The sequence below is a fragment of the Sphingopyxis fribergensis genome (genome assembly GCF_000803645.1).
GTDB classification, from domain to species: Bacteria; Pseudomonadota; Alphaproteobacteria; order Sphingomonadales; family Sphingomonadaceae; genus Sphingopyxis; species Sphingopyxis fribergensis.
Window position 1 is genome coordinate 1,796,689 of the sequence record NZ_CP009122.1, and the last position, 55,872, is coordinate 1,852,560.

General features: G+C 63.3%; 56 protein-coding genes and 3 tRNA genes (2 of these 59 cut by a window edge). 36 read left to right on the top strand and 23 right to left on the bottom strand.

Translation table 11 applies throughout. The annotated features are described in order from the left end of the window. The 12 genes in view from nuoH to SKP52_RS08415 are tightly spaced (at most 14 nt apart) and all read left to right on the top strand, a layout consistent with a single transcriptional unit that may run on beyond the window. On the top strand, window positions 1–249 hold the 3' end of the coding sequence (nuoH, locus tag SKP52_RS08365) for an NADH-quinone oxidoreductase subunit NuoH (protein WP_039573813.1). The gene continues 795 nt to the left of window position 1, outside the view; only the last 249 of its 1,044 coding nucleotides appear in the window; its start codon lies off the left edge, out of view; its stop codon occupies window positions 247–249. Beyond that, window positions 246–734, top strand: coding sequence for an NADH-quinone oxidoreductase subunit NuoI (gene nuoI / locus SKP52_RS08370; RefSeq protein ID WP_039573816.1), 489 nt, complete (start codon window positions 246–248; stop codon window positions 732–734). Before nuoH ends, nuoI begins: the two co-directional genes overlap by 4 nt. 12 nt (window positions 735–746) lie before the next feature. Continuing rightward, entirely contained in the window at window positions 747–1,358 is a 612-nt protein-coding gene (locus tag SKP52_RS08375) for an NADH-quinone oxidoreductase subunit J (RefSeq protein ID WP_039573819.1), read from the top strand. Continuing rightward, a complete protein-coding gene (locus SKP52_RS27205) occupies window positions 1,355–1,486 on the top strand; it encodes a hypothetical protein (RefSeq protein ID WP_267128045.1) in 132 nt (43 codons plus the stop codon). Before SKP52_RS08375 ends, SKP52_RS27205 begins: the two co-directional genes overlap by 4 nt. Then, the gene (nuoK, locus tag SKP52_RS08380) at window positions 1,483–1,788 is read left to right on the top strand and encodes an NADH-quinone oxidoreductase subunit NuoK (protein ID WP_039573822.1); all 306 of its coding nucleotides are present in this window, start codon (window positions 1,483–1,485) and stop codon (window positions 1,786–1,788) included. The genes SKP52_RS27205 and nuoK overlap by 4 nt, the downstream gene beginning before the upstream one ends. Before the next feature lie 4 nt (window positions 1,789–1,792). Further along, the gene (gene nuoL / locus SKP52_RS08385; protein ID WP_039573825.1) at window positions 1,793–3,829 is read left to right on the top strand and encodes an NADH-quinone oxidoreductase subunit L; all 2,037 of its coding nucleotides are present in this window, start codon (window positions 1,793–1,795) and stop codon (window positions 3,827–3,829) included. Further along, window positions 3,826–5,379, top strand: coding sequence for an NADH-quinone oxidoreductase subunit M (locus tag SKP52_RS08390; RefSeq protein WP_039573828.1), 1,554 nt, complete (start codon window positions 3,826–3,828; stop codon window positions 5,377–5,379). The genes nuoL and SKP52_RS08390 overlap by 4 nt, the downstream gene beginning before the upstream one ends. Then, on the top strand, window positions 5,376–6,809 hold the full coding sequence (nuoN, locus tag SKP52_RS08395) for an NADH-quinone oxidoreductase subunit NuoN (RefSeq protein WP_039573831.1): 1,434 nt from the start codon (window positions 5,376–5,378) through the stop codon (window positions 6,807–6,809). Before SKP52_RS08390 ends, nuoN begins: the two co-directional genes overlap by 4 nt. After that, the gene (locus tag SKP52_RS08400; RefSeq protein WP_081997266.1) at window positions 6,731–7,534 is read left to right on the top strand and encodes a biotin--[acetyl-CoA-carboxylase] ligase; all 804 of its coding nucleotides are present in this window, start codon (window positions 6,731–6,733) and stop codon (window positions 7,532–7,534) included. Before nuoN ends, SKP52_RS08400 begins: the two co-directional genes overlap by 79 nt. Continuing rightward, complete coding sequence (locus SKP52_RS08405) at window positions 7,535–8,320, top strand: type III pantothenate kinase (RefSeq protein ID WP_039573834.1); 786 nt, start codon at window positions 7,535–7,537, stop codon at window positions 8,318–8,320. Then, on the top strand, window positions 8,317–9,951 hold the full coding sequence (locus tag SKP52_RS08410) for a ribonuclease J (protein ID WP_039573838.1): 1,635 nt from the start codon (window positions 8,317–8,319) through the stop codon (window positions 9,949–9,951). Before SKP52_RS08405 ends, SKP52_RS08410 begins: the two co-directional genes overlap by 4 nt. A gap of 14 nt (window positions 9,952–9,965) precedes the next feature. Further along, complete coding sequence (locus SKP52_RS08415) at window positions 9,966–10,226, top strand: DUF1467 family protein (RefSeq protein WP_039573841.1); 261 nt, start codon at window positions 9,966–9,968, stop codon at window positions 10,224–10,226. An 18-nt stretch (window positions 10,227–10,244) separates the two neighbouring features. On the opposite strand, the gene SKP52_RS08420 is transcribed toward SKP52_RS08415, so the two are convergent. Both SKP52_RS08420 and SKP52_RS08425 read right to left on the bottom strand, forming a co-directional pair. Then, window positions 10,245–10,661 carry a Rap1a/Tai family immunity protein gene (locus SKP52_RS08420; protein ID WP_039573845.1) on the bottom strand — a complete coding sequence of 139 codons (417 nt, stop codon included), beginning with the start codon at window positions 10,659–10,661 and terminating at the stop codon, window positions 10,245–10,247. An 8-nt stretch (window positions 10,662–10,669) separates the two neighbouring features. After that, entirely contained in the window at window positions 10,670–13,045 is a 2,376-nt protein-coding gene (locus tag SKP52_RS08425) for a hypothetical protein (RefSeq protein ID WP_039573848.1), read from the bottom strand. Window positions 13,046–13,113: 68 nt separating this feature from the next. Between SKP52_RS08425 and SKP52_RS08430 the strand changes: the two genes are divergently transcribed. Together SKP52_RS08430 and SKP52_RS08435 are read left to right on the top strand one after the other, a co-directional pair. After that, window positions 13,114–13,410 carry a hypothetical protein gene (locus SKP52_RS08430; protein ID WP_039573852.1) on the top strand — a complete coding sequence of 99 codons (297 nt, stop codon included), beginning with the start codon at window positions 13,114–13,116 and terminating at the stop codon, window positions 13,408–13,410. A 204-nt stretch (window positions 13,411–13,614) separates the two neighbouring features. After that, window positions 13,615–14,925 (top strand): hypothetical protein, encoded by a 1,311-nt coding sequence (locus tag SKP52_RS08435; protein WP_039573855.1) that lies wholly within the window; start codon window positions 13,615–13,617, stop codon window positions 14,923–14,925. Window positions 14,926–14,996: 71 nt separating this feature from the next. Here the strand turns inward: SKP52_RS08435 and SKP52_RS08440 are convergent, their stop codons facing one another. Further along, complete coding sequence (locus SKP52_RS08440; RefSeq protein ID WP_039580369.1) at window positions 14,997–15,470, bottom strand: Lrp/AsnC family transcriptional regulator; 474 nt, start codon at window positions 15,468–15,470, stop codon at window positions 14,997–14,999. Window positions 15,471–15,638: 168 nt separating this feature from the next. On the opposite strand from SKP52_RS08440, the gene SKP52_RS08445 reads away from it, so the two are divergent. The 4 genes from SKP52_RS08445 to SKP52_RS08460 all read left to right on the top strand — a co-directional run bounded on the left by SKP52_RS08445 (window position 15,639) and on the right by SKP52_RS08460 (window position 20,025). Beyond that, entirely contained in the window at window positions 15,639–17,279 is a 1,641-nt protein-coding gene (locus SKP52_RS08445; protein ID WP_228383871.1) for a histidine kinase dimerization/phospho-acceptor domain-containing protein, read from the top strand. Window positions 17,280–17,311: 32 nt separating this feature from the next. Then, entirely contained in the window at window positions 17,312–18,349 is a 1,038-nt protein-coding gene (locus SKP52_RS08450; RefSeq protein WP_039573860.1) for a polysaccharide deacetylase family protein, read from the top strand. 68 nt (window positions 18,350–18,417) lie between these two features. Next, window positions 18,418–18,493, top strand: a tRNA-Ile gene (locus SKP52_RS08455). Between the two features lie 56 nt (window positions 18,494–18,549). Beyond that, the gene (locus SKP52_RS08460; RefSeq protein WP_039573863.1) at window positions 18,550–20,025 is read left to right on the top strand and encodes a M20 family peptidase; all 1,476 of its coding nucleotides are present in this window, start codon (window positions 18,550–18,552) and stop codon (window positions 20,023–20,025) included. Window positions 20,026–20,038: 13 nt separating this feature from the next. On the opposite strand, the gene SKP52_RS08465 is transcribed toward SKP52_RS08460, so the two are convergent. From SKP52_RS08465 to SKP52_RS08475, 3 genes are all read right to left on the bottom strand, one after another. Further along, window positions 20,039–20,115 (bottom strand) — tRNA-Pro (locus SKP52_RS08465). A gap of 16 nt (window positions 20,116–20,131) precedes the next feature. Then, window positions 20,132–20,491 (bottom strand): hypothetical protein, encoded by a 360-nt coding sequence (locus SKP52_RS26470; protein WP_160292378.1) that lies wholly within the window; start codon window positions 20,489–20,491, stop codon window positions 20,132–20,134. Between the two features lie 204 nt (window positions 20,492–20,695). After that, the gene (locus tag SKP52_RS08475; protein WP_039573868.1) at window positions 20,696–22,081 is read right to left on the bottom strand and encodes a M20/M25/M40 family metallo-hydrolase; all 1,386 of its coding nucleotides are present in this window, start codon (window positions 22,079–22,081) and stop codon (window positions 20,696–20,698) included. A 130-nt stretch (window positions 22,082–22,211) separates the two neighbouring features. Between SKP52_RS08475 and ettA the strand changes: the two genes are divergently transcribed. The 3 genes from ettA to SKP52_RS26025 all read left to right on the top strand — a co-directional run bounded on the left by ettA (window position 22,212) and on the right by SKP52_RS26025 (window position 25,019). Beyond that, window positions 22,212–23,891 carry an energy-dependent translational throttle protein EttA gene (gene ettA, locus SKP52_RS08480; protein ID WP_039573870.1) on the top strand — a complete coding sequence of 560 codons (1,680 nt, stop codon included), beginning with the start codon at window positions 22,212–22,214 and terminating at the stop codon, window positions 23,889–23,891. A gap of 4 nt (window positions 23,892–23,895) precedes the next feature. Beyond that, window positions 23,896–24,342: a PaaI family thioesterase gene (locus SKP52_RS08485; protein ID WP_081997267.1), complete on the top strand. Its 447-nt coding sequence runs from the start codon at window positions 23,896–23,898 to the stop codon at window positions 24,340–24,342. 68 nt (window positions 24,343–24,410) lie between these two features. Continuing rightward, the gene (locus SKP52_RS26025) at window positions 24,411–25,019 is read left to right on the top strand and encodes a hypothetical protein (RefSeq protein WP_148309062.1); all 609 of its coding nucleotides are present in this window, start codon (window positions 24,411–24,413) and stop codon (window positions 25,017–25,019) included. Between the two features lie 232 nt (window positions 25,020–25,251). Here SKP52_RS26025 and SKP52_RS08490 read toward each other — a convergent pair whose 3' ends face one another. The 3 genes from SKP52_RS08490 to SKP52_RS08500 all read right to left on the bottom strand — a co-directional run bounded on the left by SKP52_RS08490 (window position 25,252) and on the right by SKP52_RS08500 (window position 27,283). Beyond that, a complete protein-coding gene (locus SKP52_RS08490) occupies window positions 25,252–25,953 on the bottom strand; it encodes a DUF899 family protein (RefSeq protein ID WP_039573872.1) in 702 nt (233 codons plus the stop codon). 100 nt (window positions 25,954–26,053) lie between these two features. Continuing rightward, a complete protein-coding gene (locus SKP52_RS08495; protein ID WP_039573876.1) occupies window positions 26,054–26,632 on the bottom strand; it encodes a DUF2846 domain-containing protein in 579 nt (192 codons plus the stop codon). 12 nt (window positions 26,633–26,644) lie between these two features. Further along, a complete protein-coding gene (locus SKP52_RS08500) occupies window positions 26,645–27,283 on the bottom strand; it encodes a carbonic anhydrase (protein ID WP_039573880.1) in 639 nt (212 codons plus the stop codon). Between the two features lie 62 nt (window positions 27,284–27,345). On the opposite strand from SKP52_RS08500, the gene lipA reads away from it, so the two are divergent. Continuing rightward, window positions 27,346–28,293, top strand: a complete 948-nt coding sequence (gene lipA / locus SKP52_RS08505) for a lipoyl synthase (RefSeq protein ID WP_039573883.1) — start codon at window positions 27,346–27,348, stop codon at window positions 28,291–28,293. A 7-nt stretch (window positions 28,294–28,300) separates the two neighbouring features. Next, entirely contained in the window at window positions 28,301–28,780 is a 480-nt protein-coding gene (locus SKP52_RS08510) for a type II toxin-antitoxin system RatA family toxin (RefSeq protein ID WP_039573887.1), read from the top strand. Here the strand turns inward: SKP52_RS08510 and SKP52_RS08515 are convergent. Together SKP52_RS08515 and SKP52_RS08520 are read right to left on the bottom strand one after the other, a co-directional pair. Then, complete coding sequence (locus SKP52_RS08515) at window positions 28,723–29,280, bottom strand: CinA family protein (RefSeq protein ID WP_148309063.1); 558 nt, start codon at window positions 29,278–29,280, stop codon at window positions 28,723–28,725. The genes SKP52_RS08510 and SKP52_RS08515 overlap by 58 nt on opposite strands. A gap of 3 nt (window positions 29,281–29,283) precedes the next feature. After that, entirely contained in the window at window positions 29,284–30,459 is a 1,176-nt protein-coding gene (locus SKP52_RS08520) for a bifunctional 2-C-methyl-D-erythritol 4-phosphate cytidylyltransferase/2-C-methyl-D-erythritol 2,4-cyclodiphosphate synthase (RefSeq protein ID WP_039573890.1), read from the bottom strand. A 95-nt stretch (window positions 30,460–30,554) separates the two neighbouring features. Between SKP52_RS08520 and dusB the strand changes: the two genes are divergently transcribed. The 7 genes from dusB to hflX all read left to right on the top strand — a co-directional run bounded on the left by dusB (window position 30,555) and on the right by hflX (window position 39,769). Then, the gene (gene dusB / locus SKP52_RS08525) at window positions 30,555–31,553 is read left to right on the top strand and encodes a tRNA dihydrouridine synthase DusB (RefSeq protein ID WP_039573894.1); all 999 of its coding nucleotides are present in this window, start codon (window positions 30,555–30,557) and stop codon (window positions 31,551–31,553) included. Continuing rightward, window positions 31,550–32,641 (top strand): two-component system sensor histidine kinase NtrB, encoded by a 1,092-nt coding sequence (locus tag SKP52_RS08530; RefSeq protein ID WP_039573897.1) that lies wholly within the window; start codon window positions 31,550–31,552, stop codon window positions 32,639–32,641. The genes dusB and SKP52_RS08530 overlap by 4 nt, the downstream gene beginning before the upstream one ends. Next, window positions 32,638–34,047: a sigma-54-dependent transcriptional regulator gene (locus tag SKP52_RS08535; RefSeq protein ID WP_039573899.1), complete on the top strand. Its 1,410-nt coding sequence runs from the start codon at window positions 32,638–32,640 to the stop codon at window positions 34,045–34,047. The genes SKP52_RS08530 and SKP52_RS08535 overlap by 4 nt, the downstream gene beginning before the upstream one ends. Before the next feature lie 94 nt (window positions 34,048–34,141). Continuing rightward, the gene (locus SKP52_RS08540; protein ID WP_228383872.1) at window positions 34,142–36,433 is read left to right on the top strand and encodes a sensor histidine kinase; all 2,292 of its coding nucleotides are present in this window, start codon (window positions 34,142–34,144) and stop codon (window positions 36,431–36,433) included. Further along, the gene (gene ntrX / locus SKP52_RS08545) at window positions 36,423–37,802 is read left to right on the top strand and encodes a nitrogen assimilation response regulator NtrX (RefSeq protein WP_039573904.1); all 1,380 of its coding nucleotides are present in this window, start codon (window positions 36,423–36,425) and stop codon (window positions 37,800–37,802) included. The genes SKP52_RS08540 and ntrX overlap by 11 nt, the downstream gene beginning before the upstream one ends. 117 nt (window positions 37,803–37,919) lie before the next feature. After that, complete coding sequence (gene hfq / locus SKP52_RS08550; RefSeq protein ID WP_039573906.1) at window positions 37,920–38,420, top strand: RNA chaperone Hfq; 501 nt, start codon at window positions 37,920–37,922, stop codon at window positions 38,418–38,420. Window positions 38,421–38,479: 59 nt separating this feature from the next. Next, entirely contained in the window at window positions 38,480–39,769 is a 1,290-nt protein-coding gene (gene hflX / locus SKP52_RS08555; RefSeq protein WP_407695081.1) for a GTPase HflX, read from the top strand. Here the strand turns inward: hflX and mazG are convergent. The 10 genes from mazG to SKP52_RS08600 form a co-directional block, all read right to left on the bottom strand. Then, window positions 39,747–40,523, bottom strand: a complete 777-nt coding sequence (mazG, locus tag SKP52_RS08560; RefSeq protein ID WP_039573913.1) for a nucleoside triphosphate pyrophosphohydrolase — start codon at window positions 40,521–40,523, stop codon at window positions 39,747–39,749. The genes hflX and mazG overlap by 23 nt on opposite strands. 63 nt (window positions 40,524–40,586) lie before the next feature. Beyond that, window positions 40,587–40,763 (bottom strand): hypothetical protein, encoded by a 177-nt coding sequence (locus SKP52_RS26475; RefSeq protein ID WP_160292379.1) that lies wholly within the window; start codon window positions 40,761–40,763, stop codon window positions 40,587–40,589. Next, the gene (locus SKP52_RS08565) at window positions 40,760–41,524 is read right to left on the bottom strand and encodes an MBL fold metallo-hydrolase (RefSeq protein WP_039573916.1); all 765 of its coding nucleotides are present in this window, start codon (window positions 41,522–41,524) and stop codon (window positions 40,760–40,762) included. Before SKP52_RS08565 ends, SKP52_RS26475 begins: the two co-directional genes overlap by 4 nt. Before the next feature lie 13 nt (window positions 41,525–41,537). Continuing rightward, window positions 41,538–42,314: a TatD family hydrolase gene (locus tag SKP52_RS08570; RefSeq protein ID WP_039573918.1), complete on the bottom strand. Its 777-nt coding sequence runs from the start codon at window positions 42,312–42,314 to the stop codon at window positions 41,538–41,540. Next, entirely contained in the window at window positions 42,314–43,891 is a 1,578-nt protein-coding gene (gene metG / locus SKP52_RS08575) for a methionine--tRNA ligase (protein ID WP_039573920.1), read from the bottom strand. The genes SKP52_RS08570 and metG overlap by 1 nt, the downstream gene beginning before the upstream one ends. Window positions 43,892–43,929: 38 nt before the next feature. Beyond that, the gene (locus SKP52_RS08580; protein ID WP_039573923.1) at window positions 43,930–44,919 is read right to left on the bottom strand and encodes a DNA polymerase III subunit delta'; all 990 of its coding nucleotides are present in this window, start codon (window positions 44,917–44,919) and stop codon (window positions 43,930–43,932) included. Continuing rightward, window positions 44,910–45,527 carry a dTMP kinase gene (gene tmk / locus SKP52_RS08585; protein ID WP_039573926.1) on the bottom strand — a complete coding sequence of 206 codons (618 nt, stop codon included), beginning with the start codon at window positions 45,525–45,527 and terminating at the stop codon, window positions 44,910–44,912. Before tmk ends, SKP52_RS08580 begins: the two co-directional genes overlap by 10 nt. Next, complete coding sequence (locus SKP52_RS08590; protein ID WP_081997269.1) at window positions 45,524–46,768, bottom strand: D-alanyl-D-alanine carboxypeptidase family protein; 1,245 nt, start codon at window positions 46,766–46,768, stop codon at window positions 45,524–45,526. Before SKP52_RS08590 ends, tmk begins: the two co-directional genes overlap by 4 nt. A 12-nt stretch (window positions 46,769–46,780) precedes the next feature. Continuing rightward, on the bottom strand, window positions 46,781–47,725 hold the full coding sequence (locus SKP52_RS08595; RefSeq protein WP_228383874.1) for a septal ring lytic transglycosylase RlpA family protein: 945 nt from the start codon (window positions 47,723–47,725) through the stop codon (window positions 46,781–46,783). 25 nt (window positions 47,726–47,750) lie between these two features. Further along, window positions 47,751–48,746 (bottom strand): lytic murein transglycosylase, encoded by a 996-nt coding sequence (locus SKP52_RS08600; protein ID WP_148309255.1) that lies wholly within the window; start codon window positions 48,744–48,746, stop codon window positions 47,751–47,753. Between the two features lie 212 nt (window positions 48,747–48,958). On the opposite strand from SKP52_RS08600, the gene SKP52_RS08605 reads away from it, so the two are divergent. Beyond that, window positions 48,959–49,048: transfer RNA gene (locus SKP52_RS08605), tRNA-Ser, on the top strand. A gap of 1 nt (window position 49,049) precedes the next feature. On the opposite strand, the gene SKP52_RS24540 is transcribed toward SKP52_RS08605, so the two are convergent. Both SKP52_RS24540 and SKP52_RS08615 read right to left on the bottom strand, forming a co-directional pair. Further along, window positions 49,050–50,135: a flavin reductase gene (locus SKP52_RS24540; RefSeq protein ID WP_052208007.1), complete on the bottom strand. Its 1,086-nt coding sequence runs from the start codon at window positions 50,133–50,135 to the stop codon at window positions 49,050–49,052. Between the two features lie 111 nt (window positions 50,136–50,246). Further along, the gene (locus tag SKP52_RS08615) at window positions 50,247–51,227 is read right to left on the bottom strand and encodes an NAD(P)H-dependent flavin oxidoreductase (protein WP_039573935.1); all 981 of its coding nucleotides are present in this window, start codon (window positions 51,225–51,227) and stop codon (window positions 50,247–50,249) included. Between the two features lie 121 nt (window positions 51,228–51,348). Between SKP52_RS08615 and SKP52_RS08620 the strand changes: the two genes are divergently transcribed. From SKP52_RS08620 to SKP52_RS08640, 5 genes are all read left to right on the top strand, one after another. Then, window positions 51,349–52,530: an acyl-CoA dehydrogenase family protein gene (locus SKP52_RS08620; RefSeq protein WP_039573938.1), complete on the top strand. Its 1,182-nt coding sequence runs from the start codon at window positions 51,349–51,351 to the stop codon at window positions 52,528–52,530. 110 nt (window positions 52,531–52,640) lie between these two features. Beyond that, window positions 52,641–53,735, top strand: a complete 1,095-nt coding sequence (locus SKP52_RS08625; RefSeq protein WP_039573940.1) for an acyl-CoA dehydrogenase family protein — start codon at window positions 52,641–52,643, stop codon at window positions 53,733–53,735. Beyond that, window positions 53,732–54,937 carry an acyl-CoA dehydrogenase family protein gene (locus SKP52_RS08630; RefSeq protein ID WP_039573943.1) on the top strand — a complete coding sequence of 402 codons (1,206 nt, stop codon included), beginning with the start codon at window positions 53,732–53,734 and terminating at the stop codon, window positions 54,935–54,937. The genes SKP52_RS08625 and SKP52_RS08630 overlap by 4 nt, the downstream gene beginning before the upstream one ends. A gap of 11 nt (window positions 54,938–54,948) precedes the next feature. Continuing rightward, window positions 54,949–55,731: an SDR family NAD(P)-dependent oxidoreductase gene (locus tag SKP52_RS08635; RefSeq protein WP_039573945.1), complete on the top strand. Its 783-nt coding sequence runs from the start codon at window positions 54,949–54,951 to the stop codon at window positions 55,729–55,731. Window positions 55,732–55,799: 68 nt separating this feature from the next. Then, window positions 55,800–55,872, top strand: the 5' portion of a protein-coding gene (locus tag SKP52_RS08640) for an acetyl-CoA C-acetyltransferase (protein WP_039573947.1). Its footprint extends 1,178 nt past the window's final position; 73 of the gene's 1,251 nt are visible here — the first part of the coding sequence; the start codon lies at window positions 55,800–55,802; its stop codon lies beyond the right edge, outside the window.

The window sequence follows — 55,872 nt, forward strand, 5'->3', positions numbered from 1 at the left end:
AACGCGGTGCTGTTCTGGGGCGGCTGGTTGCCGCCGATCGACTGGGCGCCGCTTTATGCCGTGCCGGGCATCATCTGGCTGTTCGCGAAGATCCTGTTCTTCTTCTTCGTCTTCAGCTGGGTCAAGGCAACCGTCCCGCGCTACCGCTATGACCAGCTGATGCGGCTGGGCTGGAAAATCTTCCTGCCGATTTCGCTTCTCTGGATCTTCCTGATCTCCGGCTATCTGATGCTGACGAGGTACTCATGACCACCATCGCCCATATCGTCAAAAGCTTCACGCTGTGGGAGTTCGTCAAAGCCCATTGGCTGACCTTGAAATATTTCTTCAAGCCGAAGGCGACGATCAATTATCCGTTCGAGAAGAACCCGCTGAGCCCGCGTTTCCGCGGCGAGCATGCGCTGCGCCGTTATCCGAACGGCGAGGAACGCTGCATCGCGTGCAAGCTATGCGAAGCGGTGTGCCCGGCGCAGGCGATCACGATCGAGGCCGAGCCGCGCGACGACGGTTCGCGCCGCACGACGCGCTACGACATCGACATGACCAAGTGCATCTATTGCGGTTTCTGTCAGGAAGCATGCCCGGTCGATGCGGTGGTCGAGGGGCCGAACTTCGAATTCGCGACCGAAACGCGCGAGGAACTGCTTTATGACAAGGCCAAGCTGCTCGCCAATGGCGACAAATGGGAACGCGCGATCGCGGCAAATCTTGCCGCCGACGCGCCCTATCGATAAGGGCGCGCGCACATGATCCAACTCTTTGCCTTTTACCTGTTCGCGACCATCGTCATCGCCTCTGCGGCGATGGTGATTTTCGCGCGCAACCCGGTCCACAGCGTTATGTGGCTGATCCTCGCCTTCTTCAACGCGGCGGGGCTGATGCTGCTCGCGGGCGCCGAATTCATCGCGATGCTGCTTGTCATCGTCTATGTCGGTGCGGTCGCGGTGCTGTTCCTGTTCGTGGTGATGATGCTCGACATCGATTTCGCCGAGCTGCGCGCGGGTTTCGTGCGCTATCTACCGCTAGGCGCACTCGTCGCGATCATCCTTGCTGCTGAACTGGTCTTCGCGGTCGGCGCGTGGAGTGCAGGCGGGGTCGATCTTGCGGCTCGCGCTGCACCTGTCGTCAGCGACAAGAGCAATATCCAGCAGATCGGCGAGTTGCTCTACACGCGCTACATCTTCCTGTTCGAGGCGGCGGGTATCGTCCTGCTCGTCGCGATGATCGGCGCAATCGTGCTGACGCATCGCCAACGCGGCGGAGTGCGGACGCAGAATATCTCGAAGCAGAACCAGCGCCGACCGCAGGATGCGACGCGGCTGGTCGATCCGGGCGTCGGGCAGGGGATGGAATTGTGAGCCTGTTCGATACCCAAAACCCGTTTGCATCGAGCGTAGTCGAGATGCGTTCGGCGCTGCGCTTGCGTGTCTCGACTTCGCTCGACACGAACGGAACTGAAAAGATCGCGATTGGAGCGGGCGCATGATCTCCGTCGGCCATTATCTCGCCGTTTCGGCGGTGCTCTTCACGCTCGGCGTGCTCGGCATCTTCATCAACCGCAAGAATATCATCGTCATCCTGATGTCGATCGAATTGATTCTGCTCGCGGTGAACATCAACCTCGTCGCGTTCAGCGCCGCGCTCGGCGACCTTGTGGGCCAAGTGTTCGCGATGTTCGTGCTGACCGTGGCTGCGGGCGAAGCCGCCATCGGTCTCGCCATTCTCGTTATTTACTTCCGCGGCCGCGGCACCATTGCCGTCGACGATGCCAACCGGATGAAGGGGTAAACCGGTGATCCAGGCGATCGTTTTCCTGCCGCTCTTGGCGGCCATCATCGCAGGCCTCGGCCAGCGCGTGATCGGCAATGTGCCGTCCAAAATCCTGACCACGGGCGCGCTGTTCACCAGCTGCGCCTTGAGCTGGCCGATCTTCCTGTCGTTCGTGGGCGGAAGCGGCGAGGCGACGGTGACCCCGGTGCTGCACTGGGTTTCGTCGGGCGCGCTCCAGTTCAACTGGGAATTGCGCGTTGACACGCTGACCGCGGTGATGCTCGTCGTGATCACGACGGTGTCGGCGCTCGTCCACCTCTATAGCTGGGGCTATATGGAGGAAGACCCGGACCAGCCGCGCTTCTTCGCTTATCTCTCGCTCTTCACCTTCGCGATGCTGATGCTCGTGACCGCGAACAACCTCGTCCAGATGTTCTTCGGCTGGGAAGGCGTCGGTCTCGCATCCTATCTGCTGATCGGTTTCTGGTATAAGAAGCCGAGCGCCAATGCCGCGGCGATCAAGGCGTTCGTCGTCAACCGCGTCGGTGACCTTGGCTTCATGCTCGGCATCTTCGGCACCTTCCTCGTGTTCGGCACCGTCTCGATCCCCGAGATTCTGGCGGCCGCGCCGGGCATGGCGGGCTCGACAATCAGCTTCATGGGGATGCGTCTCGACACGATGACGATCCTCTGCCTGCTGCTGTTCATCGGCGCGATGGGCAAGTCGGCGCAGCTTGGCCTGCACACCTGGCTGCCCGACGCGATGGAAGGTCCGACCCCCGTGTCGGCGCTGATCCACGCCGCGACGATGGTCACCGCGGGCGTCTTCATGGTCTGCCGCTTGTCGCCGATGTTCGAAACGAGCGAAGTCGCGCAGGGCGTCGTGATGTTCGTCGGCGCCGCGACCTGTTTCTTCGCCGCGACCGTCGCGACGACGCAGTGGGACATCAAGCGCGTCATCGCCTATTCGACCTGTTCGCAGCTCGGTTACATGTTCTTCGCTGCGGGCGCGGGCGCTTATGGCGCCGCGATGTTCCACCTGTTCACGCACGCTTTCTTCAAGGCTTTGCTGTTCCTCGGTGCCGGTTCGGTGATCCACGCGATGCACCATGAGCAGGACATGCGTTATTATGGCGGCCTGCGGAAATCGATCCCGATCACCTATTGGGCGATGATGCTCGGCACGCTGGCGATCACCGGCGTCGGTATCGCGGGGGTCGCGGGTTTCGCTGGCTTCTATTCGAAGGACGGCATCCTCGAGGCGGCGTTCGCGAGCGGCGGCGGCGGCGTGGTGGCTTTCTGGGTCGGCATTTTCGTGGCCTTCCTCACCAGCTTCTATTCGTGGCGCCTCGTCTTCCTGACCTTCTATGGCAAGCCGCGCTGGGAACAGAGCGAGCATATCCAGCACGCGGTTCACGACGATGACGGCCACGGCCATGACGATCATGCCCACGCGGATCACCATCACGACGCGCACAGCGACGGCACCGCGGGTTATCACCCGCACGAAAGCCCGCTTTCGATGCTGATCCCGCTGGTCGTCCTGTCGATCGGCGCCGTGTTCGCGGGCATCGCGTTCCACCACCGGTTCATCTACCCCGAAGACGGCATGGCGTTCTGGAAGGGCAGCCTGGCGTTCGACGAACATCTGATGCACGCCGCGCATGAAGTGCCTTTGTGGGTGAAATGGACGCCGTTCACGGTGATGGCGATCGGGCTATTCCTTGCGTGGAACAGCTATATCCGCAACACGACGTTGCCGGCGCGCTTCGTGGCGCAGTTCAAGCTGCTCCACCAGTTCCTGTACAACAAATGGTATTTCGACGAGCTCTACAACATCCTCTTCGTGAAGCCCGCCTTCGCGATCGGCCGCTTCTTCTGGAAGCGCGGGGATGAAGGCACCATCGACCGCTTTGGTCCCGATGGCGCCGCGGCGCTCGTCGCTGGGGGGACCCGTCTCGCGGTCCGGCTGCAATCGGGTTATGTTTATGGATATGCGTTTGTGATGCTGCTCGGTCTTGTCGGCCTCGCCAGCTGGGCCATGGTGAATTTCCTGTGAGCGGCTTTCCGATCCTTTCGCTGATGCTGGCGGTCCCGCTGGTCGGCGCCATCGCCTGCCTGTTCGCCGGCGACAAGACGGCGCGCTTTGTTGCGCTCGGCGCAACGCTTGCGACTTTTGTTCTCGGCTGTATCCTGTGGGCGAATTTCGATATCGGCGGCGCGCAGTGGCAGTTTGTCGAACGCGCCGACCTGTTCGGGCGTTTCCAGTGGGCGCTCGGCATTGACGGCATGGCGCTGATGCTCATCATGCTCAGCGTCTTCCTGATGCCGCTCTGCATCCTCGCCAGCTGGGACGCGATCAAGCAACGCGTCGGCCTCTACATGGCGATGTTCCTGATCATGGAAGTCGTGATGATCGGCGTCTTCATGGCGCAGGATCTGCTGCTCTTTTACATCTTCTTCGAAGCCGGGCTGATCCCGATGTATTTCATCATCGGCATCTGGGGCGGCGCGAACCGCAAATATGCGGCATTCAAATTCTTCCTCTATACGCTGCTCGGGTCGGTGCTGATGCTGATCGCGATGATCGCGATGATCGGCGAAGCGGGTACGACCGATATCCCGACGCTGCTGAACTATAATTTCCCGCCGGAAATGCAGACGTGGCTGTGGCTTGCCTTCTTCGCCAGCCTTGCGGTCAAGATGCCGATGTGGCCCGTCCACACTTGGCTTCCCGACGCGCACGTGCAGGCGCCGACCGCGGGCTCGATGATCCTCGCGGGCGTGCTGCTGAAGCTTGGCGCCTATGGCTTCCTGCGCTTCATGATGCCGATGTTCCCCGACGCGTCGGGGCAGTTGATGTGGATCGTCTTTGCGCTGTCGATGATCGCCGTGGTCTACACCAGCCTCGTCGCGCTGGTGCAGAGCGACATGAAGAAGCTGATCGCTTATTCGTCGGTCGCGCATATGGCGATCGTCACCGCTGGCCTCTTCGCGTTCAACCAGCAGGGGATCGAAGGCGCGCTGATCATCATGCTCAGCCATGGTGTCGTCTCGGCCGCGCTCTTCTTTTGCGTCGGCGTGATCTACGACCGGCTCCACACGCGCGAGATCGACCGTTACGGTGGGCTTGCGAAGAATATGCCCGTCTATGCGCTGTTCTTCATGTTGTTCACGATGGCGTCGATCGGCTTGCCGGGCACCAGCGGCTTCGTCGGCGAGTTCCTGAGCCTCGCGGGCATCTATGAAGCATCGAGCTGGGTTGCCTTCGTGTGCACCACGGGGATCATCCTCGGCGCCGCCTATATGCTCTATCTCTACCGCCGCGTCGTGTTCGGCGAACTGGCCAAGGACGATGTGAAGGCGATGCCCGACCTCAACGCGCGCGAATGGACGATCATGGTGCCGCTGGCCGCCGTGGCGCTGTGGATGGGCGTCTATCCCGAAAGCTTTCTCGCGCCGATGCGCGGCGATGTGACCACCGTCGTTGCGCGCCTTGCGCCGGCTAAGCCCGCGGGCGACGCGCATCTCACCGCCGGCAAGGCCAAGCCCGCCGCCGCTCACGGTGAACCCGCCCACGGATCGAGCCATGCGGGAGGCGTCCAATGACCGGCGACCTGATGCTTATCTGGCCCGAACTGATCCTGACGATCGGCGGGCTGATCACGCTGATGCTCGGCACCTTCATGGGCGACCGGCAGGTTGGCATTTACCAGCTCAGCGCGCTGCTGACGCTTGCCGCCGCCGCCGCCGCGGTCGTTGCGCTGTTCGGTATCGAAACGACGGTCTTCTCGGGCACGCTGTCGGTCGACAGCTTCGGCGGCTTCGCCAAGCTTTTGATCTATGCCGCGAGCTTCGTGTGCATCATCGTCGCGCCGCGCTTCTTCAACGGCGGGATGCGCGCCGAATATCCGACGCTCATCCTGTTTGCGGCGCTCGGCATGGGCATCATGGCCTCGTCGCGCGACCTGATGACGCTGTATGTCGGGCTCGAGCTCAACAGCCTTGCGGCCTATGTGCTCGCCAGCTTCATGCGCACCGACGAGCGTTCGACCGAAGCAGGCCTCAAATATTTCGTCCTCGGCGCGCTCGCGTCGGGCATGCTGCTCTATGGCATTTCGCTGCTCTACGGCTTCACCGGCACCACCGATTTCGCGGGTATCGCCAAGGTGATGGGCGGCGAACTCAGCATCGGGCTGATCTTCGGCATCGTGTTCGTGCTCGCGGGTCTGGGTTTCAAGATCAGCGCCGTGCCGTTCCACATGTGGACCCCCGACGTCTATGAAGGCGCGCCGACCCCGGTGACGACCTTCTTCGCCACCGCGCCCAAGGTCGCGGCGATGGCGTTGATGACGCGCGTGGTGATCGACGCGATGGGCCCGGCGGTGGGCGCGTGGCAGCAGATCATCATCTTCCTGTCGCTCGCCTCGATCATCCTCGGTGCGGTCGGCGCGATCGGGCAGAAGAATATCAAGCGCCTGCTCGCTTACTCGTCGATCAACAATGTCGGCTTCATGCTGATCGGCCTCGCTGCGGGGACGCAGCAGGGAGTCGAGGGCGTGCTGACCTATCTGCTCGTCTATATGCTGACGACGCTCGGGGCATTCCTGGTCGTTCTCCAACTGCGCGACGCCGATGGCAATCAGGTCGAGAGCATTCCGGCGCTCGCCGGCCTGTCGCAGCGTCGTCCCGGCCTTGCTGCCGCGATGGCGGTGTTCATGTTCAGCCTCGCCGGCATCCCGCCGCTCTTTGGCTTCTGGCCGAAATATCTGGTGTTCGAGGCCGCAGTGAACGCGAACCTCGTGCCGCTGGCGGTTGCGGGTATTGTCGCCTCGGTGATCGGCGCCTTCTATTATATCGCGATCATCAAGATGATGTATTTCGATGACAAGTCGGACACCGAATTCCCGAGGGGCGGCGGCGCGATCGTCGAGGATGCGGTGATCACGGCAAGCGCGCTGTGGCTGTCGGTCATCGGCTATCTGTTCATTCCGGTGCTGGCGGTCGTATCGGCCGGCGCCGCCGCGGTGCTGTTCTGATACCGCCGATCGAGCGGATAGCGCAGACAGGTTCGACCAACGCCGACCTGCTGGCGCGGCTGGCAGCGGGCGAGCATGTCGGCGAAGGCCATTGGCTGATCGCCGACCGCCAGACTGCCGGACGCGGCCGTCTTGGTCGCGGCTGGAACGACGGGCAGGGCAATTTTATGGGCTCGACCGTGGTTCATCTGACAATCGGCGATCCGTCGGCGGCCACGCTGGCGCTGGTTGCAGGAGTTGCGCTCGCCAAGACCGTTACGGCGCTTGCGCCTCAGGTTCCCGCGCAGCTCAAATGGCCGAACGACTTGCTGATCGATGGCGCGAAATGCGCGGGCATATTGATGGAACGCACGGGCAACTCGGTGGTGATCGGCATCGGCGTCAATTTGATCGCAGCACCCGAACTACCCGACCGCCCGACAGCGATACTGGCAGGCAAGGGCGCCGCCATCGACCGCGATCATTTTGCTGGCGCGCTCGGCATCGCGATGATCGATGCGCTGTGGACCTGGCGGCAGGAAGGCGTCGCGAGCATCGTGCGTGCGTGGATTCCGCAGGCGCATCCCGTCGGTACGCCGCTTCGCGTGTCCGAACAGGGCATCGACGGCTTTTTCGACGGGCTTGCCGAGGATGGCGCGCTGCGCTTGCGCCGCGACGGCGGCGAGACCATGCTGGTTCATGCCGGAGACGTCGAACTGCGCCGTCCGGTCGAGGAGAGGGAATAGATGCTGCTCGCGATCGACGTCGGCAACACCAACGCCAAATTCGCGTTGTTCCGCGGCGCCGAGCTGCTCGCGCGCTGGCGCATCGCGACCGACGACCGGCGCACCGCCGACGAATATATGGTCTGGCTCGACCAGCTGATGCGCATCGAGGGGCACGACCGCGCGGATGTCGAAGCGGTGATCATCTCGACCGTCGTGCCGCGCGCGCTCCACAATCTGCAACTGCTCGCCGTCAAATATTTTGGCGTCGACGCGCTGGTTGCCGGGCGCGAGCCGGTGACCTGGGGTATCGCGCTCAAAGTCGACGAACCGCAGTCGGTCGGCGCCGACCGCGCGGTCAACGCCATCTCCGCGCAGGCGGTAGAGCCCGGCAAGGACAAGCTCGTCATCAGCTTCGGCACCGCGACGACCCTCGATCATATCGGCGCCGACGGTGCATATCTCGGCGGCATCATCGCGCCTGGCGTCAATCTTTCGCTCGAAGCACTGGTTGCGGCTGCAGCCAAACTCCCGCGCATCGCGATCGAAGCGCCGGCAACGAGCAGCGTTATCGGGCGCACTACCGAAAGTCAGATGCTGATCGGCGTCTATTGGGGCTATGTCTCGATGATGGAGGGTCTGATCGCACGCATGAAAGCCGAAATCGGCAAACCACTCACCGTGATCGCCACCGGCGGCCTCGCGACGCTTTTTCAGGAACAGGCACATCTGTTCGATCGTATCGAACCCGACCTGACGCTCAACGGCCTGATGCACCTCTATAATCAATGGAAGACAATGATATGACGACTCCGGGTAAGGAGCTACTCTTCCTCGCATTGGGCGGGTCCGGCGAGATCGGCATGAATGCCAATCTCTATGGCTGCGACGGCAAATGGATCATGCTCGACCTCGGCGTGACCTTTGGCACCCATGATTATCCCGGCATCGATATCATCATGCCCGACCTCGAATTTATCGAGGACCGCAAAAAGGATCTGCTCGGCATCGTGCTGACCCACGGGCACGAGGATCATATCGGGGCCCTGCCCTATCTCGCCGCCGACCTTGGCGTGCCGCTTTATGCCAACCGCTTCACCGCGGGGCTGATCGCCGGCAAGCTGATCGAGGAGGGGCTGGAGAAACAGGTCAAGGTTCATGTCGTCGATATCGACGCGAAGTTCCAACTCGGCCCATTCGGTATCCGTTTCCTGCCGCTCGCGCACTCGATCCTCGAGATGAGCGCGGCCGTTATCGATACGCCCTATGGTCGCGTCTTTCACACCGGCGACTGGAAACTCGACGACGATCCGGTGCTCGGAACCCCGTCGTCGGCGGCAGCGCTCACCAAGCTTGGCGACGAAGGCATCGACGTGCTGGTCGGCGATTCGACCAACGCCTTCAATCCCGAGGCGTCGGGCAGCGAAGGCGGGCTGTTCGACGGTCTGTTGGCCGCGGTCGGCGCGGCAAAGGGCAGGGTGATCGTCACAACCTTTGCCTCCAACGCGGCGCGGCTAAAGACGCTTGGCGAAGTCGCCAAGGCGACCGGGCGCACGCTGTGCGTCGCAGGTCGTTCGCTCGACCGAATCCTCGGCGTCGCGCGTTCGGTCGGTTACCTCGAGGATTTCCCGCCGACGGTCGATTTCGACGAAGCGATGCGGCTGCCGCGCAACAAGGTCATGGTGATCGCGACGGGGGGGCAGGGTGAACCCCGTGCTGCGCTGGCGCGCATGGCCGCTGACGGCCACCAGATCAAGCTGGAAGCGGGCGACACCGTCGTATTCTCGTCGAAGCAGATTCCGGGCAACGAGGTCGCGATCGGGCGGATCATGAACCAGCTTGCGGCCAAGGACGTGCTGACGGTCACCGAGAAACAGGCGCATATCCACGTCAGCGGCCATCCGGGACAGCCCGAACTCGCCGCGCTTTACGGCTGGCTGCGGCCCAATCTGGTTGTGCCCGTGCATGGCGAAATTCGCCACATGCACGAACAGGCGCGTTTCGCGCTTGAACGCGGCGTGCCGGACGCCCTGATCCAGGAAAATGGCGACCTCGTCCGCCTTGCGCCCGGACCGGCCAAGATCGTCGAGCGTGTTCATTCGGGCCGCCTGATCCTAGACGGCGACGTGATCCTTCCTGCCGATGGCGAGACGATCAACGAGCGGCGCAAGCTGTCGCTTCACGGTCATATCACGGTTGCGGTCATCTTTACCGGCAAGCGCTTTACCGAGGCCGCGATCAGCTACCGCGGCGTGCCCGTCGAGGACGAGCGCGAAGCCTTTATCGACGAAATGCGCGAAGCCGCGCAGCAGGCCGCGACCGGCCCGGCGCGCGACGAGGAAAAGCTGCGCGAGGCGATCCGCCTCGGCGTTCGCCGCATCGCCACCGACTGGACGGGGAAAAAGCCCGTCGTCGACGTGATGCTCGTTACCATCTGAACGGACTTGCGAAGATGAAATGGACCTCGGCGCTCGCGATCTACCTGCTGTTCTGGGCGTTCAGCGCCTTTTTCGTGCTTCCCTTCCATGGCCGCCGCGCGAGCGATGACGCGACGCCGCTGGTCAGGGGACAGGAACCGGGCGCACCCGCGGTCCTTCGGCCCAAGCGCATCCTTCTGCAGATGACGATCGCCGCGACGATTGCGTTCGTCCTTTATTATCTCGCTTATGTGAACGGCTGGGCCGACCCTGACGTGCTTAGCGGCCGAGCTTGAACGCCGTAAACGCTATTCTCATCGAGGTTTGGGCGCTGAAATATACAGGCCGCCGGTGTTCGGATCGATCGAGAGCGCGGGCGAACTCTTGCAAGGGAAGGTGGCATTCATCGCCATCATAAACAGATGGTGCGTGGAGATTTGCCGGATCTGCGGGTTGTCGCGAAGAAATTTGTGAAAAACGTCACGATGCTGCTCGTACGACGCGCCTGCGGGCAGGCAATATAGGGCCTCCTCGGGCGATTTTCCCGCGTTCATGATCGGCGCGTCAGCGATGCCCATGAAATAGCCGATGCAGGCACTATAGTCTTTCGGGCCCGCGACGCATTGATTGTAATAGGAATTGCCGCCCGCAAGGCTCTCGCGGACCTGGGCGCCCGCGCTTCCCGTCGGCGCCATTCCCGCAAGCAGGGCCAGAATAATCAACTGCGTCATCCGCCCCCTCAGCCCCGCAGGCGGTCGATCGCCTGCGCAAGCGCGACGTAAAGCTTGCCGATGTCCGACGAGAGCAAGGTGACGCTGATCGCCGACCCGTCGCGCGCGCCGATGAGCAGGCGCAGCATCGCTTCGAAATCGTGGATGAACTGGTTCACCGATGCATGGAAATTGTCGTCGGCCTGATAGAGGCGCAGGACTTCCTTGGCCTCGCTATTGTCGATCAGCTTGACCGCACGCCGCGCGAACACGCCGCGGTCACCCTTTAGATACGCATCCCACGCGATGTCGCTGACTTCGGTCGACATGATCTTGGTGACGTCGATCGCAGTCGATTTCAGCGATTCCGTCAGCAGTCCGACCTGTTTCGCAAGCGAGTCGCGATCGGACGCGGCGATTGCCTGTTCGGCCTCGCTTACACGCTGTTCGACGCTTGCGCTGGTGTCCATGATCGTGATCAACTGGCGCATCAGGCGATCGGCGGCGCTATCTGCTGCGGCGACCGCGCGTGCCGAAGCATCCTCGATCGCGCTCAATTGCGCCATGACTTCGTTCTTGAAGGCGGCGTCGATCGCATCGGTCGCGGTGGCCTGCATCGTCTCGCGGGCACTCGTCACCAGCTTTTCGAGCGTCAGCCGCGCCTCGTTGGCAGCCGAATCGGCGGTCGCGCGGACCTCGCCCAGCGTTGCGATCATGCGCGCGCCGCCCTGTTCGGCGAATTCGTCGGCGCCTTCGCGCAGCTTGGCGAGCGCCGCTTCGGCGTCGGCGAGCGAGCCGTTGATGCGGTCGACGAGTAGTTGCTGGCTGGTTGCATGCCCCGCCATCTGTTCCTCGTTCGACTTCAGCGTCGCCTGCACTGCGTTGACGTGCGACGCCGTCGATTGCGCAACCAGTTCGGACGCATCGAGGATCGGACGCAGCTGCGACAGCGCCGTCTGCGTCGTCTTGCCGTGCGAGGCGATGCGGTCGAGCGCGTGCGGCAGCGTTTCGTCGAGTTCGCGCGTCACGGCGTCGAGCGCCAGCAACAGTGATTCGGCGTGGGTGATCAGCTGGTGCGCCGAGGCGTTGCCGCTCTGGACTTCCTGCATGAAGGTGCCGAGCTGCGCCTTGGTGTCGTCGATCGAGCGCCCGATCACCCCGGTGCTGGCGCTGACGCTGACGTCGAGGATTTCGAGCTGCTGGCCGACTTCGGTCACATGCGCGGTGATGCGTGCGGCGAGCGCGTCGCTGGCGTCGGCGTGCGCCAAAAGCTGTGCGCCCATTGCGTTGCTCGCGTCGCGGGCGGTGGCGAGCTTTGCGTCCATGAGGGCGGCGGCGTCGTCGACACCTTCGCGAAACTGGCGCCAGCTTTTATCCATCTGGACCGCCATCGCCGCGACGGTCGAGAGCATGTCATCGCGCGCCGCGCCAGCCACTTTCGTCATGTTGGCGAGCGATGCGCCTTGAACATCGGCGACCTGCGCCGAAGCCGCGAGCAGGTCCGATTCGGTTTCCTTCGTCTGTTCCTGCAGCGCGACGATCGCTTCGAGCACGGTCGCGGTCGAATCGATGCCGGATTGCGCGACCTTTGCCGCTTCCTCGCCGAGTGCCGCAAGCCGGGCTTCGAGGTTGGCGCCCTGCTGGTGCGCGACGAGGCCCGCTTCGCGGAAATTGACCGCGAGTCGCTGCGCGACGTCGTCGATCCGCGGCAAGCCAGCGAGCAGCCCATCCATCCGTTGCAAAGCCACATCACCCGAGCGCGCGAGCTGGTCGTGGGCATTGGCAATGACCGAGGCGTTGCTGGCGAGCTTGTCGCTGCTTTCGGTGAGCCGCGAGACGGTGTCGAGGCCAAGCTGCTGAACGATCTTCGCCTGTTCGCCGAGCTGCTTCTGCGCATCGGCCAGATGCAGGCCCAGCGAATGCATCGACTGGTTCAGCGCCAAATTTTCCTCGCGAAGCGCGGCCGCAACGCGGGTGAAGCGAGCTTGTTCGGACCGGCCCGATCGCAGCAGCGCCATCCACAGCACCGCAAGCAGCGTCAGCGGCATTGCGATCGTCGCGAGGGTTGCCGGCCAAGCGGCGAGGGCGGGGCCGCGCGCAAAGCCGTCGGTTGCAACGGACAGGGCAAACCCCGTCCAGCCGAGCGCAAGCAGGATAAGCAGTGCGGGAGCAGCCCGCTCACGCAAGGCGGACACCGCGGGCGGCGTGTCGTTACTATCCTCGGCGTCGGTGAGCCCGGCATCAACGAGGGGGGACATGTCGAGCCAGTTCCGTTCGGTGGGCGCCTCGATTTCGGGCGCGAGTGCGGCTTCGGGCGCTGCGGCTTCCGCCGGCTCCGCGCTGTCTGCTTCCTGGTTTGTCGCGGAATTCCGCCACAATCCGACGATTTTCTTATCCCCCGTCATCCGGCCATCTTAGCATCAAATGGCCGCCATGAAACGGAAACTTAACCCCGGGCTGCCATTCCTGTGGAATGTCTTTCGACAGCGGACCCCTCGACCGATATCTCAGCGCCGCGTTCGGCGACGATCCCGCTATGGCGATGGACCTGCGTTCTGCTTTTGCCGGCGGCGCCCGCGACCTGTCCGACCTGATGCGCCGGTCGCGCTGCGATGCGAACTGGGAAATGGCGGCAATCCGCCTGAAAGGGCTCGCCGCAACCTTTGGCATCATCCCGCTGATCGAACTCGCCGAAGCGGCGATCGAGGGCGCGCCGGGCGACCCCGCCGTGCTGCGACAGATTAATCAGGCCATCGACGCGATCGCCTGACCACCCTCCTGACGGGGGTGGCGCTCGACCGGCAGACCGGGTTCAATTTCGGTTCAGCCGCTTTCGGCCATTCAAATATCGATACCGGCTGTCTTGCCTTGGCAACGCGACGGGTTTAGCCGCGTTAACGACGCGCGGCCGATCCTGCGTGCGCCACTGGCGCGAGTATGGGCGAAGGTGGCCGAGTTCAAAGGAGAGATTTCGATGTTCAACCGTTTCCGCTCGATGCCCGCAACGGCGATGGCCGTCGTGCTGGGCTGCGCGCTGATGGCGACCGCGGCGCCTGCCGCCGCCCAGAAGAAAGAAAAGCCGAAAAAAGAAGAAGAGGCAAAGGGCAAGGGCCTGACCGCCAGCAAAGGTTTCGCGCCCGCGCTGAAGAAGATGACCGATGCGACTGCGGCAAAGGATGCGGCGACGCTACAGGCGGCGTTGGCCGAAGGTCAGACAAGCGCTACCGCCCCCGACGACAAATATCTCCTCGGTTTTTACCAACTCCAGCTCGGTATCCTGAACAAGGATCAGGCGGCGCAGGCGCAGGGGTTGGATGTGATGCTCGATTCGGGCCTGACCCCGCCCGAAAACCTGGCGGTGTATAATTTCTACTCGGGTAACTTCGCCTATGGCGCGAAGGACTATCCGAAAGCGATCAAGCGCCTTGAAGCTGCGCGCGCCGCGGGTTCGACCGAAGCCAATGTGCCTGTTCTGTTGATGGACAGCTATCTCAGCTCGGGGCAGGTCGATCAGGGCATCGCCATCGCAAAGACCGCGATCGAAGCGAGCCGCGCCGCCGGGCAGCGTCCGTCGGACGAGCTGTACGTCCGTCCGATCAAGGCTTTGCAGGCAGCAAAGCGGAATGACGAGATGCTCGCCTTGATGACCGCGCGCCTTCGCGACTATAGCCAGCCGCAAGTGTGGCGCCAGACGCTGTTCTCGGTACTGCAGGCCGCGCCGGCCGCAGGGACGCCGAAGGAGCAGGAATCGTTCACGCTCGACACCATGCGCCTGATGCGCGCCGCGGGCGCCATGACGGAACGCCTCGAGTATGACGAATATAGCGCGCTTGCGTCGAGCGACGGTCTGCCGGGCGAAGCTGTCGCGGTTATCGTGGAAGGCGAGCAGAAGCGTATTTTCCCCAGCGCCGACGCAAAGCTGGCGGCCCGCCGCGATGACCAGAAGGCGCGCGCCGGCAACGAGGCATCGACGATCGTGGCTTATGCCAAGCAGCCTTCGACGCTGACGAACCCCAAGACGGCGGGTGCGACCGGCGACGCGCTGGTCGGCTATGGCCATTATGCCGATGCGATTCCGCTCTATCAGGCTGCGGCCAAAGGGGCGGCGGAGAAGGACATGTGGACCTACCGGCTGGGTGTTGCCCAGGCGCTGTCGGGCGACAAGGCAGGCGCCAAAGCGAGCTTCGGCCAGGTGACCGGCGCCCGCAAGCGTCTGGCCGATCTTTGGGTGGTCAAGCTGGACGCGGCGAGTCCGCCTCCGGCAGCGGCGGCCGCGACGAACTGATCGCGATCGCGTAAAAGAAAAAGGGCGCCGTCCGGTCAGGACGGCGCCCTTTTGTGTCAGGCCAGAACTTGTCAGGGCTCGACGGGAATTCCCGCCAGCTGCTTTGCCGTGCGAATCGTCAGCGACGTCTTCACGCTGGTAACATTGGGTGCCGACGTCAGATGCGCGGTCAGGAATGACTGAAAGCTCTGCAAATCGCGCGCCACGACCTTTAGCAAAAAGTCGATCTCGCCGTTAAGCATATAGCATTCGCGCACCTCGGCGAGCCCGCCGACATAGTCTTCGAACGCCTTCAAGTCGGATTCGGCCTGGCTACGCAGGCTGACCATCGCAAAGACGGTGATGCCATAGCCGAGCTTCGCCGGGTCGAGGTCGGCGTGATAAGACCGGATTACCCCCGACTCCTCAAGCGCGCGGACACGGCGAAGACAGGGTGGAGCCGTGAGCCCCACCATCTGTGCCAGTTCGACATTCGTCATCCGCCCGTTTTTTTGCAGCTCGCCCAATATCTGCAAATCAATCTGATCGAATTTCTGACTAGCCATCATTGAAACATCCGCTTTCCAAAACTGCGGTGACCATAATATTATTTCAGGCGATTGCAATTGTCCCACAATGCGACGTGGAAGGTTAAGGCACTTTCGTGACCGCGTGATTCACGCTAGCCGGTAAGAATATGCTAACCAACGACCAAGGTGTGGGGCTGACTTTGCGTGACTGCTGACTCGATGATTGCGACCATCTTGCGCCAGGCGCCTGCGGATCGCCGCGCGAGTATCATCGCGTGGCGCCAACTCTCCGATATTCTGGCGCAGCGCGGCAATCAACTGTCCGATGACGATATTCGCCGCAGCCTGCACGCGCTCGCCGTATTGCGGCCGCGCGTTCCCGAATCCGTGCGCCGAGACTGCGCGCGCGCGATCGCGCGCCATGGGCGTTTTGCGCCGCTCGTCGCGCTCTACGCCAATGATGTTCCAGCGGTTTCCGCGATCATGCTGCGCGAAGCGCGGCTTGCCGAAGCCGACTGGCTTGCGCTGCTGCCCGCGACGAATGCGATGGCGCGATCGGTTCTGGCGGGGCGCACCGATCTGCCGCACGGCGTCAATCGCGCGCTTGCCAGCCTCGGCAGTGCGTCGGTCGCGCTGCCTCAGCCCGAAGTCGTGGAGCAGGAAGCCCCGGCTCCGGCGCAGCCGATCGCGCCCGAACCTGTTGCTGCAGACGCTCCGAGCCAGATCAGCGAACTCGTCCGCCGGATCGACAAATATCAGTCGACTCGCGCTCAGCCGGGCCCATCGCGCGCGCCGCGCGCGGCGTTCCTGTTCGAAACCGGCCCTGATGGCGTGATCCATTGGGTCGAAGGGGTCACGCGCGGTGCAGTGATCGGCCTGTCGATCGCCGAGGCGGCGTTCGGCGGCGAACCTGGCACAGATGGCGTGGCCGCCGGGGCCTTTCGCCAGCGCGCCGAGATCATCAACGCGCGCATGCTGCTGGAAGGCACCGCGGCGGACGCCGGCGAATGGCGCTTTTCGGCGCTCCCTTGGTTCGACCCCGCCACAGGGCAGTTCCGCGGTTATCGCGCGAGCGCGCGCCGCCCGCACCGCAATGAAATGCCCTATGGTCGGCCTGCACCCGAGGATTCGGGCGACTCGATCCGCCAACTGATCCACGAACTGCGCAGCCCGCTGAATGCCATATCGGGCTTTGCGCAGATCATTTCGGGGCAGATGTTCGGGCCGGTGAGTTCGGGCTATCGATCGATGGCCGAAACGATCGTCGGCGATGCCGCGTCGGTCCAGTCGATCATCGACGATCTCGAAACCGCGGCGCGCAGCGGCACGGCGCGTGTCGATGCGCCGTCGGAAGAGGTCGTCGATATCGGCGCAATCGTCACGCAGGTCGAAAGCGAACTGGCGGACCTCCTCGCCGATCAGCGCGTCGATCTCAGCATTTCGCGCGTTGGGGGGCCGTTCCTTGGCCATTCCAGCGATGCCGATGTGCGCCGGATGGTCGGCCGCCTGCTTACCGCGCTGGTCGATGTGTCCGAACCGGGGGCAATATTGGTCGGGCAATTGGTGACCGAATCGCGGCACGACGACATGCTCCAACTGCGCATCGTCCGCCCCGCGACGATCCGCTTTGCGACATCGGCGGAGCTGCTCGATCCCGGCTTCAGCCCCGAGGGTGAGGCGCCCGGCGCAGCAGTGCTCAGCCTCGGTTTCTCGCTCCGCCTGGTCGACAGTCTGGCGCGGGCAAGTGGCGGACGCCTCGATATCGGGCATAACGCCTTGACCTTGCACCTCCCCTCCGCCAACTCGAAGGCCGAAGCCGGGCTGGAGGCCCAGCAAGGCGAGTAGGCCGATCGGCCAGTCTTCGGGCAGAGGGGAGCATGGTGCAGCCTGCGGGCAATTTCTTTGCATATCCGGTGGCGTCGGATCGGATCGCGCTGGAAGCGGACGAACGGCCGCGCTTCTGGGTTACGATCGATACCGAAGAGGATTTCGACTGGGCCGCGCCCTTCGCGCGAACCGGTTACGGGCTCGCCTCGGTCCCCGCGCTCGCCGAGTGCCAGGCCTATTTCGAACGCGCCGCAGTTCGGCCCATCTATCTGGTCGATTGGCCGATCGTTGCCGACGACCGTGCCGTGGACATTCTCGGCACAGCGCAGGACGGCGGCCGCTGCGAGATCGGGGCGCAGCTCCATCCCTGGGTAAACCCGCCTTATGATGAGGATGTCAACGAACGCAACAGCTATACGGGGAACCTGCCGACCAATTTGCAGCGCGCGAAAATGACCGCGCTGCGCGATGCGATCGAGGGCCGTTTCGGCATCGTGCCCACCGTCTATCGCGCCGGGCGATATGGCCTCGGTCCCGATAGCGCGGCGATGCTCGCCGAACTCGGGTTCCGCTGCGACACGTCGGTGCGCAGCGGGTTCGACTATCGCGCGGGGCACGGCCCCGACTATCGCGCCGCGCCGCTGCATCCCTGGTGGGTGCACACCGGGCAGGGCGCGATGTTGGAGATTCCGGTCACCACGGTCTTCGGCGGGTTTTTCGGCAACGCAGGCCGCAGCATCTACCACCGCGTTGCACGCAACGGCACGCACGCAGGCGCCGCGCTCGCGCGTCTCGGCCTAGTCGAGCGGATCGCGCTGACGCCCGAGGGAATTCCCGCCGAACGCGCGTGTCGGGCGATCGATATCGCCGTCGAGGCGCGCCTGCCGGTACTCAACTTCTCCTTCCATTCGCCGTCGCTGCAACCCGGCAACACGCCCTATGTCCGCAGCATTGCCGATCTCGAGCTATTCTATCGCTGGTGGGACGTGGTGCTCGATCACCTCGCCCGTCGCGGCGTCGAAGCGACGACAGCCGCCGAAATATTAGCGATGGCCGAGCGAAAGGCTGTGACAACATCCACATCCTGATCGTTGGCGCTTGCCAATGCAGCGCGGCCTCCGCTATCGCCCGCACACCCCCACCGGGTTTGAAAAGGGGGCCTGTAGCTCAACGGTTAGAGCTGGCCGCTCATAACGGCTAGGTTGCGGGTTCGAGTCCTGCCGGGCCCACCATTTCCCTTGCAAAACGAAACCGATACCTCTCCATTGCCCCGCAGAAGGAGAGGGGCATGGGGAAGCGGCGGACGGTTTTGCTTGGCGGTCTTGCGATCGTTGCGGTGGTCGCAGGAATGGTGGCGGTACGGACGGCGACCTTTGCGCCAAAGGACATCGCCGACGGCAGCGATATTCGTCTCGCCGCAGCGCCGACCTATGATCTCGATGCCGCAGTCGGGCATCTCAGCGCCGCGGCGCAGATCAAGACGATTTCGCATCAGGACCCGGCCGAGAATGACATTGCCGAATGGGACCGGCTGCACAGCTGGCTCGCAGCGACCTATCCGGCGACGCACCGCGCGATGACGCGCACCATCCTGCCGAACCGCACGCTTATCTATCATTGGCGGGGCAGCGACGCGTCGCTCGCGCCGATCATCGTCATGGCGCATCAGGACGTCGTGCCGGTTACCGAGGGCACCGAAAATGACTGGAACTATCCACCCTTCGCGGGGACGATCGCCGAAAAGGCGGTATGGGGCCGCGGAACGGTGGACGACAAGGGTTCGCTCATCGGCCTCTTCGAAGCGATCGAGGCACTCGCTACAGACGGGTTCCAGCCCAAGCGCGGTATCTACCTCGTGTCGGGGCATGACGAAGAGGCCGGCGGATCGGGCGCCGTTGCGGCCGCCGCCAAGCTGAAGGCCGAGGGCGTGCGCGCGCTGTACACGCTCGACGAGGGTAGCGTGGTGTTGCGCGATACGCCTGTAATCGACGGGCCCGCCATCCTGATCGGTGTTGCCGAGAAGGGCTATGCGACGCTGAAGGTCACCGCCAATGCGCCCGGCGGGCACAGCTCGATGCCGCCGGCCGAAACCGGCGTGACGACGCTGGCGCGCGCGGTGCTCGCGATCACCGAAAAACCCTTCCCGATCGAGATGCGCGGCCCCGGTGCGGCGATGATCGAGGCGCTCGCCGCACATAAGGGGGGTACGACCGAGTTGGCAGTCGCGAACCAGTGGCTACTCGGCTCGGTGCTCAAAAAGCAGCTTTCGGCGTCGCCATCGTCGGCTGCGGCCTTTCACACCACCATCGCACCGACGATGTTGCAGGGGAGCCCGAAGGAGAATGTACTGCCGCAATCGGCGATCGCGTTGATCAATTACCGCATTGCGCCTTGGAACAGCTCGGCCGACGTCATGGCGCGCGCCAGGGCGGCGGTCGGCGATGCTCCGGTCGAGCTCAGCTGGATCAAGCGGCCGAACGAACCGTCACGCGTGTCGTCGAGTAAGTCGCAGGGCTGGAAATATGTAGTAGCGGCAGCACGCGCCGATGCGCCCGATGCCGTGGTCGCGCCCTATCTGGTCGTCGCGGCGACCGACAGCCGCAGCATGGAGCCGATTTCCGACGATGTGTATCGTTTCATGCCGATGCACTTCACGCTGAAGGAAACCGCAATGATCCACGGTACCAACGAGCATATGACGATCGACAGCTTCAAGCGGATGATCGATTTCTATGCGCGACTGATCGCGACCTCGGCGGGATAATCTGGGAAGTCAGTGGTCGGGGAGACAGGATTCGAACCTGCGACATCCTGCTCCCAAAGCAGGCGCGCTACCGGGCTGCGCTACTCCCCGACTACTGCCCCGCGCCTTAGACAGGGTGGGGGCGCAAGTCTATCCCGCCAATGCGCCTTTGACGAAAAAGGCGGGCAAAGAAAAAGGCGGCCTTCCCGAAGGAAGACCGCCCCAATCTCGTTTCAGTCAACGCCCCGAAGGGCTGCGACTTACTTCTTTTCTTCAGCCGGAGCAGCAGCGGCGTCAGCCGGAGCAGCCGGAGCAGCCGTTGCAGCAGCAGCGTCAGCGGCCGGAGCAGCAGCTTCTGCACCAGCAGCAGCAGCGTCGGCACCAGCGGCAGCGGCTTCAGCGCCAGCAGCAGCGGCGTCGGCGCCTTCTTCAGCAACCGCTTCAGCGGCCGGAGCTTCGGTGGTGGCTTCTTCAGCAGCCTTTTCACCGCAAGCGGCGAGGGCGAACATGCTGGCAGCAACGGCGATAGCAGCAAACTTCTTCATGATGTGTGGGCTCCCTAAAATGCCTTACCGCGTCGGGAAAAGTTTCCCGGACCGCGAGCCGCGGGATTTAGCCGTTCCGCATGAATCGTCAACAAAAATAATTGAGATGGTCAGCGTGCACGGGATTCTGTCATTTCTGCGTCACACTAGGGAAGCTCGGCGTTCGTACTGTTCGCTAGAATCGCCAGAGTCGCGGCCCAAACTGTCACATTTTGCCGCAATTGCGCGGGGTCGATCTTGTCGAGCGTGTCGTCGGGCGTGTGGTGCAAATCGAAATAACGCGTGCCATCCTGGGCCAGATCGATCGCCGGAACGCCGGCTGCGACAAGCGAGCCAATGTCGGCGCCGCCGTTGGCGGGCTGCTTGCCGCGGACGACCCCGAACGGCGCGACGGCAGCGGCAATCCGGTCGGAGAGCGCCTTGGCGCTATCGGGCAGCTTGAAGTCGACACGCCACACGCGGTCGGCGCCAAAGTCGGATTCGAGCGCGACGGCGTGCTTCTCTCTCCCATGCGCATCGAAATAGGCCTTGCCGCCGAATACGCCGACTTCCTCGGCGCCCGCCCACAGGATGCGGATCGTGCGGCGCGGCTGGCCGGCGGTCATCACATGCTTGGCGGCGGCAGTGATGATGCCGCAACCCGCAGCATCGTCGATCGCCCCGGTGCCCAGATCCCAGCTGTCGAGATGGCACGCGACGATCACCGGGCTGGCGGTGGGGTCGCTGCCCGCCACCTCGGCGATGACATTGCCCGATCGCTGCTGCCCGAGGTTCCGCGGCGTCAGGAGCAGTTTCAACCGCAGCGGCGCGGCGGCTCGGCCCGCCTCGACGCGTTTCCATTGCCTTACCAGCTGGTCGGCGTCGGGATTGGAAAGCGCGCCGGCGGGGATTGGCTTGACGCCGGCCTCGAAATTGGTGCCGCCGGTGTGCGGATTGCGGTGGCTGTCGGTTCCGATCGAGCGGATCACGACGGCGACCGCGCCTTTCTTTGCCGCGACATTCGCGCCGGTAAAGCGCGCGCGGCCATATTGACCATAGCCGCTGCCGTCCTGCGCGGCTTTCATCTGATGATCGATAAAGACGATCTTTCCTTTTACGAGATTGTCGGGCGCCGCGACGAGCGCGTCATAGCTCGCGAAATAGACGACATCGCCCTCCAGCCCCTTGGGGCCCGTCGAGGCGCTGGTGCCGAGCGCGGTGATGTGGAGCTTCTGCGGCTGGAACGGGCCGACCAGCGTCGCTTCTTCGGCGCCGCGCACCCAAGTCTGCATCATGAAGGGTTCTTCGCGCACATTCTGGAACCCCATTTCGGTGAGCCGCTTGACGCCCCAGCGCCGGGCCGCCGCCTCGGCCTCGGTCGCCGCCTGCCGCGGGCCGATTTCGGTCGTCAGCCCTTCGGTGATCGCCCAGGCCGGATCATCGCCCTGCTGCGCCAGTTCGGCGGCGCTCGGCGCCGTCTGAGCCGTTGCGGCGGTTGAGAGAAGGAGGACGGCGATCCCGGCAAGGCCGGCGGAGGTGCGGGAGATTTTCATGCCGCTTTCCTAACGGCGCGCCTCGCGCGCGCAAGCGCCGATTGCCAATCGCGCGCCCATTCGCTAACCGGCGCGCAACTCATAACTCTCCCGGCCGCGCGCGCGGCCCAGCCCATACCGGAGCATATCCATGGCCGCCCAATATAGTTTCGTGATGAAGGGTCTGACCAAGACCTATCCCGGCGCGCAAAAGCCGACCCTCAACAACCTCAGCCTGCAATTCTATCCCGACGCCAAGATCGGCATCGTCGGCCCGAACGGCACCGGCAAATCGACGCTGATGAAGATCATGGCGGGGATCGACAAGGAATTCACCGGCGAAGCGTGGGCCGGCGACGGCATCACCGTCGGCTATCTTGCGCAGGAGCCGCAGCTCGACCCGACCAAGACGGTCAAGGAAAATGTCATGGACGGCGTCCGCGGCGTTGCCGACATGATGGACCGTTTCAACGAGATCAGCACACTGATGGCCGATCCGCCCGCCGACGCCGATTTCGATGCGCTCATGGAAGAAATGGGTACGCTCCAGGAAAAGATCGATGCGGTCGACGGCTGGACGCTCGACAACCAGCTCGAAATCGCGATGGAAGCGCTGCGTTGCCCGCCGGGCGATGCCAGCGTCGAAAGCCTGTCGGGCGGTGAAAAGCGCCGCATCGCGCTTACCCGCCTGCTGCTCGAAAAACCCTCGATCCTGCTGCTCGACGAACCGACCAACCACCTCGACGCCGAAAGCGTCGCGTGGCTGGAAAAGCATCTCGTCGATTATCCCGGCAACGTCATTCTCGTCACCCACGATCGCTATTTCCTCGACAATGTCGTGAACTGGATCCTCGAACTCGATCGCGGTCGCTATTTCGTCTATGAGGGCAATTATTCGACCTACCTTGAAAAGAAGGGCAAGCGCCTCGAGCAGGAATCGCGCGAGGACGCGGGTCGCCAGAAAGCGATCAAGGACGAACTCGAGTGGATCCGGCAGTCGCCGAAGGCCCGTCAGGCCAAGTCGAAGGCGCGCATCAAGAGCTTCGACCAGCTGGTCGAGGCGCAGGAAAAGCGCATCCCCGGAAAGGCACAGATCGTCATCCAGGTCCCCCAGCGCCTTGGCGGCAAGGTGATCGAGGTTGAAAATATCTCGAAAGCCTTTGGCGACAAACTGCTGTTCGAAAACCTGTCCTTCTCGCTTCCGCCGGGCGGCATCGTCGGGGTGATCGGCCCCAATGGCGCGGGTAAGTCGACCTTGTTCAAGCTGATCACGGGGCAGGAAACCCCCGACAGCGGCAAAGTCACGATCGGCGACACCGTCCACCTCGGCTTCGTCGACCAGAGCCGCGACGACCTGAAACCCGACAATAATGTCTGGCAGGAAATCTCTGGCGGCGCCGAAATGATGAACATCGGCAAGCACGAGATGCAGACGCGCGCCTATGTCGGCGCCTTCAACTTCAAGGGCGTCGACCAGCAGAAAAAGGTAGGCCAGCTGTCGGGCGGTGAACGCAACCGCGTCCATATGGCGAAGATGCTGAAACAGGGTGGCAACGTCCTGCTGCTCGATGAACCGACCAACGATCTCGACACCGAAACGCTCGCCGCGCTCGAAGAGGCGCTGGAGAATTTCGCGGGCTGCGCCGTGGTCATCAGCCACGATCGCTTTTTCCTCGATCGCCTTGCGACGCACATCCTCGCGTTCGAGGGCGACAGCCATGTTGAATGGTTCGAAGGCAATTTCGAATCCTATGAAGAAGACAAGATCCGCCGCCTCGGCGACGATGCGACGCGTCCGCACGCGACGTCGTACAAGAAGTTGACGCGCTGATTTAATGATGGGGGAGGCGGTTCCGATTTCGTCGAGCGCGATCCGTTTGGACGCGGACGCGCTCAACGCCTTCATGGCGGAGGCTTTCCCCCATTCAGTTCCGGGGTCGCGCGGGCACGTCGTCTCGGTGGTGCCCGGCCACATCCAGGCCCGCCTTGACCCCGACGTCAAGGCACTTCGCCCCGGCGGCTTGATTTCGGGGCCGACGCAGATGGGCTTCGCCGACATGGCAGCCTATGCGCTCGTCCTCGCGCACATCGGTCCCGTCGCGATGGCGGTGACGAGCGCGCTCAACTACCAATTCCTCCGCCCGTGCCGTCCGGGCCCGCTGTTTGCCGAAGCGCACATGCTGCGCCTCGGCAAAAGGCTGGCGGTGATGGATATTCGTATTTGGACCGACAATGCGGGCAGGCCGGTCGGGCAGGCAAATGTGACCTACGCTATTCCTTGATGCGATTGCTGCACGGCGTCCGCTCACGACCAATTGCGGACATTGGAGAATTGTGAGAGTTTTGTTTGATGAATGCTGCCATCCTGAAAGCGGCCGTTGCCTTATTGGTGCTCGTCTCATGCGCGCCCAGCACCGACAACGACGAAAAGCAAGACGGCCAATTGGAAGCCCGGGGCCCATCACCAAAGTCAGCGCCGGCAGTGCCCCCACCCTCCAACCGGCCGAAAACGCAGACTGCAAGATGCACGGGAGTGGACAGAAATGATCATCCTCAGACGCTGGTGCTCGAATCCCGGTGGGTCCCCGATGAGGGTCGGGCAGTAATCTTCGTGATGGAGGATTCGACTGGACTTCTGAAACCGGGCAACTGGCTTGAAGACCTGTCGGCGTCATTGAGTGAGAGTGATCGCAGGGGCGGGATCGTTTGGAAATGGGACGGTCAAGAAGGAAAGCTCTCAAAACGCGTGGGCGATCGATTCCTTCGCATCACTTTTACGCAGCATGACTTTGCATCTGCGTCCGTTGTATATCTGACTCGCCCTTATTCAGAGGACGAGGAGACTGCCTTGCGCTTTTCAGAGGGCGGATGGCTTTCACTCGCCGGTCATTGCCGTCTTTTTTATGGCAATGAGCTGAGAAGTTACAAGAACGGTCCTCCGACGCCCAATATACTCTGAGCGTCCGCTTCCCACCCCAATGCTGACATCGACAATCGGGAAAAAATATCTGTCCTACTTTATTCCATCGTGTCAGCTTCCCGTCCGATCTTTGAAATAGTCGGCTTCAGCAACCTCTCCTAAATCGACAAAGGAGACATTTTTGGCGCGCATATCCGTATCCTTTGTCGCCTTAAGGCCACAAAGGACACAATTCCGACGCTCTCATGCGGGGCTTTTGTGGCTTTAAGGCTCAATATTCCAGCGACGGATACCAGTCGGCGCCACGCCCGGCGGGCGTCAAGTCGAGGATCGACCATAGGCTGGCGATATCGGGCGCGTCGCGCGGATCCTGTCCCGGATCGGCCATCTCGGCGGTCATCTCGCTTTTCCAGAACAGGCGGGTGCCGCTACCGTTGCGCTTGAACACCGCGAGCGCCGGATTCTCGCTGCCATCAGCGTTCAGCAAGCGAAAGTCCCGCACATAATCGTCGCCGACCGTCTGCACGAAATCGAGTGCCTGCCAGCCGCGTTCCTGTGCGAGCGCCTTTTGCCTTTCGACCGGACTCCGCCCGAGGATTTTCAGCGCGACGCGTTGCTTGATGTCATTGCCATTGCCGTTCACCGCGCCGAGCCAGTTGGTGCACATCGGACAGGGGCGTTCGCGGTCGGGACCGTACATCCAGAAATAGGTGACGAGCGTATCATGGTCGCCGAACAGCTCCGCCAGCCCGAGTTCGGCGCCGTTTGCATCCTTGAACCGGTAATCCTTCATCAGCGGGCCTGGGGGCAGCTGGCGCCGCTGCTCGGCGACGCGCGTCATCCGGCGTCGCAGGTCGATTTCTTCGGAAAGTAATGATTTACGGGCTTTGGTGTAGGATTCATCTTCACCGGGAAACGCCCGGCGGCGGGAAGCAAGCGCCGGCGCAGCCGACAGGGTTTGGCGAAGGGCCATCCAATTCTCCTTTTTGGGGAGAACGTGCGGTAAAAACCATCGTTGCGAAGATGTTTCACGGCTGCTCGCAGCCGCGCGTCGTCTCGTCGCAGGGGACCCGTCAGGTTGGCGCTACTTCCCAAAGGATCAACTTGGTTGCGTGGACATCGTCGCGAGCCTTGGCGGCGTCGGACCGCGTCAGCTTCACGCGGCCCTTGAGCGCGCCCATTTCGATCATCGCATCGATCACGATGACCCCGCCCGCGCCGACATCGATTTCCAGTTCGGCGGGCCGCGCGAGTTTCGCCTTGGCGGTCGCGACATGGATATGGTGCGTGCCCGGCGCGACATCGGCCATCAGCATCTGGCCCGCCTTGATCTGGCCCTTCGCGTTGCCATCGAGCATTACGTCCATCCCCTGAAGCGCGGCAACGAAGCCGCGGCGGGTGATATAGATGCGCGCCATGCCTTCGGGCGCCTGCATCGTCCGTGCGTTGGCCGTCGCGGCGGTGTCGGCTTTTGCGCCGCCCTTGTTGCTCGATAGCGCCCAGATGCAGAAGGCGATAATTCCACCGAACAATATGACGGTCAGGATGAGCAAGGTCCCCGGCGACATTGTCTGGGCCAGCGCTGGTCCCATCATGGCGCCTATGATGGCCGCCACGAAAATAAGGCTCAGCCACATCGCATTCTTGCTCATATCGCCTCCTGTTCAGGCGGGAGAAAATCCTCCTGTCGCGTCGTCCATCACGTGCAGCACGCCGTCGCTGATCGCGAAAAACGCGCCGCGCAGTTTCAATGTGCCGCGCCGCACCTTTTCCTGAATGCACGGAAAAGTCATCAGATTGTCAAGACTTACCCGCACGGCTGCCAATTCCATCGCACGGCCGGCTTCGCGATTGTCGATGTCGGGATGCTCGCTGCGAACCTGCTCGCTGGCGTCGTCCAGCATCGCAATCCAGTCGGCGATGAAGCCGCCGCGACCCGGCTCGGCCCCCGCCATCGAGCGATGCAAAGCGGCATGGCACCCGCCGCAGAGGCCGTGACCCATCACGACGATTTCCTCGACCTTCAGGAACTGAACCGCGAATTCGAGCGCGGCGGAGACGCCGTGACGGCCCGGCGTCGTCTCGAATGGCGGCACCAGCGCCGCGACGTTGCGGACGACAAAGATTTCGCCGGGATTTGTGTCGAATATCTGCGACGGTTCGGATCGGCTGTCCGAACAGGCGATGATCATCACCTTGGGCGATTGCCCCTCGGCGAGCTGTTCCCAGCGTTCGCGTTGCTGCTGCCAACCGCCGTTACGGAAACGGCGGTAACCCTCGATCATATCTGCAAAGTGAGTCATGAAGGCCCCTTAGCATAGGTAGAGAGGTTGAGAAGAGGCGCGTGCACGACTATGTGGGCGGCATGAACGCTCCAGCATCGCCCGCCCAGCAGCCTGCAACCACTCCCAGCCAGCGCCAGCGCAAGCCCGACTGGATCCGCGTCAAGGCGCCGACCAGCCCCGGTTATGCCGAAACGCGCAAGCTGATGCGCGAACTGAACCTGCATACGGTGTGCGAAGAAGCCGCCTGCCCGAACATCGGCGAATGCTGGACGAAAAAACATGCAACGGTGATGATCCTCGGCGACACTTGCACGCGCGCCTGTGCCTTCTGCAACGTCAAGACAGGAATGCCGCGCCCCGTCGACTTGCTCGAGCCCGAGCATACCGCGATCGCCGCAGCAAAGATGGGGCTCAGCCATATCGTCATTACCTCGGTTGACCGCGACGACCTTCCCGATGGTGGCGCGAGCCAGTTCGTCAAGGTCATCAATGCGCTGCGCCGCGAGACGCCGCAGACGACGATCGAGATCCTGACGCCGGACTTTCGCAACAAGCCCGAAAGCGCCGTCGCGGCGATCGTCGATGCGCGCCCCGACGTCTATAACCACAATCTCGAAACCGTCCCTCGGCTCTATCCGACGATCCGTCCCGGCGCGCGCTATTATGCGTCGCTGCGCCTGCTGGAAAGCGTCAAGCGCCGCGATCCGTCGATCTTCACCAAATCGGGGATCATGCTCGGGCTCGGCGAGGAACGTATGGAGGTCCATCAGGTGATGGACGACATGCGCAGCGCCGACATCGATTTCATGACGATGGGGCAATATCTCCAGCCAACGCCGAAACACGCCAAGGTGATCGACTTCGTCACCCCGCAGGCGTTCGACGCTTACGCTCAGATCGCACGCGCGAAGGGCTTCCTGCAGGTCGCTTCGTCGCCGCTGACGCGCTCCAGCTATCACGCTGGTGACGATTTCGAGCAGATGCGCGCGGCCCGCGAAGTGCAACTGGCGCGCGTCAAAGCGGACTGACGGGCCTTTGCCTAGGCATCACGAAACCCGCATCCTGCCTTATAGCGACGAGCAGATGTTCGCGCTCGTCACGGATATCGAGCGTTATCCCGAATTTCTGCCGTGGGTCATCGCGCTCAGGATCCGCAGCGACAGCGAGCATGAGGCAGTCGCCGACATGATCGTCGGTTTCAAGGGGTTGCGCGAGAGCTTCTCGTGCCGCGTTCACAAGGAGCGGCCGCGCGAGGTTTGCGTCAGCTATATCGATGGCCCGATGAAGCATTTGAACAATGAATGGCATTTCCAGCCCGCCGAGGGTGGGGGATGCCGCGTCGATTTCCTTGTCGATTTCTCGTTCCGCAGCCGCATGTTCGAGGCGCTTGCGGGACAGATGTTTGACAAGGCACTGCGCAAGATGATCGCGGCGTTCGAAGCGCGCGCCGACGATCTTTACGGCGCGGGGAGGGCGATATCCTCCGACGGCCGCAGCCCGTCCTTTTCGGGCTGAAGCAGGTCGAGCGCGAACAAGGTCGCATGGTGGCGGATCGCTGCGCGATCCGTCGATTCGAACTGGACGCGCTGGCTGAAATAATCGTCGGGATCCTGCCCGCGCAGCGCGCGTGCAAAGACGACCTGGCCGACGGGCTTCTTCTCCGAACCTCCACCCGGACCGGCGATGCCGGTGATCGCAACCGCGACGTCGGCGTCGCTATTTTCCAGCGCCCCCGCCGCCATCGCCCAGGCGGTCGCGAGCGAGACTTCGCCGAAGGTTTCGAGGATTTCGCTGCTCACGTCGAGCTGGCTCTGCTTGGCGTGGCCCGAATAGGTGACGAAGCCCGCGCTGAACACGTCCGAACTCCCGGCAATGTCGGTCAGCGCGGCCGACACCATGCCGCCGGTGCAGCTTTCGGCCACAGCGACTTTCCGCCCGACAGCGCGATTCTTGGCAAGGACGGTGATTGCAAGGTCGTCGCGCGCGGCAAGGCGCGTTTCAGCATCGGACAGCAAGGTTCAATTCTCCGGAAGTTGTAAGGTCGCGACGGCCTGCGCAGAGATCCCCTCGCGGCGACCGGTGAAGCCCAGCCGCTCTGTCGTTGTTGCCTTCACACTAACCCGTTCAAGTGGAATCGCAAGGATTTCGGCAATGCGTGCCCGTATCGCGGCACGGTGCGGGCCGATCTTCGGCGCCTCGGCAATGATCGTCAGGTCAACATGGTCGATCTGCCCGCCGCGCGCCGCGACGCGATCCGCTGCAAAGGACAAGAAGCGGTGCGACGCCGCGCCACGCCATTGCGGATCGCTCGGCGGAAAATGGTCGCCGATATCGCCATCGCCGAGCGCGCCTAGGATCGCGTCGGTCAGGGCATGAAGCGCGACGTCGGCATCGCTATGCCCTTCAAGTCCATGACTATACGCGATTTCTATCCCGCCGATCCACAGCGGCTTGTCGATGACTAGGCGGTGAACGTCATATCCCATGCCGACAGCGGTTCGCATCGTGCCAATCCCCAAGAGGCCCCCGAGGATCGCTATATCCTCGGCATATGTCAGTTTATGGAGCCGCGCGTCGCCGGGGACCGCGGTGACGACGATGCCAAGGCGGCGAACGAGTTGCGCGTCATCCGTCGCCGCGGCCTCGACAGCTTCGGCATGCGCGCGGCGCAAAACGTCCAGGCGAAAGGCTTGCGGCGTCTGGACGCGCGCCAACACACGCCGGTCGACCACGTCGCCGGCCTCGTCGTGCGCCTGTTCGACGAGCGTATCGGGAACCGGCAAGGTCGGGATCGCCGCTTCGGCGGTTCTCAGCGCGCCGAGCAAGCGGTCGATGACTTCGTTGGTCACGCCCGGCCGTGCGGCGTCGTGAACAAGCACTAGCGCCTGGTCATCCCAATCGGCCAGGGCTGCGAGTGCATTGCCGACCGATTGCTGGCGTTCGGTGCCGGGATCGACGGAAATCCAGCCTGCTGGCAGTGGATTGACCGCCGTTGCGACATCACCATTCGCCACCAGCACGCCGCCGTTAACCGCAGGATGCGCCGCAAACGCATCAAGGCTCCACCTGAGCACGGGCTTGCCGCCCAGCACTGCGAGTTGCTTCGGCAAACCAAGACCCGCGCGCGTTCCTTGGCCGCCGGCGAGCAGCACGACCGCAAGACGCGGCGACGGGGAGGGGGCGGAATCACTCATCTGTCGCGCCGGTTAGCGCAGCCGCGCCTTGCGCGAAAGCGGCTTAGCGTGTACGGGCTGCTCAAATTTTAGGCAATCAGACGAAAGATCCCGCCATGGCGCCGCTACGGCCCATTCAGATCGGCAATATCGCCATCAACGATCCCGTGATCCTCGCGCCTATGACGGGCGTCTCTGACCTGCCGTTCCGCAAGCTCGTCCGTCACTATGGCTCGGGGCTTAATGTCACCGAGATGATCGCAAGCCAAGCGGCGATCCGCGAGACGCGCCAGTCGATCCAGAAAGCGGCATGGGACCCGGTCGAAGAGCCGGTGTCGATGCAGCTCGTCGGCTGCACGCCCTATGAAATGGGCGAAGCGGCGAAACTCAACGAGGATCGCGGCGCCGCAATCATCGACATCAACATGGGCTGTCCGGTGCGCAAGGTCACTAACGGCGATGCCGGCTCGGCGCTGATGCGCGACCTCAAACTTGCGGCAGCGTTGATCGACAGCTGCGTCAAGGCAGTGAAGGTGCCGGTAACGGTCAAGATGCGCATGGGCTGGGACCTGGACAGCCTGAACGCTCCCGAGTTGGCGCATATCGCCGAAGATCTCGGCGCGAAGCTGGTCACGGTTCACGGCCGCACGCGCAACCAGATGTATCGCGGCGAGGCCGACTGGCGCTTTATCCGCACCGTCAAGGATGCGGTATCGATCCCGGTAATCGCCAACGGTGACATCTGCTCGGTCGACGATGCGCGCGCCGCGCTCGAACAGAGCGGCGCCGATGGCGTCATGATCGGTCGTGGCGCTTATGGCCGCCCCTGGCTGCTCGGGCAGGTGATGGCGGCGCTGCGCGGCGACACCCCGCGCCCAGACCCCGGCATTGACGAACAATATGACGTCATTACATCGCATTATCGCGCGATGATCGACCATTATGGCGAAATCACCGGGGTCAATATGGCGCGCAAGCACCTCGGCTGGTACGTCAAGGGCGTGCATGGATCGGCCGAGTTTCGCAACAAGGTCAATCAGATCCCGAACAGCCGCGACGTCCTCGATGCGCTCGAACAATTCTACGCGCCCTTTCTGCACAAGGCGGCGGCGTGACCACGCTCACGTCGAGCATCCCGAGCTTCGATCACGACGAACTGATCCAGTCGCACCCTGTCCCGACGCTGCTCATCGATGGCGGCGGCGTCGTGCTGTTCGTCAACGCCGCTGCCGAACAGCTTTGCAACGTCAGTCGCTCGGCGATGGTCGGCCGCGTCGTCTATGACGTCATCCAGATGGACCGCAGCTATCGCCAGCGGATGAGCGACGCCGCGACGTCGGCGCTGTTCGCGCACCGCACCGAAATTTCGGCGGGCGGGCGCCGACCGATCTTCGTCAACATGCAGATGGTGCCCTATGGCCAGAGCGGCCACCGCATCCTCGCGCTTGTGCCGTCGCAAAGCGATGCAGAGCTGATGGGCGGCGCGATCGGCCGCTCGGGCCGCGCCGCGGGCGCCGCGGCGTCGATGCTGGCGCACGAGATCAAGAACCCGCTTGCGGGCATCAAGGGCGCGGCGCAATTGCTGGCGCGCAAGACCGACGCCAGCGGCGAGCGTTTCACGAACTTGATCTGCGCCGAAGTCGATCGCATCGCGACGCTGATCGACCAGATGGAGCATTTTTCGCGCGGGCAGCCGATCGCCTGCGGCCCGATCAACCTCTACCAGCCGATCCACCAGGCGATGGAGACCGCGCGCGCGCGGCAGTTTCCAGGTATCCGTTTTGCCGAGGATTTCGATCCGTCGCTGCCGCTGGTCCATGGAAACCATGACGCCATGGTGCAGATATTGCTCAACCTTGTGACCAATGGTTGCGAAGCGCTCGGCGGGCGTGACGATGGCGTCGTCCGGCTGACGACCGCGTATCGCCACGGCCTCTCGATCGACAATGGCGACGGACGCGGCCGCATCGCGCTGCCGATCGAGGTGAGCGTCAGCGACAATGGCGCCGGTGTTCCGGCCGACATTCGCGGCGACCTGTTCGCGCCGTTCGTGACGACGAAGCGCGAGGGACGGGGGCTTGGTCTCGCGCTCGTCGCCAAACTGGCGCGCGATATGGGCGGCACGGTGCAGCATGTGCGCGATGGCGACTGGACGAGTTTCCGCGTCCATCTGCCGGTCGCGCAAAAGGAACGATCGGCATGAGCGAAGGCAAGACGATCCTGCTGGTCGAGGATGACCCCGCAATTGCGATGATCATTCGGGAGACGCTGGTCGGCGAATGCGGCCGCTTCGCTTCGGTCGTCAGTATCGCCGAACGCAATGCGTGGCTCGCCGAAAACCGTCCCGATCTCGTCATCACTGACGTCGTTCTGCCCGATGGTGATGGCATCGATTCGCTGCGGATTGACTCCCACACGCCCGTGATCGTCCTGTCGGCGCAAAACACGCTCGATACCGCGGTGCGCGCGACGGGGATTGGCAGCTACGATTATCTGCCGAAGCCATTCGATCTCGACGAGCTGACCGCCAGCGTCCGCGCCGCGCTGCAGCGTCGGGCGGAGCCGGCGGCGAGCGATGCGCCCGCGCCTGCCGACAGCCATGGCCTCGTCGGCCGCGCCCCCGCCATGCAGGCGGTTTATCGCACGATCGCGCGACTCGCCTCGAACGATCTTGCGGTGTTGATCCTCGGCGAGTCGGGGACGGGCAAGGAGGTCGTCGCGCGCGCCATCCACGCCACCGGCCTCCGCCGGGCCGGGCCTTTCGTGGCGATCAATATGGCGGCTATCCCGCGCGAATTGATCGAGGCCGAGCTGTTTGGCCACGAAAAGGGCGCCTTCACCGGCGCGCACAGCCGCAACGCCGGGCGCTTCGAACAGGCCGCGGGCGGCACGCTTTTCCTCGACGAGATCGGCGACATGCCGCTCGAGGCGCAAACGCGACTGCTCCGTGTCCTGCAAAGCAATGAATATTCGACCGTCGGGGGCAGTCAGGCACTGCGCGCCGATGTTCGGGTCATCGCCGCCACGCACCGTGACATGCGCACGCTCGTCGCCGACGGCCGTTTCCGCGAGGATCTCTTCTACCGCCTCAATGTCATCCCGGTGACCTTGCCGCCGCTCCGCGACCGGCGCAGCGACATCGCCGCGCTTGTTCGCCATTTTGTCGAGGCGGGGCGCAGTTCGGGGCTGCCCGATCGTCAGTTCGCGCCCGCGGCAATGCAATGGCTCGAACGCTACGACTGGCCAGGCAATGTTCGCGAACTGGGGAATGTGGTCCAGCGGCTTGCGGTCCTGTCGCGCGACGTCACAGTCACCGTGCGCGACGTCGAGACGGTGCTGCACGAAAACAGCGAGGGCGGCGGCGCGGTCGAACCGGCTGCGCTGATCGCGCGCGCGGTCGACGACTGGGCGCGCGAGCGGATGGCGGATGCGGCCGGCGACGGCGATATCCATGAGCAGCTGGAAGCGATCGTGGAAGCGGCACTTTTTCGCCGCATCCTGCGCGACGTCCGCGGCAACCAGTTGGAGGCGGCGCGGCGCCTTGGCATCAACCGCAACACGCTGCGCAAGCGCTTGGGACAGCTCGATATCGATCCCGCGCATCCTTGATTGGCATCGGAAAAGCTGAAAATCGGCGCAATCGGGCGACAGTTGCGCAGTTTGTGTGTTCTCTATGCAACAGGATTGTCGTAGCATAGCAACAATGGCGCAATCCCCCCCTCTGACTCTCGATACGGATTCGGACGAAGAGGAAGTGCGCTCGGGCTTCTGGCGCTTTGCCGCCCCCGAATATTATACGTTGGCCTTGATCATCAGCGTTGCCATCGCGACCTATATTTTCGTGACGGGTGATGCGCAGAGCGAACGGCTGCTGACGCCCGCTCTCGTCGCCGCGATCATGGTCGTCAATCTGGTGCCGGCTATGGCGCTGATCGTTCTTATCGGCAGCCGAATTGCGCGCGCGCGCGCCGTGCGTTCGATGGCGGGCGGCAACGGCCGACTCCACGTCCGGCTCGTTGCGCTCTTTTCGCTCATTGCTGCGGCGCCGACCCTGCTCGTGGTGATTTTCGCATCATTGCTATTCCAGTTCGGGGTCGATTTCTGGTTCTCGGACCGGTCGCGCGGCATGTTTGAAAATGCCGCGGGCCTCGCAGAGGGCTATTATCAGGAAAATCAGCGGCAGGTCGGCGCCAATACCTTTGCGATGGCGACCGACCTTGGCAAACTGTTAACGCAGCTTCCGATCGATAGCCCGAAGTTTGGCAATTACTATTTTCAACAGGTTGTTGTTCGCAGTCTCAATGAATCGGCGATTATCGAGATCGGCCGGGATGGTGTCGCGCGCACGGCAGCCGCGGTCAGCCCCGACGATCGGGCTGCCGAGAATCGACTGACGTCCGAGATGATCGGCCGCCTTGACGCGGGCGAAGATGTCGTTGTTGTCCGGCAAGCCAACCGGATCGAGGCTGCGGTGCGGCTGCCCGGAACGGACCGCGCCTATGTTTATGCCTCGCGCGACATCAACGTCCCGGGTTTTCAGCAATCGGCGCGGGCGAGTGCGGTGCTCGCGGACTATAATAATCTGTTCGAGCGCTCGCAGCAGCTCCAATTGCAGTTCAACGGCGCCCTCTATCTAGGATCGCTTCTGCTTCTTGCGCTGGCCGTTGTCGCGGCGATCGTCGTTGCTGACCGGATCGTTCGCCCTCTCGGCACTCTGATCGGCGCAACGCGTACCGCGGCAGGCGGCGACCTGTCGGTACGTGTTACCCCGCCCGTCCGCGATGACGAGATTTCAGTACTGACCCGCGCTTTCAACCGTATGACCGAACAGTTGCAGGGACAAACGGATGCGCTCGTCAGCGTCAACGAACAACTCGAAGCCCGACGCAGCTTTATCGAAGCGGTACTGAGCGGCGTGTCGTCGGCGGTGGTGTCGGTCGATGCCGATCGTCGTATCCTGCTCGCCAATGCGGCGGCGGAGCGTTTGATCTGCCAGTCATCGGAATGCCTGACGGGCCAGCCGCTCGACGATGTCGCGCCCGAGTTGGCGCGCCTGTTGATCAGCGACGAGCGCGAAGCGATTGTTCAACTCTCGCGCAAGGATGCCGAGCCCGCGACCCTCGCCGCAAAAGCCGTCGCGCAGGGCGAAGGCTTCGTCCTGAGTTTCGAAGATATTACGCAGCAATTGCTCGACCAGCGCCGCGCGGCCTGGTCCGACGTCGCCCGGCGCATCGCGCACGAGATCAAGAATCCGCTCACCCCGATCCAATTGGCCGCCGAGCGGCTCCAGCGGCGCTTCGGCGACAAGATCGAGGGCGATGCTGCAACCTTCCGCAAACTGACCGATACGGTGATCCGGCAGGTGCATGACATGCGGCGAATGGTCGACGAGTTTTCGAGCTTCGCCCGGATGCCGAAACCTACCTTCGGGGTCGAGGATGTCCGCGATATCCTGCGCCAGGCGGTGTTCCTGTTCGAAGTGGCGAAGCCCGACATTGCCTTTGCGGTCAAAACGCCGGCCGAGATCGAACCGCTTGTTTGCGACCGCAGATTGTTGTCGCAAGCAATGACGAACATCGTAAAGAACGCGGTCGAAGCGATTGAAGAAAAATATAAAAATGCGCAATCCACGGCGACCGGCCACATCACCGCCGAACTTGAAGTCGGCGCGGATGACGAGATCGTCATTCGCGTTACCGACGACGGCATCGGCTTGCCGGAAGCGCGCGACGCGATCGCCGAGCCCTATATGACGACGCGGCAGGGCGGGACCGGGCTGGGGCTCGCGATCGTTAAGAAGATCGTCGAGCAGCACTATGGCGAACTGGAATTTTCGGACAATCCGACGGGGCAGGGGACGTGCGTCACCCTGACGCTCCACCCCGACCGGTTGAGGCCCTTGGCCGGCAAGGGCGGGGAGACAAGCATGGGGCATAGCGAATCGGTTCTTGGACGTGTCCGGAACCGGCAGGACAGAGAAGATCATGGCGCTTGATATTCTGATCGTCGATGACGAACGCGACATCTGCGACCTCGTCGCCGGCGTCATGGAAGACGAAGGTTATGAGGCGCGCACCGCCTCCGACAGCGATTCGGCGCTCGAAGCGATCCGTCAGCGGCGTCCGTCGCTTGCGCTGATCGACGTGTGGCTGCAGGGGTCGCGGCTCGATGGGCTCGGGCTCGTCGAGGCGATCAAGGCGTTCGACCCGACGCTGCCGATCATCGTCATCTCGGGCCATGGCGGGCTCGACACGGCGGTCGCGGCGATCCGCCGCGGCGCGTACGACTTCATCGAGAAACCTTTCGAAGCATCGCGCCTGCTCCATCTCGTGGCGCGCGCGACCGAAAGCGAGCGGCTGAAGTTCGAATATGAGCAGCTCCGCGAAAAGGCGGGGCCGTCGGACGAGCTCACGGGAACCAGCGCCGCAATTAACAACGTCCGCGCGACGCTGAAGCGCGTGGCGGGGACCGGCAGCCGCGTGCTGATCACCGGCGCGCCGGGCGTCGGCAAGGAAGTCGCAGCGCGCGTGCTCCACGGCTGGAGCGGGCGGCAGACGGCGCCCTTCCGCGTCATTTCGTCGGCGCGCATGGACCCCGAAACGGTCGAAACCGAATTGTTCGGGTCGGAAGCCGAAGATGGATCGATCCGCGTCGGGCTGCTTGAGCAGGCGCACGGTGGCACCCTGTTCCTAGACGAGGTCGCCGACATGCCGCTGACCACGCAGGGCAAGATTTTGCGTGTGCTGACCGATCAAAGCTTCACCCGTGTCGGTGGCCGCACGATGATCCGCGTCGACGTCCGCATCATTTCGGGATCGGCGCGCGATCTGATGACCGAAATTGCCGAAAGCCGGTTTCGCGAGGATCTCTATTACCGGCTCAACGTCGTGCCCGTGCATATCCCGCCGCTGCGCGAGCGGCGCGACGATATCGCCAGCCTTTGTGACCATTATATCCGCCGTTACGCCGCCGACCGCCGCGTTGCGCCGCCCGAGATCAGTTCGGAGGCGATGGCGGCGCTCCAGGCGCATGAGTGGCCGGGCAACGTCCGCGAATTGCGCAATGTGATCGAACGCGTGATGATCCTGGCGCCGAGCGACCGCCTGGCGCGGATCGACGCCGACATGCTCCCCGCCGAACTGGTGCGCGGTGGGGCCGACATATTGCCCAATTCGGAATCGATCACCGCAATCCCGCTCAAGGAAGCGCGCGAGAATTTCGAGCGCGAATATCTGCGTATCCAGATCAACCGCTTTTCGGGCAATATCTCGCGCACCGCGACCTTCATCGGCATGGAACGCTCGGCGCTGCACCGCAAACTGAAACTTTTGGGCCTTACCGAGAGTTCGGACGGCGAGGGATAGCGGCTTTGCGCTAGACCTTCGGCGACCTTTGCCGCATATTGGGCACGCAAAGAAGGTCTTAAAGCCGGAAAACCGGCTCCATACCCGCGGTTCTACCGCCAAAAACAGGAGGCAAATGTGTCCGATAAAAACCAGAATCTCCAGGATATTTTCCTCAACGCCCTTCGTAAGAGCAAGACGCCGGTGACCATGTTCCTGGTCAAGGGTGTAAAGCTGCAGGGTATCATCACTTGGTTCGACAATTTCTCGCTGCTGCTCCGCCGCGACGGTCAGTCGCAGCTGGTCTACAAGCATGCGATCTCGACCGTTATGCCGTCACACGATTTCGATCTGGCGCTACTCGGCGACAATCTCCGCGACGCACCAGCGAGCAAAGGCAAGGCGCTGCAGGATGTGTTCCTCAACGCGGTGCGCAAGTCGGACGAGTCGGTGACGATGTTCCTCGTCAACGGCGTGATGCTGCAAGGCGATATCGTGGCGTTCGACCTGTTCTGCATGCTGCTCGAGCGCGAGCGCCAAGTCCAGCTCGTCTATAAGCACGCGATTTCGACGGTTCAGCCGAACGGCCCGATCAACCTGACCGACAGCGAGCCGGACGCCGAAGCGGACAACGCCTGATCGACCCGATAGCCGACAATGAAGACGAGGTAACGCGCGGCGCCGCCGCGCTTATCGTCGTGCCCGAATGGCATAGCCAGCGGCTTGCTCGCGACCTTGACGCGCGCGCCGAGGAGGCAAGGGGGCTTGCGCTGGCCATCGGGCTCGATGTCGTTGCGGTGCACACGCTCCGGCTGCGCCAGACGCGCGCCGCGACGTTGCTCGGCGTCGGCCAGATCGAGGCGATCATACCCGATATTGCGGCTAAGGGAGTGCAACTGGTCGTCGTCGACGCGGCGCTTAGCCCGATCCAGCAGCGCAATCTCGAAACCGCGTTTGGCACCAAGGTGATCGACCGCACCGGGCTGATCCTCGAAATCTTCGGCGAGCGCGCCGCCACCGCCGAGGGGCGGCTGCAGGTCGAACTCGCGCATCTCGATTATCAGGCGGGGCGGCTGGTGCGCAGCTGGACACACCTTGAGCGCCAGCGCGGCGGTTTCGGGTTCCTCGGCGGGCCCGGCGAAACGCAGATCGAGGCCGATAGGCGAATGATTCGCAACCGCATGGCGCGCATCCGCCGCAGCCTTGAGGATGCCCGCCGCACACGTCAGTTGCAGCGGTCGAAACGGCAGCGTGCACCGTGGCCGGTGGTGGCGCTCGTTGGCTATACGAACGCCGGAAAATCGACCTTCTTCAATCGGTTGACGGGAAGTGACGCCATGGCGGAAGACATGCTCTTTGCCACGCTAGATCCGACAATGCGCGAGATCCGGCTGCCCGGGATCGAAAAGGCAATCCTGTCGGACACCGTCGGGTTCGTGTCCGACCTGCCGACCGAGCTGGTCGCGGCATTCCGCGCCACGCTCGAGGAGGTCACCACCGCGGATCTCATTGTCCACGTCCGCGATATCGCCCATCCCGATAGCGAGGCGCAATATGACGACGTCCGCGCGATCCTGAACTCGCTCGGTGTCAACGGACCGCAGGACGACGGGGAGGGCGATGCACCGCCGGCGATCCAGCAGATCGAAATTTGGAACAAGATCGATACCGCCGATGACGAACGACGTGCAGCAATCGAGGAAATGGCGGCGCGGCGCCCAGATGTCGCGCTGATCTCGGCGGTAACGGGCGAGGGCGTTGAGAACGCGCGCATTCTGATGGCGTCGCAATTGACCGCGCAGCACAAGGTCCGGCGCATCTATCTGACCTATAGCCAAGGCGAAGCGGCGGCATGGCTCCACGCGCGCGGCGAAGTGCTGGCGGATGAACCCGAGGCCGAAGGGCATGTCCTGACTGTCCGGCTCGATCCCGCCGACAGCGCGCGGTTCGAGCGACTATGGCCCGCTACCGACGTTCCGACACCTTAACCGCCAGCCAATGGCTTTCCTGCACGTCGAGCGAAAGCCCCGACAGGCTGCCACCTGCGAGCTCTTCCATCGCCGCAAACCGGCGCGCGAATTTCATATTGGCATCGCGCAGCGCACCTTCGGCATCGACACCCAACTTGCGCGCATAATTGACGACCGCGAACAGCAGGTCGCCGACTTCCTCATGCCGCTCGTCATCGTTCGTTGCTTGCGCGACCTCGGCCATTTCTTCGTCGATCTTCGCAAGCGGCCCTTTGGTGTCGGGCCAGTCGAAACCAACGCGCGCGGCGCGGCCCTGCAGCTTTTGCGCGCGCAACAATGCGGGCAAAGACGAAGCGACGCCCGTGAGCGCGCCCGCTGCGCCACCGTCGGCCGATCGCTCGGCCGCCTTGATCTGTTCCCATTGCTGGCGCACGTCGTCGGTCTTGCCATCGCCGAAAATATGCGGGTGCCGGCGCTCCATCTTGTCGCTGATCGCATTGGCGACATCGTTGAAGCCGAACAGGCCGTCATCGGTCGCAATCTGGCTTTGAAAGACGACCTGGAGCAACAGGTCGCCAAGCTCTTCGCAAATGGCCGCAGGATCGCCGCCGGCGATCGCGTCGGCGACCTCATAGGCTTCTTCGATCGTGTAGGGCGCGATCGTCGAGAAGTCCTGCGCCAGATCCCATTCGCAGCCGCCATCGGGATTGCGCAATCGCGCCATGATGGCGAGCAGGCGGTCGATGGGGGATTGGGTTGCCGTCTCGGCCATGTGATTATCCGATAATATATATTATGTTAAATATCGACGAATATGAGAAGGGGTAAGGCCCCGCTATGTCACCGCCTGCCACGTGCGAATGACGAGGAACACGAGCCCGAAGATCGCGACCCACGCCAGCGCCATCTTCAACCAATCAGCCATCGGCAACCGGCGTGCGAAGAGCGAGCTCAGCACCAATGTGAACGCGCCCACGAACCAGAGCATCTGCACTGCCGTTTCGCCCGTCATAGCTGCACCTCCAGCCCATCATATCCCGGTTCGACACCCGGCGGCAATTCGGCCGCAAGGTCTTCATAATCCATCGTATTGTCCATATGCGTGATGATTGCGCGCGGATTGCCGACCTTCGCAAGACCTTCGAGCGTCATCGCCAGATGCGGATGCGTCGGATGCGGATAGCGGCGCAGCGCATCGATGACGAACAGGTCGACGCCTTGGAAAAAATCGACCATTTCGTCGGTAAATTTCGAGAAGTCAGTTGCATAAGCGATCTTGTGCGCACCGTCGCTGAAGATCAACCCAGACGCCTTGATCGGCCCGTGCGGCATTTCGATCGCCGATACTTCGATAGGGCCGATCGATTGATGATCGTGAAGGTCGATCGGATCAACCGACGCTGGATATCCGGCGTTGCCGGCAAAAGCATAGGTGAAGCGCCATTTCAGGATGTCGAGCACATGGTCGCGCGCATAGACCGGCACCGCTGATCGGCGCAGATGCATGACCTGTCGAAGATCGTCGAGGCCGTGCGTATGGTCGGCATGCTCGTGGGTCCAGATTACGGCATCGATTTCACCCACGCCCGCGTCGAGCAGTTGGAGCCGCATATCGGGGCTGGTGTCGACAAGGATACGAAAGCCGCCGAGCGACACCATGATAGAAGCTCGGCTGCGGAGATTTCGCGGATTGTCGGGATCGCACTGCCCCCAGTCATTGCCGATGCGCGGGACGCCCGAAGAAGTGCCGCAACCGAGGATTCTCAGCCTCATGGCGTGTATGGCGTCATGGCAGCGCCTTGTTGAAAAGCGTGTAGAAATTGGCGGCTGTCACCGCCCTGAGTGTTTCCGCGTCCTCTCCACGCAAGTAGGCGAGGAAAGCGAGCGTATCGGCGACAAAAGCCGGCTCGCCGGTCTTGCCTCGATGCGGGACGGGGGCGAGGAAGGGGGAATCGGTCTCGATCAGCAGACGGTCCTGCGGCAACCATTTCGCCGTCGCCTGTAGGTCGGAGGCGTTCTTGAACGTCACGATGCCCGAGATCGAGATGAAGAGCCCGAGATCGAGCGCCTTGCGCGCGAAGTTATCGCTTGCAGTGAAGCAGTGGATCACGCCCGGAAATTCGGCCTTCCCCATTTCCTCGCCGAGCAGCCTAAGCGTATCTTCCTCGGCATCGCGCGTGTGGACGATGATCGGCAGGCCGGTCTGCTGCGACGCGTGGATGTGGCGGCGGAAACTGTCCTGCTGCCGTGCGCGGTCGCTCTTGTCGTAATAATAGTCGAGCCCGGTCTCGCCGATCCCGATTACCCGCGGATGCGCAGCACGCTCAACGAGCTTCGCGGTATCGACATCGGGGTGATGGTCGGCGTCGTGCGGATGGATGCCGACGCTGGCCCAGACGTCGTCGTTCGCTTCGGCGGCCGCGAGCACATCGTCCCATTCGCTTTCGCGCGTCGCGATGTTGAGCATCGCGGTGACGCCGCGAACGCGGGCGCGTTCCAGCACTTCGCCCTGCTGCTCGGCGAGGCCTTTGTAGTTGAGGTGGCAGTGCGAATCGACGAGCATCAGACCTCCCCTTCTCCTTCGGGCAGTTCGAGGCGTGGGAAAATGGCCACGGGTTGTCCGACGGTGAAACCACTGGCCGAGAGTTTCGCAAACCAGTCGTTATCGGCGAGCGCCGCGGAATTTCGCGCATCTTCGGCTATACCCATCTGGTCGAGCAGATTGTCGGCCGCCGCCGGCACCACGGGCCGGATAGCGATCGCCAGGGTGCGAACCGCCCTGAACAAGGTCATCAGCACCGCCCGCATTCGCTCCGGGTCGGTCTTGCGCAGCGCCCACGGCGCCTGTGTGTCGACATATTGGTTGCAGGCGAATACCGCGCGAATCCAGTCCTCGATGCCGACCGAGAATGCAAGCTGCTCGAATTCGCGTGGCAGGCGGGCCGCCGCCATGTCGGTGAGGTCGGCGAGGAGGTCTATATCGTCATTTGCTGGCGAATAGTCGACCGAAAGTTTGCCATGCAAATTCTTGAAAATCATCGACAAGCTGCGTTGAGCGAGATTGCCAAAGCTGTTCGCAAGGTCGGCGTTTGCGGTTCGCACGATCGCGTCGGCCGAATAGGTACCGTCCTGCCCGAAGCTGACTTCGCGGAGGAGATAGTACCGCAGTGCGTCGACCCCGAACTGGTCGGCGAGCGCCATGGGGTCGACGACATTGCCGAGCGACTTCGACATTTTCTCGCCGCGGTTGAGCAGGAAGCCGTGGCCGAACACCTGCTTGGGCAGCGGCAGGTTCGCGCTCATCAGAAAGGCCGGCCAGTAAACGGCATGAAAGCGCACGATATCCTTGCCGATCATGTGGATATTCGCTGGCCAGAATGTTCCGAAATCGCTGTCGGGATCGGGATAGCCCAGCCCCGACAAATAGGTGGTGAGCGCGTCGACCCACACATACATGACATGCCCCGGCGAACCCGGCACAGGCACGCCCCAGTCGAAGCTGGTGCGCGATACGCTAAGGTCTTTGAGCCCGCCTTCGACAAAGCGCATCACTTCGTTGCGGCGAGTTTCGGGGCGGATGAAATCGGGATTGTCGTTGTAGAGCGCGAGCAGCTTGTCCTGATATCTGGACAGGCGGAAAAACCAGCTTTCCTCGACGGTCCATTCGACCGGCGTGCCCTGCGGAGAGAGGCGGATGCCCCCTTCCCCGTCGGTCAGTTCGCTTTCGTCGTAGAAGGCTTCGTCGCGCACCGAATACCAGCCCTCGTAGCGGTCGAGATAAAGATCGCCATTCGCTTCCATCGCGCGCCAGATCGCCTGCGACGCGGCGTGATGCGTGGCGTCCGACGTGCGCATGAAATTGTCATAGCTGATGTTCAGTCTAGCGTACATCTCACGGAAATATCCCGACATTTCGTCGGCAAGGTCGATCGTCGCGCGGCCCTGGTCGCGTGCGGTCTGGAACATCTTCAGCCCATGCTCGTCAGTGCCGGTGATGAGCCGCACGTCACGGCCGCGCGCGCGCTGGAAACGTGCCATGACGTCGGTCGCAATCGCTTCATAGGCGTGGCCGATATGCGGACGGCCGTTGGGGTAGCTGATCGCCGTGGTGATATAGAAAGGTTCGGTGTTTTCGGACATGGCCGCGCCTTAGCCGTTGGCGCGCGCGAGGGAAAGCGTCAGCGTGCGGTTTGCCCCGCACGCGGCGCCAATTCGGCAAGGCAGTTGCCGATTTCGAACCCCACCATCGCCCCGTCGTACGATCCGCGTATCGCATCGCGCACGGTGCGCTGGACGCGGTCCCATTGCGCGAGGATCGGTGCGATCTCGGCCACCGGCCGTTCGCGTGCCAGGCGCGCAAGCAGCCCGGGAACGATATCAATCACTAACTCGAGCCGGGCGCGATTACTGGTCCCTCCAACCTCGCGTGCGAGCGCCTCGCGGAGGCGGTTTTCGGGATCGCCCGACGTCGCGATAGCGAGCAATTTCTTTTCCATCACCGCAACATCGCTGTCGATCAGCGCGAGCGCCTTCCCCGGCACCCCCCCCGATGCGGCGACGATCGCGCGGACCTCGGCCAGCTCGAGCATCGGACGCAGTTCGTGCAGCCATGCTGTCATGACGTCACGGGCAACAGGCTGAAAACGTAGCGTTCTACATCGTGACCGGATCGTCGGTAGCAAGCGTCCCGGCGAGTGGCTGACGAGCAGGAAGAGCGTTTTCGTCGGCGGTTCTTCGAGTGTCTTGAGCAGCGCGTTAGCGCCGTCGGTCTCCAGATCGTCAACGGCGTCGACGATGATCACGCGCCAGTCGCCGAGCGACAGCGAGAGGTGGAGACGGCGGATCATCTGTCGGACCTGCTCGATCGTGATGTTGCGCGCCAGTTCCTTGGCTTTGTCCTTAGGCTGGCGGGCAAGGCGGAGAATTTCGGGGTGGTTTCCGGCATCGACTAGGCGCCCCGCAGCACCATCGCCCGGATCGTCGAGACCGATCACTTGTCCCTCGCCGCCACGGCCATGGGTGACGAGAAAACGCGCGACGCGCTCGGCGAACGCGCCTTTCCCCATGCCATGGGGTCCGGCGAGGAGCCAGGCATGATGAAGGCGGCCACCCTGCCACGCCTCGAGAAAAGCCTTTTCGGCGTCGTGATGGCCGATAATCACAGCCATTCCGCGAGTTCGGCGAGAATCGCAGCGGTGACATCGGTGGCGGCCGCGTCGGCATCGACGATCCGCCATCGGCTGGGCTCGCTCATTGCCATCTCGACGAAACGAGCCGCGAGCCGCGCCTGATAATCGGCAGGTTTATTGCCCATTCGGTCTCGGCCACCGCGTTCGGTCAGCCGCCGTGCGGCTTCGTCGGCGCTCACGGTGAGCAGGAAGGTACGGTCGGGTAACAAACCCAGCGAACCAAAGCCGTGCAGTGTCAGCAGATCGGCATCGGTGATGCCGCCGCCACCGCCTTGATAGGCGCGGCTCGAATCGACAAACCGATCGCAGAGCACCCAGGCGCCGCGATCGAGCGCCGGACGAATGGTTCGCGCAACATGATCGGCGCGCGCCGCAGCGAACAGCAACGCCTCGCTGCGCGAATCCCAGCGGTCGTCGCTGCCCTCCATCAGCAGCGTGCGGATCGCTTCCGCGCCCGCGCTGCCACCCGGTTCGCGCGTCGCCACGGCTTCGATATCGCGCGCCTCCAGCGCCGCTGAAAGCGCGCGGATCTGGGTCGATTTACCGACCCCCTCCCCGCCTTCCAGCGTGATAAAGCGCCCTGTCACAGTCCGGTCAGCCGGTAAAATCCGGTTCGGGCGCGCGACCACCAGCCGCCCTCCGCCTTGGCCACATCGGCTGCGGCGATTAGCGGCGTCGTTTGTGGCGGCAATCCATCGGGCGTGACGACGAGGTCGGCGACAGGCGTGCCGCGCGTGACGGGCGCTGCGATAGGAGCTTGGCTGCGCATCACAGCGCGATAGCCGCCCTCATAGCCCTTGGGAACCGTCATCCGGACAGCGATTCCCGTCCGGGTGGCGACCGCTGGAAAGGCGCCTTTTCGGATGTCGACGTGGCCGAGACTGGCGCCGGCGGGCAGAATTTCGCGCCCCTCCCACTCGTCGAAACCCCATTTCATCAGCCGCTCGGCCTCGTCGCGCCGCGCCTTTTCGCTGCTCATGCCGGCGACCACCATGATCAGGCGGCGCCCTTTGCGTTTCGCCGAACCGAGGAAGCAATAGCCCGCTTCGGTAGTGTGGCCGGTTTTCAGGCCGTCGGCGCCTTCGAAGCGGCCGAGGATCGGGTTGCGATTGGGCTGGATGATCGGTTTGCCCTCGGGCGACGTGCCATGCTGAAGCTTTGGCAACGAGAAATAGCGATTATAGCCATCCGGATGGTCGCGGATCAGCCGGTCGGCAAGCGTGACGAGGTCGGCGGCGCTGACCTTGGTGACGCCACCATCGGGCCAGCCATTCGGTGTTCCGAAGCGACTCGATGCCATCCCAATTCTGGCAGCTACAACATTCATTCTTTTGACGAATGCCTCCTCGCTTCCGTCGATTCCGACCGCGAGAACAGCTGCCGCATCATTGCCCGACACGGTAATCAGGCCCTTGAGCAGTTCGTCGACCGAGACTTTTTCGTTCGGACTAAGGAACATTGTCGATCCGCCGGTGCTGCCGTTCCATTTCTTCCAGGTCGTTTCGCTAACGGTAAATCGTTTATCGCGCGCCAGTTCGCCTTTTTTAAGCAGGTCGAACACGACATAGGCCGTCATCACTTTCGCCATAGATGCGGGAGCGAAGCGTTTGTTGGCGCCACGCGAAAAGAGGATTGCGCCCGAATCAATATCTTTGAGCAAGACGATTGGCGCCTGCGTGACATAGAGCGGGCGGCTCACGGGAGCATTTTTGGCCGGCGCGCTTTTCGGGCGGGAATCGCTCGCAGATGTTGCCGGAAAGGCGAAGCAAAGCGCAAACACCGTCAGCGCCGCCGCGCCGCCTTTCGCAAGGATGGCTGGCCTTCCCACGGCGTCCGGCCGTTAGCGGTCGCGCTGGACTACCGCGTCGCGGAAGCCCTTGGTTTTGACCTTGCCGAGGGCGCCACGCGCGTCGGCGTCGCTGGCGAAGGGGCCCACGCGGACGCGCCACAGATTGCCGGCCTTGGTGACATACCCGCCGACCGACTTAGCCGCCGCATTGGCGCGGCTTTCGGCGCTGAACGCGCCGACCTGAACGACATATTTTCCCGCGACTGCGGCAGCGGCCTTGGTTGCCGTCGCTGCCGGCCTCGTCGCCGGTGCGGGCTTGGTGGTTCCGGGGCCTTCGACGACGAAGCGGTCATCGCCCGGCTTGGCCTTGCCCGACGCGATCGGCGCCGCCGGCTGGGCGGCGACCGTCGCCGCCGCGTCGCCCGCCGCTTTGGGTGCCGGCAAAGCCTTCGCCTTGCTGCGCAGGATCGCCAGCAGCGATTCGGGGGTCGCGATCCGTTCGGGAACCGGCTTCCCCGCGCGAAGCTGCGCGCGTTCTGCCAGCGGCGGATTGGTGCGACGGACGCGGACCGCGGAAACGCCGTCGGTCAGCCCCAATTGTTCGGCGGCGCCGCGCGACAGGTCGATCAGCCGGTCGCCGACCATCGGGCCGCGGTCGTTGACGCGTACGAGGATCGTCCGCCCGGTATCGAGCGCGGTGACCTCGACATAGCTGGGCAGCGGCAATGTCTTGTGGGCGGCCGAGATACCCGCGGGATCGAAAATCTCGCCATTCGCGGTGGGGCGCCCGGCGAGTTCCTCGCCATACCAGCTGGCATAGCCGACGTCGTCATAGTCGGGGATATCGGCGGGCGTATAGGTGACGCCTGCAATCGTGTAAGGATCACCGACCTTAACCGGCACATCGGCGACGCCGTTCGCTGCCGTCGTCGGGCTGGCCGTCGGTCTCCCTTCGCGCGTGCCGTCCATGCTGCCACAGCCGGAGAGCAATAGCATTGCCCCCGCCAACAGGCCCCCGCCCCTAACGATCGATTTCATCCGCCAGCAACCCCACAGATAATGCGTAAAAATTGGAACAATTATAGTCCAATATCGCACGATAGTTACCGGTCAGCAAATAGGCGGTGCGACCGGGGCCATCTGGTTCGAGCAAGGTCGCCTGGACGTTGCCGTCGGGCCACCTGCCATCGACCGGTTGGATACCGGCCGCACGCCATTCGGACATCGAGCGCCAGCGACTATGGCGGTCGAAAACGCGCGGACAGCGGGTGGGCGTCAGACGGTTGGCGACCACGCCGCGATTGAAGCCGGCGGGCACGGTGACCGCGACGCCCCACGGCTGCCCGGCGCGCCAGCCCGCGTTGCGAAGATAGGATCCGATCGATTCGATCGCATCGGCTTCGCTCGACCAGATGCGCGCAACGCCGTCGCCGTCACCGTCCTCGGCGACGCGCAGATAGACCGACGGCAGGAATTGGGGATAGCCGAAAGCGCCAGCCCAGCTGCCCTTCAGCACGCTGCGCGGCACGCCGCGTTCGACCATCACCATCGTCGCGATCAGCTCGGGTTCGAACAGGCTACGGCGGCGCCCTTCATAGGCGAGCGTCGCGAGCGCCTCGGGCAGGTCGAAATTCCCGGTCACCTGGCCATAGGCGGTTTCGTGGCCATAGATGGCGATCATGATGCTCGTCGGCACGCCGGTGCGCTGTTCGATACGGGACAGCAGCGGCAGCAACCGGTCGTGGACGCGACGGCCGCCGCCGATGCGCGCGGCATCGACATGCTTCACTCTGTACGGCGCAAAGGCGGGGATCGGGGTATTGGGATTTGGCGGACTGCCCAGATTGTCGCGATCGAGCGCGACGACGCGGGCATTATAGCTTAACCCCGCGGTCACCCGGTCAAAGGTCGTTCGCGACACGCCGCGCGCTTGCGCCTTCGGCCACAGCGACTGGACATAGGCGGCGAATCCCCCGTCGCCGCTTTGCGCGTGGAGCGGCGCCGAGGCGGTGAGCATCCACGCCGACAGGAACGCCGTGGTGATCGCGAAAAGGCGTCCGATTCTGAAACGTATAGCGTGCGTCATGTCCCCACCCATAGGACGTGTGTCGCACAGATGCGAGCGGCTTGGCTAGGCGTTGGCGGGACAAGGCGAGTCATTCGCGCGACGGGTCGAGAAGGCAAGGTTTCGCTTGCCGCCGGACGATCGCGCGCTATGGCGACGGCCAAGGACAGGTGGCCGAGTGGTTTAAGGCAGCGGTCTTGAAAACCGCCGTGGGTGCAAGCTCACCGTGGGTTCGAATCCCACCCTGTCCGCCAATTACGCGAAATGCAATCGCCGGTATTTTCCGCGGAAATAGAGCAAGGGGTCGCGGTGCGGCTCGAACTGCGCGCGCACTACACGGCCGACGAGGATGAAGTGATCGCCGGCTTCGTGCAGCGATTCGTGCTGGCATTCGAACGACACGAGTGAACTGCCGAGCAGCGGGACGCCGGTATGGCCCGGCGCCCATGGCTGGTTGGCAAAACGGTCCTCGCCCCGCGCGGCAAACCGGTTCGAGGTCGGTTGCTGTCCGATTTGCAGGACGTTTACGCCGAAATGCGTGGCCTCGCGCAGGGTGGGCGCTGTTCCCGCGGTGTTTGCTATGCAAACAAGAAGCAGCGGCGGATCGAGCGAGACCGAGGTAAAACTGTTCGCAGTCAGGCCGACCGGCGTGCCTTCGGCATCGAGTGCTGTCACAATTGTGATGCCGGTGGCAAAACAGCCCATCGCGTCCCGCAGCGTGCGCGGGTCCGACCCCGCCTTGAACTCCATCGCCTCGCGCGGCTGGCGCCGTTCTAGAAATTCGAGCAATTGGCCGAGCAGCGCTTCTTTACGGTCCGATGCGAGTTCGAGGTCGCAATCATTAATGTCGGCGCTCTGGCCGAGCGGCAGTGCGGCGAAGAAGGCATCGCTGTCGGCGCTTGCCTCTGCGGGAGAAAAGCCGCCGCGAACGGCGAGAGTTGGAAGGACAAGGCGCGTCGCGGCGGCGCTTGCAATAACCACGTCGTCGACGGGCATGTCGACGAGAACAAGCCCCGCGGCGAGATGCGTCCCATCATCGAGGCCCAGCGCGTGCGCAGCGATCCAGCTGCCGCGTCCCGCTGCGACCACCACGGGCCTAGATCCCATCTGCGCGAGAACGGCGCGCAAATCCTCGATATGCGGCGCCAGGTCGGTGCCATCGCGAAGGTCGAGATTGACGACGCGGCGGCCCGAGAGCACGAGCGCCTCGGCGACCTCGCGCCAATTCGCGCGGCTTTGGCCGATGTCGGGGACCAGGAGGACCGCCGGGTCATTCTCGTCACCCAGCATGTCGGCCGCCAGAACAACGCCGCCGAAACCTTTATATTCGATGAGGCTCAAAAATCCCCCTTGCCGTGCCGGCAGGCTGAAGCCGACGGCGTCCGATATGATCGATTGCGAAGAATCAGACCATATCGAAAGCCGCCGCGTCGCGCCAGCGTGCGGGGCGCATTAGGCGCGCATCGACGCCAGCCGCTGGTCAACGATCGCATCGGCGTCGGCGATGATCCGGTCGATGAGTTGTCGGCAGGTCGGGATATCGTGGATCAGCCCCTGCACCATGCCCGCCCAGAACACGCCCTTCGAAAGGTCCCCGGTTTCGAGCAATTCGCGGCCCGCCTTGCCGTTCACCAGTTCGGCGACGTCGGCGAAGGTCGCCTCGGGCACCGCGAGGCGGCGCACCACCTCTTCGCTCACCTCGCTCTTGCCGACGCGCGCGGTGTTCTTGAGGCTGCGGAAGATCAGGAAACTGCCGCGTTCGTCATTATCGATATAGGCCTGCTTCACATTTGGGTGGATCGGCGCCTCGACGGTGGCGCAGAAGCGCGTGCCCATGTTGATGCCCTCTGCGCCGAGGGTGAGCGCGGCGACGAGGCCGCGGCCATCGCCGAAGCCACCCGAGGCGAGCATCGGGATCTTCAACTTGTCGGCGGCGGCGGGGATCAGGATCAAGCCGGGGATATCGTCCTCGCCCGGGTGGCCGGCGCATTCGAAGCCGTCAATCGAGATGATGTCGCAACCCGCGCGTTCGGCCGACAGCGCGTGGCGCACCGCGGTGCATTTATGAAGGATGGTCACGCCATGGGGTTTCAGCATCTCCCAAATTTCGCGCACCGCCTGTGTGCCCGCGGTCTCGACGATCTTGACTCCGCCGTCGATGATCGCCTGCGCATAGGCCTTGTAATCGGGCGCGTTGATCGTCGGGAAGACGGTCATGTTCACGCCGAAGGGCTTGTCGGTCATCGCACGGCAACGCTCGATCTCGGCGCTGAGTGCTGCGGGCGATGGCTGGGTCAACGCGGTCAAAATGCCGAGGCCGCCGGCGTTGGACACCGCGCTCGCAAGTTCGGCATAGCCGACGCTCTGCATCCCGCCCTGGACGATCGGATGCTCGATACCCAGCATTTCGGTGATGCGTGTCTTGAAAGCCATCTCGATCTCTCCTGCGCGATCCCGCCCTTACGGCATGTCCGCCGCGATCCATGAAATAACTTGACGCTTACGTCAACGTCGGGTTGACTTAAGGGATAGTTAGATAACGAAGGGAATCGGGATGGCGGCGCGCGAAGGCATATCGGATCGGGCGCTGGCGATTGCCGCAAAGGTCGAAAGCTTCGTGCGCGAAATCGTCGTTCCCTATGAGCGTGACCCACGCCGCGACCATCATGGTGCACCGACCGACGAACTTGTGATGGAAATGCGCGACCATGCGCGCGCCGCGGGTGTGCTGACCCCGCACATCCTCGGCGACGGCGATCATCTCAATCAGCGTGAGACCGCCGTCGTGCTGATCAAAAGCGGCCTCTCCCCGCTCGGTCCCCTCGCTTGCAACACGATGGCGCCCGACGAGGGCAATATGTATCTGCTCGGCAAGGAAGGCAGCCCCGAAATCAAGGAACGGTTCCTGAAGCCGATGGTCGAGGGCCGCGTCCGCTCGGCCTTCTTCATGACCGAACCCGCCGAAGAGGGCGGCGCCGGATCCGACCCGTCGATGATGAAGACGACCTGCCACCTCGACGGCAATCATTGGGTGGTGAACGGCCGAAAGACCTTCATCACCGGCGCGCTCGGCGCGCGCGTCGGCATCGTGATGGCGAAATCCGAACAGGGCGCTTGCATGTTCCTCGTCGATCTGCCCGACCCCGCAATCCATATCGACGATGTGCCGAACACGATCGACAGTTCGATGCCCGGTGGCCACGCGACGCTGACGATCGACAATCTGCGTGTCCCCGCCGACCAGATGCTGGGCGAGGCCGGCGAAGGCTTCCGCTATGCGCAGGTCCGCCTGTCCCCTGCCCGCCTGTCGCACTGCATGCGCTGGCTGGGCGCGTGCATCCGGGCGCACGAAATTGCGACCGATTATGCCAACCGCCGCGAAGCGTTTGGCAAGCCGCTGATCGAGCATGAGGGCGTCGGCTTCATGCTCGCCGAAAATATGATCGATCTGAAGCAGGCCGAACTGATGATCGACTGGTGCGCATCGGTGCTCGACACCGGATCGCTCGGCACGGTCGAAAGCTCGATGGCGAAAGTAGCTGTGTCGGAGGCGCTGATGCGCACCGCCGACCGCTGCGTCCAGGTGATGGGCGGTACCGGCGTGACCGACAAGACGATCGTCGAACAGGTGTTCCGCGAAGTCCGCGCCTTCCGCATCTACGACGGCCCGACCGAGGTTCATAAATGGAGCCTCGCGAAGAAGATCCGTCGCGACTGGAAAGCCGGGCTGGCCTGACAAGGTCGCCAGTTGCGACGGGAAAAGCACAGCCTCAAAGTGCTTGACGTTTACGTCAACGTCCGGTTCACTGGCGGCAACGAGACAATGGGAGAAGGACGGGTGCAGGCATGACCATCCTCTACGATGAAGGTCAGCAGGCGATCGCGACCGAGTCGCGGCGCGTATTGGAGGCGCGGGTCGACAAGGACGCGCTGCTGCCGCTTCTCGAAAGGGTCGGCGAATATCATCGCCCCTTCTGGGATACCGCGAAGGAACAGGGCTGGACCGGGCTTGCGCTTCCCGAAGCCAATGGCGGACTGGGCCTTGGGTTGGCCGAGCTTGGCCTGATCGCGCATCAGGCAGGGCGCAGCATCAGCGGGGCGCCGTTCCTGACGTCGAGTTTTGGCGCGGCCAAGGCGATCGAGCTGTTCGGTTCCGACGCGCAGAAGCTGCGTTGGCTGCCCGGACTGGCAAGCGGCGAAATCATCGGCGCGGTAGCTTTTGCGGCCGGTCCCGACGCGCTGCCCCCCTGCCCCGACGTGACCTTTACCGACGACCGGCTCGACGGTATCGCGCGTGGCGTTTCCGCCGGGCTCGCGGCGAATATCGCCATCGTTTATGCAAATGGTCCGGGTATGCGGGTGCTCGCGCTGGTCGAACTCGCCGGAACGCAGCGCTCGGCAGTACCGAGCTTCGACAATAGCCGCCTGATCGCCGACATCGGCTTTTCGGGCGCGTCGGCTGAAACGCTTGCAGCCGGCGATGCAGCGCGCGATGCGGCGCTCCATATACTGGCGTTGCAAGCTGTCGTGACGGCGCATGAACAGACCGGCGGCGCCGAGGTGCTGATGGAAATCGCACGCGACTATGCGCTGACGCGAAAGGCGTTCGGCCAGCCGATCGGCGCTTTCCAGTCGGTGAAACATCGTATCGCCGAACTTTACGGGCTGGTCGAACTGGCGCGTGCGAACTGCATCCATGCCGCGGCGCGGGAGGGCGCCGCCGATTTCGTTACCGCGGCCGCGGCTGCGCGGTTGTCCGCGACCGAAGCCTATGACACCGCGGCGCGGGACTGCATCCAGATCCATGGCGGCATCGGTGTGACATGGGAAATCGGGCTGCACCTTCATATGCGCCGCGCACGCAGCCTTGCGATCGAACAGGGCAGCAGCCTGTTCTGGGAGGACGTCCTCGTCGATCAACTCGCGGGAGAAGCGGCATGAGCGATCTCGAATCCTATCGCGCCAAGGCCGCGGCCTGGCTCCAGTCGATGGCCCCGACCTTTGGCCGCAACGCACGCAAAGGCCTTTCCGAGGCCGATGATTTGGCGCTCGGCCGCCGGTATCAGAAAGCGAAGTTCGACGCGGGTTTTGCCGGGATCAACTGGCCGACCGAATATGGCGGCCAAGGACTGAGCCATCTCGAAAAGGTCACCTTCGACGCCGAAGAAATGAAGCACGGATTTCCGAGCTTCTATTTCGGCATCTCGCTCGGCATGCCGGTGCCGGTGCTGATGCAGTTCGGCAGCGACAAGGATTTCGTCAAGGAACGCGTGCTGAAAGCGCTGCAGGGCGAAGAAATCTGGTGCCAGCTCTTTTCCGAACCGTCTGGCGGGTCGGACCTCGCCGGCCTGCGCACCAAGGCCGAACCCGACGGCAATGGGTGGAAGATCAACGGGCAAAAGGTGTGGACCAGCTGGGCGCATTATAGCGACTATGGCGTCATCGTCGTGCGCACCGACCCCAATGTGCCGAAGCATAAGGGCCTCACCTATTTCTGGGTCGACATGAAGGCGCCGGGTGTCACGGTGCGCCCGATCAAGCTTGCGGGCGGCGAAAGCCACGTCAATGAAGTCTTCTTCGACGATGTGAAGATCAGCGACGATCACCGCATGTCGCCGGTCGGCGGCGGCTTTGCGGTCGCCATCGCGACGCTGATGATAGAGCGTTATGTCGCGACCGACAGTGCGGGGTTCGGCCCGCATCTCGACCTGTTCGTCGAACTCGCGAAAGAGATTCAGCTCAACGGCCGGCCGGCGATCGAGGACGGCCGCATCCGGCAACAGATTGCGCGCAACTATGCGATGCGGTCGGGGCTCGATTCGATCAACGTGCGCGCGCGGCTGATGATGCAGACGGGCATGATGCCTGGGGCCGAGGGCTCGCTGAACAAGCTGGTCGCGGTGCGCTCGCGCCAGAAGCTTTCGGAACTGGCTATCGATCTGCAAGGCAGCGACGGTTTCCTTTTCGACGAACATGCCTCGCAAAAGGAGGATTGGGCGTCGAGCTGGATCAACGCGCCGACGGGCCGCATCGCGGGCGGATCGGATGAGACGTTGCTCAACACGATTGCGGAAAAGGTGCTTGGCCTGCCGCAGGATCATCGCCCCGACAAGGGCATTCCCTTCAACCAGATCCCCGCCTGAGGAGCCGCCCCATGAAAATCGATTCTACGGTTGCAGCAGTTGTGACGGGCGGTGCATCGGGGCTTGGCCGTGCGACGGCAGAGGCGCTCGCCGCGTCGGGGGTGAAGGTCGCAATCTTCGATATCAACGACGCGCTTGGTGAAGAACTCGCGGCGTCGATCGGGGGACTGTTCGTTCATGTCGATATTACCGACGAGCAATCGGTGCTCGATGGCTATGCGAAGGCGCGCGCCGCGCATGGGCAGGAGCGCGTGTGCGTCCACTGCGCGATGACCTCGCGGCGCGGCAAGACGCTCGCTTACGACAAGGAGAGCGGCGGGTATCGCCGAACGCCCACCGCCGACTATGCCTTTGGCGTCGAGGGCATATTGACCGCGAGCTATCGTGTCGCATCGATCTCGGCCGAAGGCATGGCCAGTTTACCCGCAATGGAAGACGGCGAACGCGGCGCGATCGTGCTCACCGCCTCGGTCGCGGCGCAGGATGGTCAGATCGGCCAGGTCATCTATGGCTCGGCAAAGGCCGGCGTGAACGGCCTTGTCCTGCCGATGGCGCGCGACCTGATGGACCTTGGCATCCGTGTCAATTCGATCATGCCCGGCGTGTTCGGCACGCCGCTGCTCAACAATATGAACCCGAAGGTGAAGGAGAGCCTTGAAGCCTCAGTCCCCTTCCCCAAGCGGCTTGGCAAGGCCGAGGAATATGCGAGCCTTGCGATGGAGATGGTCCGCAACACCTATTTCAACGGCCAAGCTGTGCGCCTCGACGGCGCAATTCGAATGGCCCCCCGCTGAGCTCCCCATCAACTCGCTTTCAATCAACCGACGATCTTCGAAGCTCTCCACGAAAGGATATCCACACCATGGCCGAGGCCTATATCATCGACGCCGTCCGTACCCCGCGCGGGGTCGGCAAGCCCGGAAAGGGCGCATTGT

What these genes read in the sequence shown, in the direction of transcription:
- SKP52_RS08440 (WP_039580369.1), bottom strand. Translation starts at nt 15,470, where the DNA reads ATGGCTAGTCAGAAATTCGATCAGATTGATTTGCAGATATTGGGCGAG.
- SKP52_RS08595 (WP_228383874.1), bottom strand. Translation starts at nt 47,725, where the DNA reads ATGCTATTGCTCTCCGGCTGTGGCAGCATGGACGGCACGCGCGAAGGG.
- SKP52_RS08500 (WP_039573880.1), bottom strand. Translation starts at nt 27,283, where the DNA reads ATGACTCACTTTGCAGATATGATCGAGGGTTACCGCCGTTTCCGTAAC.
- SKP52_RS08565 (WP_039573916.1), bottom strand. Translation starts at nt 41,524, where the DNA reads ATGAGGCTGAGAATCCTCGGTTGCGGCACTTCTTCGGGCGTCCCGCGC.
- SKP52_RS08570 (WP_039573918.1), bottom strand. Translation starts at nt 42,314, where the DNA reads ATGCTCGTCGATTCGCACTGCCACCTCAACTACAAAGGCCTCGCCGAG.
- SKP52_RS08375 (WP_039573819.1), top strand. Translation starts at nt 747, where the DNA reads ATGATCCAACTCTTTGCCTTTTACCTGTTCGCGACCATCGTCATCGCC.
- SKP52_RS08475 (WP_039573868.1), bottom strand. Translation starts at nt 22,081, where the DNA reads ATGAAAATCTCCCGCACCTCCGCCGGCCTTGCCGGGATCGCCGTCCTC.
- SKP52_RS08490 (WP_039573872.1), bottom strand. Translation starts at nt 25,953, where the DNA reads ATGGCCCTTCGCCAAACCCTGTCGGCTGCGCCGGCGCTTGCTTCCCGC.
- SKP52_RS08615 (WP_039573935.1), bottom strand. Translation starts at nt 51,227, where the DNA reads ATGGCTTTCAAGACACGCATCACCGAAATGCTGGGTATCGAGCATCCG.
- SKP52_RS08625 (WP_039573940.1), top strand. Translation starts at nt 52,641, where the DNA reads ATGACCATCCTCTACGATGAAGGTCAGCAGGCGATCGCGACCGAGTCG.
- SKP52_RS08540 (WP_228383872.1), top strand. Translation starts at nt 34,142, where the DNA reads ATGGCGCAATCCCCCCCTCTGACTCTCGATACGGATTCGGACGAAGAG.
- SKP52_RS08600 (WP_148309255.1), bottom strand. Translation starts at nt 48,746, where the DNA reads ATGCTCACCGCCTCGGCGCCGCTCCACGCGCAAAGCGGCGACGGGGGA.
- SKP52_RS08635 (WP_039573945.1), top strand. Translation starts at nt 54,949, where the DNA reads ATGAAAATCGATTCTACGGTTGCAGCAGTTGTGACGGGCGGTGCATCG.
- SKP52_RS08430 (WP_039573852.1), top strand. Translation starts at nt 13,114, where the DNA reads ATGTCTTTCGACAGCGGACCCCTCGACCGATATCTCAGCGCCGCGTTC.
- mazG (WP_039573913.1), bottom strand. Translation starts at nt 40,523, where the DNA reads ATGGCCGAGACGGCAACCCAATCCCCCATCGACCGCCTGCTCGCCATC.
- nuoN (WP_039573831.1), top strand. Translation starts at nt 5,376, where the DNA reads ATGACCGGCGACCTGATGCTTATCTGGCCCGAACTGATCCTGACGATC.
- ettA (WP_039573870.1), top strand. Translation starts at nt 22,212, where the DNA reads ATGGCCGCCCAATATAGTTTCGTGATGAAGGGTCTGACCAAGACCTAT.
- ntrX (WP_039573904.1), top strand. Translation starts at nt 36,423, where the DNA reads ATGGCGCTTGATATTCTGATCGTCGATGACGAACGCGACATCTGCGAC.
- SKP52_RS08450 (WP_039573860.1), top strand. Translation starts at nt 17,312, where the DNA reads ATGGTGCAGCCTGCGGGCAATTTCTTTGCATATCCGGTGGCGTCGGAT.
- SKP52_RS08460 (WP_039573863.1), top strand. Translation starts at nt 18,550, where the DNA reads ATGGGGAAGCGGCGGACGGTTTTGCTTGGCGGTCTTGCGATCGTTGCG.
- SKP52_RS26025 (WP_148309062.1), top strand. Translation starts at nt 24,411, where the DNA reads ATGAATGCTGCCATCCTGAAAGCGGCCGTTGCCTTATTGGTGCTCGTC.
- SKP52_RS08485 (WP_081997267.1), top strand. Translation starts at nt 23,896, where the DNA reads ATGATGGGGGAGGCGGTTCCGATTTCGTCGAGCGCGATCCGTTTGGAC.
- lipA (WP_039573883.1), top strand. Translation starts at nt 27,346, where the DNA reads ATGAACGCTCCAGCATCGCCCGCCCAGCAGCCTGCAACCACTCCCAGC.
- nuoI (WP_039573816.1), top strand. Translation starts at nt 246, where the DNA reads ATGACCACCATCGCCCATATCGTCAAAAGCTTCACGCTGTGGGAGTTC.
- SKP52_RS08425 (WP_039573848.1), bottom strand. Translation starts at nt 13,045, where the DNA reads ATGACGGGGGATAAGAAAATCGTCGGATTGTGGCGGAATTCCGCGACA.
- SKP52_RS08410 (WP_039573838.1), top strand. Translation starts at nt 8,317, where the DNA reads ATGACGACTCCGGGTAAGGAGCTACTCTTCCTCGCATTGGGCGGGTCC.
- SKP52_RS08420 (WP_039573845.1), bottom strand. Translation starts at nt 10,661, where the DNA reads ATGACGCAGTTGATTATTCTGGCCCTGCTTGCGGGAATGGCGCCGACG.
- SKP52_RS08520 (WP_039573890.1), bottom strand. Translation starts at nt 30,459, where the DNA reads ATGAGTGATTCCGCCCCCTCCCCGTCGCCGCGTCTTGCGGTCGTGCTG.
- SKP52_RS08435 (WP_039573855.1), top strand. Translation starts at nt 13,615, where the DNA reads ATGTTCAACCGTTTCCGCTCGATGCCCGCAACGGCGATGGCCGTCGTG.
- SKP52_RS08580 (WP_039573923.1), bottom strand. Translation starts at nt 44,919, where the DNA reads ATGGCTGTGATTATCGGCCATCACGACGCCGAAAAGGCTTTTCTCGAG.
- dusB (WP_039573894.1), top strand. Translation starts at nt 30,555, where the DNA reads ATGGCGCCGCTACGGCCCATTCAGATCGGCAATATCGCCATCAACGAT.
- SKP52_RS08620 (WP_039573938.1), top strand. Translation starts at nt 51,349, where the DNA reads ATGGCGGCGCGCGAAGGCATATCGGATCGGGCGCTGGCGATTGCCGCA.
- SKP52_RS08535 (WP_039573899.1), top strand. Translation starts at nt 32,638, where the DNA reads ATGAGCGAAGGCAAGACGATCCTGCTGGTCGAGGATGACCCCGCAATT.
- nuoK (WP_039573822.1), top strand. Translation starts at nt 1,483, where the DNA reads ATGATCTCCGTCGGCCATTATCTCGCCGTTTCGGCGGTGCTCTTCACG.
- SKP52_RS26475 (WP_160292379.1), bottom strand. Translation starts at nt 40,763, where the DNA reads ATGACGGGCGAAACGGCAGTGCAGATGCTCTGGTTCGTGGGCGCGTTC.
- metG (WP_039573920.1), bottom strand. Translation starts at nt 43,891, where the DNA reads ATGTCCGAAAACACCGAACCTTTCTATATCACCACGGCGATCAGCTAC.
- SKP52_RS08495 (WP_039573876.1), bottom strand. Translation starts at nt 26,632, where the DNA reads ATGAGCAAGAATGCGATGTGGCTGAGCCTTATTTTCGTGGCGGCCATC.
- SKP52_RS08415 (WP_039573841.1), top strand. Translation starts at nt 9,966, where the DNA reads ATGAAATGGACCTCGGCGCTCGCGATCTACCTGCTGTTCTGGGCGTTC.
- SKP52_RS08405 (WP_039573834.1), top strand. Translation starts at nt 7,535, where the DNA reads ATGCTGCTCGCGATCGACGTCGGCAACACCAACGCCAAATTCGCGTTG.
- SKP52_RS08630 (WP_039573943.1), top strand. Translation starts at nt 53,732, where the DNA reads ATGAGCGATCTCGAATCCTATCGCGCCAAGGCCGCGGCCTGGCTCCAG.